This window comes from Streptomyces sp. NPDC049040 (assembly GCF_043197715.1).
Taxonomy (GTDB): Bacteria; Actinomycetota; Actinomycetes; order Streptomycetales; family Streptomycetaceae; genus Actinacidiphila.
In genome coordinates, this window is sequence record NZ_JBICTO010000009.1 from 173433 (window position 1) to 229459 (window position 56027).

General features: G+C 72.1%; 51 protein-coding genes, 2 tRNA genes, 1 pseudogene and 1 riboswitch (1 of these 55 only partly in view). Of the genes and pseudogenes, 29 read left to right on the plus strand and 25 right to left on the minus strand.

Features of this window, described 5'->3' with window-relative positions:
• Positions 1 to 76: 76 nt before the first annotated feature.
• On the minus strand, positions 77 to 634 hold the full coding sequence (locus ACGFMP_RS23315) for a PPA1309 family protein (RefSeq protein ID WP_393674873.1): 558 nt from the start codon (positions 632 to 634) through the stop codon (positions 77 to 79).
• A gap of 132 nt (positions 635 to 766) precedes the next feature.
• Between ACGFMP_RS23315 and ACGFMP_RS23320 the strand changes: the two genes are divergently transcribed.
• From ACGFMP_RS23320 to ACGFMP_RS23340, 5 genes are all read left to right on the plus strand, one after another.
• Positions 767 to 3754: a UPF0182 family protein gene (locus ACGFMP_RS23320; protein ID WP_393674874.1), complete on the plus strand. Its 2988-nt coding sequence runs from the start codon at positions 767 to 769 to the stop codon at positions 3752 to 3754.
• A gap of 42 nt (positions 3755 to 3796) precedes the next feature.
• A tRNA-Met gene (locus ACGFMP_RS23325) sits at positions 3797 to 3870 on the plus strand.
• A 365-nt stretch (positions 3871 to 4235) separates the two neighbouring features.
• On the plus strand, positions 4236 to 5954 hold the full coding sequence (locus ACGFMP_RS23330) for a tetratricopeptide repeat protein (RefSeq protein ID WP_393674986.1): 1719 nt from the start codon (positions 4236 to 4238) through the stop codon (positions 5952 to 5954).
• 650 nt (positions 5955 to 6604) lie between these two features.
• Positions 6605 to 6678, plus strand: a tRNA-Met gene (locus tag ACGFMP_RS23335).
• 114 nt (positions 6679 to 6792) lie between these two features.
• Positions 6793 to 8190 carry a hypothetical protein gene (locus ACGFMP_RS23340; protein ID WP_393674875.1) on the plus strand — a complete coding sequence of 466 codons (1398 nt, stop codon included), beginning with the start codon at positions 6793 to 6795 and terminating at the stop codon, positions 8188 to 8190.
• Here the strand turns inward: ACGFMP_RS23340 and ACGFMP_RS23345 are convergent.
• The 3 genes from ACGFMP_RS23345 to hisN all read right to left on the minus strand — a co-directional run bounded on the left by ACGFMP_RS23345 (position 8160) and on the right by hisN (position 10177).
• Positions 8160 to 8570, minus strand: a complete 411-nt coding sequence (locus ACGFMP_RS23345) for a Fur family transcriptional regulator (protein ID WP_393674876.1) — start codon at positions 8568 to 8570, stop codon at positions 8160 to 8162. The two genes, ACGFMP_RS23340 and ACGFMP_RS23345, sit on opposite strands and share 31 nt — an antisense overlap.
• 285 nt (positions 8571 to 8855) lie before the next feature.
• On the minus strand, positions 8856 to 9248 hold the full coding sequence (locus ACGFMP_RS23350; RefSeq protein ID WP_393674877.1) for a cyclic nucleotide-binding/CBS domain-containing protein: 393 nt from the start codon (positions 9246 to 9248) through the stop codon (positions 8856 to 8858).
• 131 nt (positions 9249 to 9379) lie between these two features.
• Positions 9380 to 10177: a histidinol-phosphatase gene (gene hisN, locus ACGFMP_RS23355; RefSeq protein ID WP_393674878.1), complete on the minus strand. Its 798-nt coding sequence runs from the start codon at positions 10175 to 10177 to the stop codon at positions 9380 to 9382.
• Positions 10178 to 10328: 151 nt separating this feature from the next.
• On the opposite strand from hisN, the gene ACGFMP_RS23360 reads away from it, so the two are divergent.
• Positions 10329 to 10943, plus strand: coding sequence for a TetR family transcriptional regulator (locus ACGFMP_RS23360; protein WP_393674879.1), 615 nt, complete (start codon positions 10329 to 10331; stop codon positions 10941 to 10943).
• A gap of 37 nt (positions 10944 to 10980) precedes the next feature.
• Here the strand turns inward: ACGFMP_RS23360 and ACGFMP_RS23365 are convergent, their stop codons facing one another.
• From ACGFMP_RS23365 to ACGFMP_RS23380, 4 genes are all read right to left on the minus strand, one after another.
• Positions 10981 to 11304 carry a DMT family transporter gene (locus ACGFMP_RS23365; protein WP_393674880.1) on the minus strand — a complete coding sequence of 108 codons (324 nt, stop codon included), beginning with the start codon at positions 11302 to 11304 and terminating at the stop codon, positions 10981 to 10983.
• Positions 11305 to 11468: 164 nt separating this feature from the next.
• Entirely contained in the window at positions 11469 to 12485 is a 1017-nt protein-coding gene (gene rsgA / locus ACGFMP_RS23370) for a ribosome small subunit-dependent GTPase A (protein ID WP_393674881.1), read from the minus strand.
• A gap of 3 nt (positions 12486 to 12488) precedes the next feature.
• A complete protein-coding gene (gene aroA, locus ACGFMP_RS23375; RefSeq protein WP_393674882.1) occupies positions 12489 to 13820 on the minus strand; it encodes a 3-phosphoshikimate 1-carboxyvinyltransferase in 1332 nt (443 codons plus the stop codon).
• Positions 13821 to 14033: 213 nt separating this feature from the next.
• A complete protein-coding gene (locus ACGFMP_RS23380; RefSeq protein WP_393674883.1) occupies positions 14034 to 14747 on the minus strand; it encodes a M50 family metallopeptidase in 714 nt (237 codons plus the stop codon).
• Positions 14748 to 14843: 96 nt separating this feature from the next.
• On the opposite strand from ACGFMP_RS23380, the gene ACGFMP_RS23385 reads away from it, so the two are divergent.
• The 7 genes and pseudogenes from ACGFMP_RS23385 (at position 14844) to def (ending at position 20580) form a co-directional block, all read left to right on the plus strand.
• On the plus strand, positions 14844 to 15659 hold the full coding sequence (locus ACGFMP_RS23385; protein ID WP_393674884.1) for an SOS response-associated peptidase: 816 nt from the start codon (positions 14844 to 14846) through the stop codon (positions 15657 to 15659).
• On the plus strand, positions 15659 to 16363 hold the full coding sequence (locus ACGFMP_RS23390) for an alpha/beta family hydrolase (RefSeq protein ID WP_393674886.1): 705 nt from the start codon (positions 15659 to 15661) through the stop codon (positions 16361 to 16363). Before ACGFMP_RS23385 ends, ACGFMP_RS23390 begins: the two co-directional genes overlap by 1 nt.
• 273 nt (positions 16364 to 16636) lie before the next feature.
• Positions 16637 to 17299, plus strand: a complete 663-nt coding sequence (locus ACGFMP_RS23395; RefSeq protein ID WP_393674887.1) for a sigma-70 family RNA polymerase sigma factor — start codon at positions 16637 to 16639, stop codon at positions 17297 to 17299.
• The gene (rsrA, locus tag ACGFMP_RS23400; protein WP_393674888.1) at positions 17296 to 17577 is read left to right on the plus strand and encodes a mycothiol system anti-sigma-R factor; all 282 of its coding nucleotides are present in this window, start codon (positions 17296 to 17298) and stop codon (positions 17575 to 17577) included. The genes ACGFMP_RS23395 and rsrA overlap by 4 nt, the downstream gene beginning before the upstream one ends.
• A 303-nt stretch (positions 17578 to 17880) precedes the next feature.
• Positions 17881 to 18486, plus strand: a pseudogene (locus ACGFMP_RS23405) (HD-GYP domain-containing protein); the annotation flags it as partial.
• Positions 18487 to 18800: 314 nt separating this feature from the next.
• On the plus strand, positions 18801 to 19799 hold the full coding sequence (locus ACGFMP_RS23410) for a tetratricopeptide repeat protein (protein ID WP_393674890.1): 999 nt from the start codon (positions 18801 to 18803) through the stop codon (positions 19797 to 19799).
• A gap of 142 nt (positions 19800 to 19941) precedes the next feature.
• The gene (def, locus tag ACGFMP_RS23415) at positions 19942 to 20580 is read left to right on the plus strand and encodes a peptide deformylase (RefSeq protein WP_393674891.1); all 639 of its coding nucleotides are present in this window, start codon (positions 19942 to 19944) and stop codon (positions 20578 to 20580) included.
• Positions 20581 to 20622: 42 nt separating this feature from the next.
• Here the strand turns inward: def and ACGFMP_RS23420 are convergent, their stop codons facing one another.
• The 3 genes from ACGFMP_RS23420 to ACGFMP_RS23430 all read right to left on the minus strand — a co-directional run bounded on the left by ACGFMP_RS23420 (position 20623) and on the right by ACGFMP_RS23430 (position 24572).
• Positions 20623 to 21594 carry a ribonucleotide-diphosphate reductase subunit beta gene (locus tag ACGFMP_RS23420; RefSeq protein ID WP_393674987.1) on the minus strand — a complete coding sequence of 324 codons (972 nt, stop codon included), beginning with the start codon at positions 21592 to 21594 and terminating at the stop codon, positions 20623 to 20625.
• A gap of 65 nt (positions 21595 to 21659) precedes the next feature.
• Positions 21660 to 24056, minus strand: coding sequence for a ribonucleoside-diphosphate reductase subunit alpha (locus ACGFMP_RS23425; protein ID WP_393674892.1), 2397 nt, complete (start codon positions 24054 to 24056; stop codon positions 21660 to 21662).
• Between the two features lie 146 nt (positions 24057 to 24202).
• Positions 24203 to 24333: riboswitch (cobalamin riboswitch) on the minus strand.
• A 50-nt stretch (positions 24334 to 24383) separates the two neighbouring features.
• Complete coding sequence (locus tag ACGFMP_RS23430; RefSeq protein ID WP_393674893.1) at positions 24384 to 24572, minus strand: hypothetical protein; 189 nt, start codon at positions 24570 to 24572, stop codon at positions 24384 to 24386.
• A gap of 89 nt (positions 24573 to 24661) precedes the next feature.
• Here ACGFMP_RS23430 and ACGFMP_RS23435 point away from each other — a divergent pair, with 89 nt between their 5' ends.
• The gene (locus ACGFMP_RS23435; protein ID WP_393674988.1) at positions 24662 to 25621 is read left to right on the plus strand and encodes a helix-turn-helix domain-containing protein; all 960 of its coding nucleotides are present in this window, start codon (positions 24662 to 24664) and stop codon (positions 25619 to 25621) included.
• Between the two features lie 180 nt (positions 25622 to 25801).
• On the opposite strand, the gene ACGFMP_RS23440 is transcribed toward ACGFMP_RS23435, so the two are convergent.
• From ACGFMP_RS23440 to ACGFMP_RS23455, 4 genes are read right to left on the minus strand one after another with little or no spacing between them, the layout of a single operon-like run.
• Positions 25802 to 27376 carry a glycoside hydrolase family 3 protein gene (locus ACGFMP_RS23440; RefSeq protein ID WP_393674894.1) on the minus strand — a complete coding sequence of 525 codons (1575 nt, stop codon included), beginning with the start codon at positions 27374 to 27376 and terminating at the stop codon, positions 25802 to 25804.
• Positions 27373 to 28251 carry a carbohydrate ABC transporter permease gene (locus ACGFMP_RS23445; RefSeq protein WP_393674895.1) on the minus strand — a complete coding sequence of 293 codons (879 nt, stop codon included), beginning with the start codon at positions 28249 to 28251 and terminating at the stop codon, positions 27373 to 27375. Before ACGFMP_RS23445 ends, ACGFMP_RS23440 begins: the two co-directional genes overlap by 4 nt.
• Positions 28248 to 29249: a carbohydrate ABC transporter permease gene (locus ACGFMP_RS23450; protein WP_393674896.1), complete on the minus strand. Its 1002-nt coding sequence runs from the start codon at positions 29247 to 29249 to the stop codon at positions 28248 to 28250. The genes ACGFMP_RS23445 and ACGFMP_RS23450 overlap by 4 nt, the downstream gene beginning before the upstream one ends.
• Positions 29250 to 29290: 41 nt before the next feature.
• Positions 29291 to 30598 (minus strand): extracellular solute-binding protein, encoded by a 1308-nt coding sequence (locus ACGFMP_RS23455; protein ID WP_393674897.1) that lies wholly within the window; start codon positions 30596 to 30598, stop codon positions 29291 to 29293.
• Between the two features lie 318 nt (positions 30599 to 30916).
• On the opposite strand from ACGFMP_RS23455, the gene ACGFMP_RS23460 reads away from it, so the two are divergent.
• From ACGFMP_RS23460 to mctP, 3 genes are all read left to right on the plus strand, one after another.
• A complete protein-coding gene (locus tag ACGFMP_RS23460) occupies positions 30917 to 31687 on the plus strand; it encodes a GntR family transcriptional regulator (protein ID WP_393674989.1) in 771 nt (256 codons plus the stop codon).
• A 101-nt stretch (positions 31688 to 31788) separates the two neighbouring features.
• A complete protein-coding gene (locus ACGFMP_RS23465) occupies positions 31789 to 32046 on the plus strand; it encodes a DUF3311 domain-containing protein (protein WP_393674898.1) in 258 nt (85 codons plus the stop codon).
• On the plus strand, positions 32043 to 33692 hold the full coding sequence (gene mctP / locus ACGFMP_RS23470) for a monocarboxylate uptake permease MctP (protein WP_393674899.1): 1650 nt from the start codon (positions 32043 to 32045) through the stop codon (positions 33690 to 33692). Before ACGFMP_RS23465 ends, mctP begins: the two co-directional genes overlap by 4 nt.
• A 97-nt stretch (positions 33693 to 33789) precedes the next feature.
• Here the strand turns inward: mctP and nagB are convergent, their stop codons facing one another.
• Positions 33790 to 34575 carry a glucosamine-6-phosphate deaminase gene (gene nagB, locus ACGFMP_RS23475; protein WP_393674901.1) on the minus strand — a complete coding sequence of 262 codons (786 nt, stop codon included), beginning with the start codon at positions 34573 to 34575 and terminating at the stop codon, positions 33790 to 33792.
• A gap of 230 nt (positions 34576 to 34805) precedes the next feature.
• On the opposite strand from nagB, the gene ACGFMP_RS23480 reads away from it, so the two are divergent.
• Positions 34806 to 35888, plus strand: a complete 1083-nt coding sequence (locus tag ACGFMP_RS23480; protein ID WP_393674902.1) for an SIS domain-containing protein — start codon at positions 34806 to 34808, stop codon at positions 35886 to 35888.
• A gap of 414 nt (positions 35889 to 36302) precedes the next feature.
• Entirely contained in the window at positions 36303 to 37751 is a 1449-nt protein-coding gene (locus tag ACGFMP_RS23485) for a sensor histidine kinase (RefSeq protein WP_393674990.1), read from the plus strand.
• Between the two features lie 163 nt (positions 37752 to 37914).
• Here ACGFMP_RS23485 and ACGFMP_RS23490 read toward each other — a convergent pair whose 3' ends face one another.
• A complete protein-coding gene (locus ACGFMP_RS23490) occupies positions 37915 to 38172 on the minus strand; it encodes a WhiB family transcriptional regulator (RefSeq protein ID WP_031520293.1) in 258 nt (85 codons plus the stop codon).
• A gap of 320 nt (positions 38173 to 38492) precedes the next feature.
• Positions 38493 to 39461, minus strand: a complete 969-nt coding sequence (locus tag ACGFMP_RS23495; RefSeq protein WP_393674903.1) for a diacylglycerol/lipid kinase family protein — start codon at positions 39459 to 39461, stop codon at positions 38493 to 38495.
• A 48-nt stretch (positions 39462 to 39509) separates the two neighbouring features.
• On the opposite strand from ACGFMP_RS23495, the gene ACGFMP_RS23500 reads away from it, so the two are divergent.
• Positions 39510 to 39941: a hypothetical protein gene (locus ACGFMP_RS23500; RefSeq protein ID WP_393674904.1), complete on the plus strand. Its 432-nt coding sequence runs from the start codon at positions 39510 to 39512 to the stop codon at positions 39939 to 39941.
• Between the two features lie 756 nt (positions 39942 to 40697).
• On the opposite strand, the gene ACGFMP_RS23505 is transcribed toward ACGFMP_RS23500, so the two are convergent.
• From ACGFMP_RS23505 to ACGFMP_RS23520, 4 genes are all read right to left on the minus strand, one after another.
• Complete coding sequence (locus ACGFMP_RS23505; RefSeq protein WP_393674905.1) at positions 40698 to 41801, minus strand: SigB/SigF/SigG family RNA polymerase sigma factor; 1104 nt, start codon at positions 41799 to 41801, stop codon at positions 40698 to 40700.
• 107 nt (positions 41802 to 41908) lie between these two features.
• Complete coding sequence (locus tag ACGFMP_RS23510) at positions 41909 to 42322, minus strand: anti-sigma regulatory factor (protein ID WP_033171796.1); 414 nt, start codon at positions 42320 to 42322, stop codon at positions 41909 to 41911.
• Positions 42323 to 42522: 200 nt separating this feature from the next.
• Complete coding sequence (locus ACGFMP_RS23515) at positions 42523 to 43080, minus strand: GNAT family N-acetyltransferase (RefSeq protein ID WP_393674906.1); 558 nt, start codon at positions 43078 to 43080, stop codon at positions 42523 to 42525.
• Positions 43081 to 43135: 55 nt separating this feature from the next.
• Positions 43136 to 44038: a 1-aminocyclopropane-1-carboxylate deaminase/D-cysteine desulfhydrase gene (locus ACGFMP_RS23520; RefSeq protein WP_393674907.1), complete on the minus strand. Its 903-nt coding sequence runs from the start codon at positions 44036 to 44038 to the stop codon at positions 43136 to 43138.
• Between the two features lie 127 nt (positions 44039 to 44165).
• Here ACGFMP_RS23520 and ACGFMP_RS23525 point away from each other — a divergent pair, with 127 nt between their 5' ends.
• Complete coding sequence (locus ACGFMP_RS23525) at positions 44166 to 45083, plus strand: MurR/RpiR family transcriptional regulator (RefSeq protein ID WP_393674908.1); 918 nt, start codon at positions 44166 to 44168, stop codon at positions 45081 to 45083.
• A gap of 150 nt (positions 45084 to 45233) precedes the next feature.
• Here the strand turns inward: ACGFMP_RS23525 and ACGFMP_RS23530 are convergent, their stop codons facing one another.
• Positions 45234 to 47261: an N-acetylmuramoyl-L-alanine amidase gene (locus tag ACGFMP_RS23530; protein WP_393674910.1), complete on the minus strand. Its 2028-nt coding sequence runs from the start codon at positions 47259 to 47261 to the stop codon at positions 45234 to 45236.
• Positions 47262 to 47453: 192 nt separating this feature from the next.
• Between ACGFMP_RS23530 and ACGFMP_RS23535 the strand changes: the two genes are divergently transcribed.
• The gene (locus ACGFMP_RS23535) at positions 47454 to 47903 is read left to right on the plus strand and encodes a MerR family transcriptional regulator (RefSeq protein WP_393674991.1); all 450 of its coding nucleotides are present in this window, start codon (positions 47454 to 47456) and stop codon (positions 47901 to 47903) included.
• Positions 47900 to 48235, plus strand: coding sequence for a thioredoxin (gene trxA, locus ACGFMP_RS23540; RefSeq protein ID WP_393674912.1), 336 nt, complete (start codon positions 47900 to 47902; stop codon positions 48233 to 48235). Before ACGFMP_RS23535 ends, trxA begins: the two co-directional genes overlap by 4 nt.
• 289 nt (positions 48236 to 48524) lie before the next feature.
• Here the strand turns inward: trxA and ACGFMP_RS23545 are convergent, their stop codons facing one another.
• Entirely contained in the window at positions 48525 to 49745 is a 1221-nt protein-coding gene (locus ACGFMP_RS23545) for an NADP-dependent malic enzyme (protein ID WP_393674913.1), read from the minus strand.
• Between the two features lie 412 nt (positions 49746 to 50157).
• Between ACGFMP_RS23545 and ACGFMP_RS23550 the strand changes: the two genes are divergently transcribed.
• The 4 genes from ACGFMP_RS23550 (at position 50158) to ACGFMP_RS23565 (ending at position 53656) form a co-directional block, all read left to right on the plus strand.
• The gene (locus tag ACGFMP_RS23550) at positions 50158 to 51135 is read left to right on the plus strand and encodes an ABC transporter substrate-binding protein (protein WP_393674914.1); all 978 of its coding nucleotides are present in this window, start codon (positions 50158 to 50160) and stop codon (positions 51133 to 51135) included.
• A gap of 82 nt (positions 51136 to 51217) precedes the next feature.
• Entirely contained in the window at positions 51218 to 52087 is an 870-nt protein-coding gene (locus ACGFMP_RS23555) for an amino acid ABC transporter permease (protein WP_393674992.1), read from the plus strand.
• 71 nt (positions 52088 to 52158) lie between these two features.
• Positions 52159 to 52911 carry an amino acid ABC transporter ATP-binding protein gene (locus ACGFMP_RS23560; RefSeq protein ID WP_393674993.1) on the plus strand — a complete coding sequence of 251 codons (753 nt, stop codon included), beginning with the start codon at positions 52159 to 52161 and terminating at the stop codon, positions 52909 to 52911.
• Positions 52912 to 53026: 115 nt separating this feature from the next.
• Complete coding sequence (locus ACGFMP_RS23565) at positions 53027 to 53656, plus strand: CGNR zinc finger domain-containing protein (RefSeq protein ID WP_393674915.1); 630 nt, start codon at positions 53027 to 53029, stop codon at positions 53654 to 53656.
• On the opposite strand, the gene sodX is transcribed toward ACGFMP_RS23565, so the two are convergent.
• Positions 53560 to 53985 carry a nickel-type superoxide dismutase maturation protease gene (gene sodX, locus ACGFMP_RS23570; RefSeq protein ID WP_393674916.1) on the minus strand — a complete coding sequence of 142 codons (426 nt, stop codon included), beginning with the start codon at positions 53983 to 53985 and terminating at the stop codon, positions 53560 to 53562. The two genes, ACGFMP_RS23565 and sodX, sit on opposite strands and share 97 nt — an antisense overlap.
• A gap of 138 nt (positions 53986 to 54123) precedes the next feature.
• Between sodX and sodN the strand changes: the two genes are divergently transcribed.
• Both sodN and ACGFMP_RS23580 read left to right on the plus strand, forming a co-directional pair.
• Positions 54124 to 54519 carry a superoxide dismutase, Ni gene (gene sodN, locus ACGFMP_RS23575; protein ID WP_033171806.1) on the plus strand — a complete coding sequence of 132 codons (396 nt, stop codon included), beginning with the start codon at positions 54124 to 54126 and terminating at the stop codon, positions 54517 to 54519.
• 152 nt (positions 54520 to 54671) lie between these two features.
• Positions 54672 to 56027 carry the 5' portion of an Hsp70 family protein gene (locus ACGFMP_RS23580; RefSeq protein ID WP_393674917.1) on the plus strand. Its footprint extends 3201 nt past the window's final position, so only the first 1356 of its 4557 coding nucleotides appear in the window; its start codon is at positions 54672 to 54674; its stop codon lies beyond the right edge, outside the window.

Here is a 56027-nt window from a genome sequence, read left to right on the forward strand (position 1 = left end):
ACCCGCAGCACCGGCACACGCGCCGGCGCCTGCGTGCTGCCGCGCCCGGCGCGGGACGCGGCGGCACGCGCCCCGCCTACGCCTCGAAGGTCGCCGTCAGCGCCTCCGCGAGACCCGGCACCAGGCTCGCCCCGGTCAGCACCTCGGACGCGGTGTCCTTGGCCCGCAGCCGTACCGCCGACTCCCTTGCGCCGTCGCGCAGCACCGCGACCGTCATCCGCACCTCCTGCCGCTCCGGGTGCTCGGCCACCCACGACGCCAGCGCCGCGTCGTCCAGGTCCTCGGGGATGGCGGCCTCCGCCGACGGCGGCAGCATCAGCCGCTCCACGGTCAGCGCGCAGCCGGCGATCACATCGGGCCAGGCGATGGTGGCCAGGAATTCGTCGAGCGCGGTGCCCGACGGCAGCTCCTCCTGCTCGATCGGGGTCAGCGAGCCCGCCACGCTCTGCTCGGCCAGCCCGAGCTGGTCGGCGAGCCCCGGCTCCTGGACACGCAGCTGTGAGGTGTCGACAAGGGCGAAGAGCCGCGCGGGCCGGTCCCAGCCCAGACCTGCCGCGTATTCGTCGATCTCCAGTACGGCACGGGTCAGCGGGTTCGCCGCCAGCGGTGTTCCATCGGTCGCAATGTTGGACATGGTGGGTATCCTCCCCCTTCGCCGCCGGAATCGGGAACCGGCCAAAGCGTGGTGAAGTTGCATCTGTGGGAGTCCGACCCGGGACACCGCAGAAGACGCGACATTTCGAGGTGCGCACCCTTGGTATTCCAGATGCCGGACCGCGGTGAAGGGGCGGCGGGACCCAGCGGAAGAGACGGCCGCCCGTCCCGCAGGGTGATCGCCCTGCTCATCGTGTTCGGCGTCCTCGCCGTGCTGATGATCGGGTTCGCGATGTTCGCCGGCCTGTGGACGGAGTGGCTCTGGTATCGCTCGGTGCACTACCCGTCGGTCTTCTCCACCATGGCGTGGACGAAGATCGGGCTCTTCCTCGGCTTCGGGCTGCTGATGGCCGGAAGTGTCGGTTCCAGCATGTACCTGGCGCACCGGCTGCGGCCGCCGCTGAGCGCCATGTCCAGCGAGCAGCGGAATCTGGACCGCTACCGGATGGGCCTGGCGCCGTACAAGGCGTGGGTGCTGCTCGGGATCAGCGCGCTGGTCGGGATCATCGCCGGCGGCTCGGCGGCGGCCCGGTGGCGGCTGTGGCTGCTGATGGCGCACGCGACGCCCTTCCACACCAAGGACCCGCAGTTCCACAAGGACATCTCCTTCTACACCTTCGACCTGCCCTTCTACCGCTTCCTGCTGAGCTTCGGCTTCGCGGTGGTGATCCTGTCGCTGATCGCCGCCGCCGTCGTGCACTACCTCTACGGCGGCCTGCAGATCACCTCGCCCGGGGCGCGGGCGACCTCGGCGGCCACCGGGCACCTGGCGGTGCTGCTCGGCCTGTTCGTGTCGCTCAAGGCAGTCGCGTACTGGCTGGACCGCTACTCGCTCGCGGTGCGCTCCAGCGGGCTCAGGACCACGGACAGCTGGACGGGGCTGCGCTACGTCGACGCCAACGCCTACCTGCCCGCCAAGACGATCCTGTTCTTCATCGCGGCGATCTGCGCGCTGCTCTTCTTCACCAGCCTGTGGCGGCGCACATGGTCGCTGCCGACCATCGGCTTCGGCCTGATGGTGCTGTCGGCGATCCTGATCGGCGGCCTGTACCCGGCGATCGTGCAGAAATTCCATGTGCTGCCGCACGAGGCGGCCAAGGAGGCGCCCTACATCCAGAAGAACATCGACGCGACCAGGGCCGCGTACGGCCTGGCGAAGACCGACGTGACGGCCTACCCGGGCAAGCCGTCGGCCACCGCGGCCGCCGCCCCCGCGGCAGGGCCCTCGGCGACCGGGACGGCCGTGGCCGCCGGCAGCACCCTGCGGGCCGACGCGGGCTCCTCGGCCAGCCTCGGCATGCTCGATCCGAACGTGGTCTCGCCGACCTTCCAGCATTTCCAGCGGGGCAGCGACTACTACCAGTTCCCCTCGACCCTCGACGTCGACCGCGACCCGGGCTCCGGCGAGCCGCAGGACACCGTCGTCGGACTGCGCGAGCTGAACGTCAAGGGCATACCGAAGAGCAACTGGATCAACGACCACTTCACGTACACCCACGGATACGGCGTCGTCGCCGCCAAGGGCACCGAGGTGACCCAGGACGGCGGCCCCGACTTCACCGCCCAGGGCCTGCCGGCCGCCGCCGACGGCTCCCAGCAGCGGATCTACTTCGGCGAGCAGACCACGCAGTATTCGATCGTCGGCGGCCCGACCCCCGAGTTCGACTACACCGACAAGGGCCGGGAGAAGACCACAAGCTACGACGGCAAGGACGGCGTCAGCCTGCGCAGCCCGCTGACCCGCGCCGCCTACGCGGTCAGCTTCGGCGAGCCGAAGATCCTCTCCTCGTCGGCGATCGGCAAGGACTCCAAGATCCTCTACAACCGCACGCCCAAGCAGCGGGTGGCGGCGGTGGCGCCCTGGCTGACCATCGACGGCGACCCGTATCCGACGGTGATCGGCAAGAAGGTGGTGTGGGTGGTGGACGCCTACACTACGAGCAACGACTACCCGTACGCCTCGCGCACCACCCTCGGCGACACCACCGCGGACTCGCAGACCGACAGCCAGCGCTCCGTGGTCGCCCGGCAGGACCAGGTCAACTACATCCGCAATTCCGTCAAGGCCACCGTGGACGCCTACGACGGCACGGTGACGCTCTACCAGTGGGACACCCAGGACCCGGTGCTCAAGACCTGGATGAAGGCCTTCCCGCACACGGTCAGGCCCAAGGCGGACATCCCGGCCGACCTCCTGGCGCACCTGCGCTATCCGGAGGACCTGTTCAAGGTGCAGCGGGGGATGCTGGCGACGTATCACGTCACCAAGGCGGCGGACTTCTCCGGCGGGAAGCAGGCGTGGACGGTGCCCGACGACCCGGCGGCCAAGGCCGGCAAGGCGGTCCCGCCCTACTACATGAGCCTGCGGATGCCAGGCAGGACCGCGAAGGACTTCTCGCTGACCTCGACCTTCACCGCCGGCGGGCAGAAGGGGCTGAGCGCCTTCATGGCGGTCGACGCCGACGCGTCCGGAGACGACTACGGCACCATCAGGCTGCTGCAACTGCCCGCGACCCCCGCGGTCGACGGGCCGGCGTCGGCGCAGGCGAGGATCACCGCAGGCGGCGGGTCGGCACCCAGGATCAACGACCTGAAACGCGCGGGCCCGGACGCCACGGTCGAGTACGGGAATCTGCTGACCGTGCCGCTGGACGGCGGCCTGCTGTACGTCGAGCCGGTCTACGTCCGCCGCACCGGCGTCGACTACCCCATGCTGACCGGCGTGGCGGCGATATACGGCGACGACATCACCTACCAGCCGACGCTGTCGCTCGCGCTCGACCACCTCTTCGGCGCCTCCGGCGGCAGTACGCCCGCCGCCGGGCAGCCGACCGCCGCCCCGTCCGCCTCGGGCAGCCGCAAGGCGCCGCCCGCGGGGACCCCGTCCGCCTCGGGCGACCCCGGACTCCAGCAGGCCCTGGCCGACGCGCAGAAGGCCTACGACGACGGGCAGGTCGCGATGAAGAAGAGCGACTGGGACGCCTACGGCGACGCCCAGCGGCGGCTGGGGAACGCGCTCAAGCGGGCCCAGGCGGCGGCGCCGGCGGCCCGCGGGAGCGGCACGCCCGGGGCTTCGCAGACCCCCGCGAAGAAGGGCTGAACGGGTGACACCCCGCGTCGTGGTACGGTTGGGACACAACGGCGCGGGGTGGAGCAGCTCGGTAGCTCGCTGGGCTCATAACCCAGAGGTCGCAGGTTCAAATCCTGTCCCCGCTACTGCATGAAGTAGGCCCGAAGTCAAGTGACTTCGGGCCTCTTCGCTTGTACGGGTGAATATGGGTCCGTCAACGTTTGGCGTGCCGTCATATCGGGAAGTCGACAAAACGCTGTAGAGACCAACTGGGTTGCGGTATACCGGGTGTACGCCGGTAGCGGGTGGTGCGACGATGGGGCTTATGGGGGATGGTGCGAGGCTGCTGAACGCTCGTCACAACCATGACGGTCATGGTGCGGCGGGCGAACAGGCGCTGCCCGCACCGGTCACCGCGGACGCGGCCGTGCTGCTGCCCGCCCCCCGTGCGGGTGACACCGCCGTCGCGACGGTACCCCGGACCACCCCTGCGCCCGCCGAACTGGCGGACATGCCCGACGAGGACAGCCTGGTGCTGCGCGAGGAAGCCGAGATCGAGGCACGCCACCGGCGCGCCGCCGAGCACGGCGACCCCTTCGCGATGAGTGCGCTCGGCACCCTGCTGCTGCGCCGCGGCGACCTCGACGGCGCCGAGCCGTACCTGCGCGAGGCAGTGCAGCACGGCGACCGCGCCGCCGCCAACAACCTGGGCCTGCTGCTGCACCAGCGCGGCTACGCCGACGAGGCCGCCGGCTGGTGGCGGATCGCCGCGGTCGCCGGCTCCGCGCCGGCCGCCCACGCCCTCGGCCGGCACTACCGCGAGCGCGGCGACGAGCCCGGCGCCGAGTACTGGCTGCGGCAGGCCGCCGAGTCCGGCCACGCGCTGGGCGCCTACGCGCTCGCCGACCTGCTCGACCACCGGCGGGACGCCGGCGCCGAGCGGTGGTTCCACGCTGCCGCGGAACACGGCCACCGAGAGGCCGCCTACCGGCTCGCCCGCTACTGCGCGCGGCGCGGCGACACCCACGAGGCCGAGCAGTGGTATCGGCAGGCCGCCGCGCGCCGCCACCGGCGGGCCGCACTGCGGCTCGGCACCCTCCTGGAGGAGCGCGGCGAGACCAAGGAGGCCGGGCACTGGTATCTGACCGCCGCCCGCGACGGCGAGGCCAAGGCCGCCTGCGCGCTGGCCTTCCTGCTGCGTGACGCCGGCGACCTGGACCAGGCCGCGACCTGGTGGCGGCGTGCCGCCCAGGCGGGCGACGGCAACGCCGCGAACGCGCTGGGCGCGCTGCACGCGCAGGAGGGCGAGACGCAGACCGCCGAGCGCTGGTATCGCGCCGCCCTCGAAGCGGGCGACGTGAACGGGGCGTACAACCTCGGCCTGCTCTGCGCCGGCCAGGGCCGCTCCTCGCAGGCCGAGCAGTGGTATCGCAAAGCCGCGTACGCCGGGCACCGCGAGGCCGCCAACGCCCTCGCCGTCCTGCTGCTCCAGCACGGCGACGCGGACGGGGCGGAACCGTGGTTCTCCAAGGCCGCAGAGGCGGGCAGCATCGACGCCGCCTTCAACCTCGGCATCCTGCACGCGGGACGGGACGAGGCCGAAGCCGCACGCGGCTGGTACGAGCGGGCCGCCGCCGCAGGGCACGCGGGGGCCGCACTCCAGGTCGCCATAGCGCTCCAGCGCGACGGCGACCACCACGGCGCCGAACGCCACCTGCGGTGCGCCGCGGGCGGCGGCAGCCCCGAGGCCGCCTTCCGGCTCGGCGCGCTGCTCGACCGGCGCGACCGGGAGCGGGAGCGGGACGCGGGACCGGGCGGTTCCGAACCGATGGGCGACGAGGCCGAGGAGTGGTACGAGCGGGCGGCCCGCCAGGGGCACCGGCGTGCGCAGGTACGGCTCGGCATGACCGCCGCACAGCGCGGTGACGTCGAGCAGGCCGCGCACTGGTACCGGCTCGCCGCGGAGGCGGGGTCGCGCAACGGCGCCTTCAACCTCGGGCTGCTGCTGGCCCGCGAGGGCAGCGAGCCGGAGGCGGCGCTGTGGTGGACCCGCGCCGCCGAGGCGGGCCACGGGCGCGCGGCGCTGCGGATGGCGCTGCTGTCCGCCCGCCACGGGCGGCTCACCGAGGCGCGCGCCTGGTGCGCCAAAGCCGTGGCCTCCGGCCCGGCGGAAGTCGCCGAACGTGCCGCCCGCCTGACGGCGGCCGTCAACCAGGAACTCTCCGCCTAGCCGCCCCACCCCACCCCCGGCCGCGGGGGCGCTGCGGCTCCCCTTCGGCAAGGGGCCGAGCCTTCCCCGGCCACGGTGCTGCTGCGGCGCCCCCTGCGGCGGGGCGAGCCTTCCCTCGGGCACGGGGGTGCTGCGGCTCCCCTTCGGCAAGGGGGTGCCCACCAGGGGCGCGGGGAACGGCGCGGGCAACCGGCCACCGGGCGGTGGTCCGTGTGCGACAGCAACAGCCCCTTTGGGACGGTGACGACCCGCGCCCCGGTGGGGGGCGTGTCGCGCAGTTCCCCGCGCCCCTGGGGTGGTGCGGTTCGTCGCCACGCGACGGCTGTGGAGGGCTTGTCGCGCTCTTGCCCAGGGCTTCGCCTGGGGGTGCCCCCAGGCGCCCCACGTGCCCCTTGCGGGAGAGGGCAACCACCTAGGGGCGCGGGGAACGGCGCGGGCAACCGGCCACCGGCCGGTGGTCCGGATCGGACCGATCAGCCCCATCGGGTCGGTGACGACCCGTGCCCCGGTGGGGGGCTTGTCGCGCAGTTCCTCGCGCCCCTGGGGTGGTGCGGTCCGTCGGCACACGACGGTGGGTGGGGGTTGGTCGCACCGGACTGGAAGGGATTTGCGCTGATCAAATGCGCTGGGCTATGGTGAGGGCACAACGACGCGGGGTGGAGCAGCTCGGTAGCTCGCTGGGCTCATAACCCAGAGGTCGCAGGTTCAAATCCTGTCCCCGCTACGAAAAGGGAAGGCCCGGAGGCGCAAGCTTCCGGGCCTTCTTCTCGTTCGGGCAAAGTCCGGCCGGATCCGGTGGGGCCGGGGCGGCCGCGGGGGATGCTGGGGGGAGGACGAGGTGACGGGCCCTCAGGAGGCGGGATTGTTGCGCAGACGGCGGGTGCGGGACCCGCGGCCCGGTGGTGCGGAGGCCGGCGGGCGCTGGGCGGAGTGGTGCGGGGCTGCCGGCCGCGGCCGCCCGGCGGACGTCGAGGCGCTGCTCGGCCGCCTGCTCGCGCTGCCCGCCGAGGGCGCCCCGCAGGAGCGGGCGGCCGCGCTGGCGGCGCTGACGGCGGCGCCCCCCCGGCTGCTGCCGCTCCTGGACCGGGCTGCCCGCGGGGGAGGTGCCCCGACGGGCGGCGGCGCCGACGACGTGCTCGGCCTGCTGCTGCGTTCGTTCGCGCCTGACGGCCGTGTGCGGGAGGCCGCGGTCGAGGGTCTGGCGGGGTGCGGCGGCCCCGCGGCGGTGGCCGGCCTCGCGCTGCGCACCGCGGACTGGGTGGACGCGGTCAGGAGCAGGGCGGTGGCGGCCCTGCTGGTGCGCAGCGCGCCGGAGGAGGTGGCGGCCGCCGTACGGGTGCTGCTGCGGCTGGCGGGCCGCAGCCGCAGCGGCGGTCTGCTCGTGGAGTACCGGGCGCTGCTGCGCCGCCCGCCGCATCGCAGGGCGGTGCGGGTACTGGTGGCGGACGCCGACCGTGCGGCACGCCGTTTCGGTGTGGCCCTCGCGCTGGAGCTGGGCGAGTACGCCCGCGGCGATCTGCTGCGTACGGCGCTGCGCGACCGGGACCAGGTGTGCCGCACGCTGTGCGCCCAGCGGCTGCTCGACCTGGAGCCGGATCAGGCGGGCCGGCTGCTGCTGGCCGGCGATGCGGCGGTCAGGGAGCTGGCGGTGGCGGCGCTGCCCGCGGATGTGCCGGCGACGCGGCTGGTGGCGCCGCTGGCGGACCGGGCCCGGATGGTGCGGGCACAGGCCCGCTGGCAGCTGTACGGGCGGGGTGAGCCGCCGTCTGCGGTCTACCGCAGGCAGTTGGGCCGGGCGGGCAGGGCGACGCCGGTGCGGCTGCTGGCCGGTCTGGCGGCGGGGCTCGGCGAGTGCGGCGACGCGGCCGATGTGCCTGCGCTGATGCGGCTGCTCGACCCGCGGCATCCGTCGGCCCCGATGGTGCGCAGGGCCGCGATCGGTGCGGTGGGGCGGCTGGCCGCGCGGGAGGAGCTGGTGGGGCTGCTGGGCCCGCTGGCGATGGATCCCGACCCGGGGGCCGCTCGCGCGGTCTTCGAGGCGCTGGCGGCCAGGGCGCCGGCCGAGGTGCCGGTGGAGATCTGCTGGATCGGCAGCGTGCGCCCCGAGGCGGCGGTCCGCAGGGCGGCGGCCCGTATCGGCGGCACGGGTATGGCGGCGCAGCCCGCGCGGACGCGTCCGCGGCGCCCGGAGGTGAGGGCGCTGCGCTACGAGCAGTCGGGGCACAGCCCCCGGTAGGTGACCTCGGCGGTGGCGACGGTGAAGCCGAACCGCTCGTCGGCGGGCAGCGCGGTGAGCATGTCACCGCGCGGGTGCACGTCGCGGACCGTGCCGCAGCGGGAGCAGACCAGGTGCTGGTGCGGGCGGTGGGCGTTGGGGTCGTAGCGCTTGGCACGGCCGTCGGTGGCAACTTCGATGACCTCGCCGATGGTGACCATCTCGCCCAGCGTGTTGTAGACGGTGGCCCGGGAGATCTCCGGCAGCCGCTCGATGGCACGTGCGTGCACCTCGTCGGCGGTGAGGTGCACGTGATCGCCGTCGAGGACCTCGGCGACGACCCGCCGCTGGGCGGTCAGCCGCCAGCCGCGTTCGCGCAGACGTTCCAGCAGGTCACTCATGAGAGCCAGCTTAACAGCGGGGGTCCGGAGTCCGAACAGGTCTTTGGCTGGGTGATTTCTTGACTTGGACACTGTCTATCGTAGGATCGAGTCCTGCGGCATGCGGGGACAGCTGATTCCGGGGAGGCGGATGGCTTCCACCGGGCCGCACGAGGATTTCGGCAAGTGGCAGGAAGTGGCGGTCCAAGGCCCTCCGCTGCTGATCCAGCGCTTGACCGAGAGGCCGAAGGGGCCGGACGCCAAAGGGCTCCGGCCCCTTCGTCACGCCTGTTCGGGGGGCGGCATTCAGGCGGGGATCGCGGATCGCGCGGGCGCCCAGCAGCCGATGATGTCGCGGACCGAGACCACGCCGACCGGATCGCGGCCTTCGAGGACGATCAGATGGCGGAAGCCGCCGTGCAGCATGGCGGTGGCCGCCTCTTCGAGGGTCCACTGGGGGGCGGCGAAGACGACGTCGGTGGTGGTGTGGGCGTGGGCGAGCTCCTGGTCGGGGCTCAGTCCGGCGCCGATGGCGTTGAGTACGTCGCGCTCGGTCAGGATGCCGAGACCGCAGGTGTCGGTGTCGAGGACGATGGCCGCGCCGACACGGCGGGCGGACATCAGCTGGGCGGCCTGGCGGAGGGTATGAGCGGGGCCGATGGTGAGAACCACCGTGCTCATCGCGTCGCGGACCAGCATGGGCAGGCACCTCCTGGTGGTGTGTGCAGCCGTTCCGTGAACGGATTCACAAATTCACAAGCGGGAGTACCCACATATTCACACGCGCCCCTTCCGTGGGCAAGGGTGCGCGCAGGGCCGGTGACATCCGGTCAGGAACCGCCCAGATAGCCCAACAGGTCCTCGTGCAGCAGCCCGTTGGACGCCGCCGCGTTGCCGCCGAAGGGGCCGGGCACGCCGTCGAGCGAGGTGAAGCGGCCGCCCGCCTCCCGCACGATCACGTCGTTCGCCGCCATGTCCCACAGGCTCAACTCGGGTTCCGCGCAGATGTCGACCGAGCCCTCGGCGACCATCATGTACGGCCAGAAGTCGCCGTAGCCGCGGGTGCGCCAGCAGTTGCGCGACAGGTGCAGGAAGCCGTCGAGACGGCCCTGCTCCTCCCAGCCGCTCAGCGACGAGTACGCGAAGGAGGCGTCCTCGAGCCGGCCCACCCGGGAGACGTGCAGCCGCGTCGCCGACATCAGGCTGCGCCCGGTGTACGCGCCGCCGCCCTTGGCCGCCCACCAGCGGCGGCCGAGCGCCGGCGCCGACACCACGCCGACGACGCCCTCGTCGCCGTGCTCGCCGCGTACCACCAGGGCGATCAGGGTGGCCCACACCGGCACCCCGCGCACGTAGTTCTTGGTGCCGTCGATCGGGTCGACGATCCAGCGCCTCGGGCCCGTGCCGTGGCTGCCGTACTCCTCGCCCAGCACCGCGTCCCGCGGCCTGGCGCGGCCCAACTGGCCGCGGATCAGCTCCTCGGCTTCCTTGTCCGCCTCGCTGACCGGTGTCAGGTCGGGTTTGGTCTCGACCTTGAGGTCCAGCGCCTTGAAGCGGGCCATGGTCGCGGAGTCGGCCGCGTCGGCCAGTACATGGGCCAGCCGCAGGTCGTCGTTGAAGTCGGGCATGGGCCGAACAGTAGCGCGGCGGCGTGCGCGGAAGGCCGACGCGGGACCTTGACAGACCCCGGCGCCGCGTCAATTCTCCGTACACGGCCGTCCGTCCGCCACACCGCCGCCCCTCACGGGGTCGGCCCGGAGGCACCGCCTGGAGGCACCGATGCCTACCGTGCGAGACGCACTCATGGACGCGGCCTTCGCCGCGCTCGGCGAACGGCCCTGGGGCGCGGTCAGGATGGCCGAGGTGGCGGCCGCCGCGGGGGTGTCCCGGCAGACCCTCTACAACGAGTTCAGCAGCAAGGAAGGGCTGGCCAGGGCCCTCGCCGGCCGGGAGACCGACGTCTTCCTCGCCGGTGTGGACCGCGCCCTGGCCGCGGCCCGCCGCTCGGGCGCCGACGCGGGGGAGTGCTTCGCGGCCGCCGCCGGCTGGACGCTGCGGTCCGCCCGCCGCAGCCCGCTGATCCGCTCGGCCCTCACCGCGTCCCCGCCGCCGGAAGGGCCTTTCGCGGTACCCCCGCCCGCCCGGCCCGAGCCGGGCGGGAGCGCCGGCCTGGTCGACGTCGTCCACGCCCGTACGGTCGCCGCTCTGGTCCGCGGCTACCCGCGGCTGCGGCCGGAGGACATCGGCTGGGCGTGCGAGGCGGCGCTGCGGCTCACCTTGTCGTACGTGATCGCGCCGGCCGCCGACGACCGGGAATCGTGCCTGCGGATCGCGCAGCTGATCCGCAGTCTGCTGTCCTGGCCCGCGGGCCCGTCGGCGCGGCCGGTGCCGTGAACGCCGGGGCGGGCGGGCCGTCGGGCCGGGCGGCGGGTCAGTGCGATGAGCCGGAGATCTGCAGGCCGATGACGCCCACCAGGACCAGCGAGATCGAGACGAGCTTGAGGGCGGAGACCAGGTCGCCGAGGAAGGCCATGCCGTAGATCGCGGTGCCGGCCGCGCCGATGCCGGTCCACACGGCGTACGCAGGCCCGACGTCGAGCTTCTTCAGCGACAGGGTGAGCAGCCCGAAGGAGCCGAGGGCGAAGACGCAGAAGGCGACGGTGGGCCACAGCCTGGTGAAGCCGTGCGACAGCTTGAGGCAGACCGCGAAGCCGGTCTCGAAGAGACCCGCGACCACCACCAGGAGCCAGGCCATCGGGCGCCTCCGTTTCGGCTCGTTCGGCTCATGACGCTGCTGCCCCGCCTGTCCGTCGGTACGCACCGGCGGGTGCGCTGTCGATCATCACACAGCACACCGGGGAAGTGAGGAGGCGCGGGCCTGTCCCGCAACCTCCGCAGGACAGGCCCCAACCGTACCGGTCAGTCCCCCTCGCGGCGTTCGCGGGTGGCCAGCAGCCGGCGCAGCGAGTCCAGACGGGCGGGTTCCGCGTGGCCGGCTGCCACCCAGGCGTCCAGCGCGCAGTCCTTCTCGTCGTGCGAACAGCCGCGCGGGCACTCCTCGGTGCCGGGTTCGAGGTCGGGGAAGGCCTGGATGACCCGGGACGGGTCGATGTGGTGCAGTCCGAAGGAGCGCACGCCCGGAGTGTCGATCACCCAGCCGGCGGCACCCTCCGGCCCGTCACCCGGCAGCGGCAGCGCGAGCGCCGAGGTGGTGGTGTGCCGGCCGCGCCCGGTCACCGCGTTGACCACGCCGGTGCTGCGCTGACGCTCCACCAGCGCGTTGACCAGGGTGGTCTTGCCGACGCCGCTGTGCCCGACGAAGGCGGTGACCCGGCCTGCCAGGCGCTCGCGGATCTGGTCGACCCCGCCGGTGGTGAAGTCCTCCCGGTTGGTGACCACGTAGTCCAGGTCGAGCGCGCCGTACGTCTCCAGCAGCGGCTCCGCGGCCGCGAGGTCGGACTTGGTGAGGACCAGCAGCGGCTCGAGGCCGGCGTCGTAGGCGGCCACGAGGCAGCGGTCGATCATCCGGGGGCGCGGTTCGGGGTCGGCCAGCGCGGTGACGATGGCCAGCTGGTCGGCGTTGGCGACGACCACCCGCTCGAAGGGGTCGTCGTCGTCCGCGGTCCGCCGCAGCACCGACTTGCGCGCCTCGACCCTGACTATCCGGGCCAGTGTGTCCTTCTGCCCCGACAGGTCGCCGACCACCGCGACCCGGTCGCCCACGACCGCGGACTTGCGGCCGAGTTCGCGGGCCTTCATCGCGGTGACCTCGCGGTCGTCGACCAGCACCGTGAGCCGGCCGCGGTCCACGGTCAGCACCATGCCCTCCGCGGCGTCCTCGTGCTTGGGCCTGATGGTCGTACGCGGCCTGGTGCCCCTGCTGTTGGGGCGGACCCTGATGTCGTCCTCGTCGGGATTCTTGCCGTAGCGCCGCACGTGTCAGCCCCGCCCCGCCGGTGCGCCCAGCATCGCGGTCCACAGCTCGGGGAAGTCCGGCAGCGTCTTGGCGGTGGTCGCCACGTTCTCCACCCGCACGCCGTCGACGGCCAGGCCGAGCACGGCGGCCGCGGTGGCCAGCCGGTGGTCCTCGTAGGTGTGGAAGTCGCCGCCGTGCAGCGGGCGCGGGCGGATCCGCAGCCCGTCCTCGGTCTCGGTGACGTCGCAGCCCAGCTCGCCCAGCTCCTTGGTCAGCGCCGCGAGCCGGTCGGTCTCGTGCATCCTCAGGTGCGCGATGCCGGAGAGCACCGACTCGCCGTCGGCGAGCGCGGCCACCGCCGCGATCACCGGGGCCAGCTCGCCCACGTCGTGCAGGTCGGCGGTGATGCCGCGGATCCGGCCGGTGCCGCGGAAGGTCAGCGCGTGGTCGGTCTGCTCGTAGGAGCCGCCCATCCGGGTGAAGATCTCCCGCAGCGCGTCACCCGGCTGGGTGGTGCGGCGCGGCCAGCCGGGGACGGTCACCCGGCCGCCGGTCACCAGGGCCGCCGCCAGGAAGGGCGCCGCGTTGGACAGGTCGGGCTCCACCGTCAGGTCCCGGCCGAGCAGGGCGCCCGCGGTGACCCGCCAGACGTTCCTGGCGCCGCCGTCCTGCGGGGCGTCGACCCGGGCGCCGGCTTTGCGCAGCATGTCGACGGTCATCCGGATGTGCGGCACCGACGGCAGGGTGCGGCCGGTGTGGCGGACTTCGAGGCCCTTGTTGAAGCGCGGCCCCGACAGCAGCAGCGCGCTGACGAACTGCGACGAGGAGGACGCGTCGACGTCCACCGCCCCGCCGGTCAGCGATCCGGCCCCGTGCACGGTCAGCGGCAGCGAGCCGCGGCCCTCGTCGTCTATCCGCGCGCCCAGCGCCCGCAGCGCGTCGATCACGCCGTGCAGCGGGCGCTCGTACGCGCGCGCGTCGCCTTCGAAGCGGACCGGGCCGTCGGCGAGCGCGGCCACCGGGGGCAGGAAGCGCATCACCGTGCCCGCGTTGCCGACGTCGACGGTGGCCGGGCCGTGCAGCCCGGCGGGGATGATCCGCCAGGCCTCGCCGCCGTCGGGGTTGACCGTCTCGTCGATCTGCACGCCCATCGACCGCAGCGCGTCCGCCATCAGGACGGTGTCCCGGCTGCGCAGCGGCCTGCGCACCCATCCGGGTTCCGAGGAGTGCGCGGCCAGCACCAGGGCGCGGTTGGTGACCGACTTCGATCCGGGCACCGTGACGGTTGCGTCCACGGCACCGGGCGCGGTGGGGGCGGCCCACCAGTGGGGGGAGTGCGCGGCGCTGTCGCTCATGAGGCCCAGCGTAGTGGCTCGGGTACGGGGAGATAAGTTGGCGAATGAGCCGAAACATCCCGGAAACCGGAGGTCACGCCAAGGTCATCGAGACCGGAATGTCTGATTCCGGGGTCCTGCGGGGCGGACCACGACCCGGGGAACCCGGAAACGGGCCGTCGTGCCGGCCGGACGGCACCGGACCGGGCCAGGACCGGCGGCGCCGCGGCCGGGTCAGCGGATCAGCAGCCAGCGCCCGCCGCCGACCAGGGCGCAGCCGGCGACCACGTAGAAGAAGAACAGCCACAGCGCGGCCGGGGTGCTGGTCAGCCGGGCCAGCTGGTCGGCGTCCGAGGAGCCGCTGCGGTCCCTGCGCCGGGAGCGCTGCAGCTCGGCGACCGGCCGGGCGCCGCCGGCCAGCAGGAACCACACCACCAGATACGCGAAGGCCGCCTGCACCTGCGCCTTGGTCAGCCACGACACCAGCAGGAAGAGCGCCCCGGTCAGCACCACGGTCAGCGCCCCGTACGCATTGCGGATCATGACCAGCATCACCAGCAGCAGCGCGGTCGCCCCCCACAGCAGCGCGGTTATGTGCCCGGCGGCCAGCAGGGCCGCGCCCGCCAGGCCGAGCAGCGGTGGCGCCGTGTAGCCGGCGGCGGCGGTCAGCACCATGCCGAGGCCCGTCGGCCTGCCGCGGGAGACCGTCAACCCCGAGGTGTCGGAATGCAGCCTTATGCCGTCGAGTCGCCGCCCGCTGAGCAGCGCCACCAGGCCGTGCCCGCCCTCGTGCGCGATCGTCACCGCGTTGCGCACCACACGCCACACTCCGCCCGACAGCACCGCAGCGAGCGCGAGCGCGGCCGTCGCGCCGATCAGCCAGCGCGGCGGGTCGGCCTGCGTCCCGGTCAGCCGGTCCCACATCTCGCCGATGTTCGCGACGTTCATCCAGCCCATTCCCTCGTGCGTTCCGTGTGCGAATTCTTCGTACGTGCTTGCGATCGGGGCGCCGCCCGGGCCCGTGACCGTGGCAGTCTGGCACCCATGTGCGGTCGATATGCGGCGAGCCGGAAACCAGAAGACCTTACGGCCCTGTTCGGTGTCACGAAGTGGGACCCCACCGAGGCACTCGCCCCGGACTACAACGTGGCGCCGACGAAGGACGTCCCTGTCGTTCTGGACCGTCCGGTGCGCGACTCCGGTTCCCCCGACCCGGTACGGCAGCTGCGGATGCTGCGCTGGGGCCTGGTGCCGGCCTGGGCGAAGACCCCCGACATGGGCGTGAAGCTGATCAACGCGCGGGCCGAGACCGTGGCGGAGAAGCCGTCCTTCCGCCGCGCCCTGGCCGTCAGGCGCTGCCTGATACCGGCCGACGGCTACTACGAGTGGGTCACCGCGGCAGGCGAGCGGCAGTTGGAGATGCAGGTCGGGCGCAAGCGGGCCCGCAAGCAGCCGTATTTCGTGACGCCGGCCGACGGCTCGGTGATGGCGATGGCCGGCCTCTACGAGTTCTGGCGGGACGGCACGCTGCCCGACGACCACCCGCGCGCCTGGTGGACCACCTGCACGGTGATCACCACCGCGGCCGAGACCGGCGCGCTGGCCGGCCACGACGGCCGCGGGCCGCGCGCGCTGGCCGACATCCACCCCCGGATGCCGCTGGTGATGACCCCCGACCGGTGGGATGCCTGGCTCGACCCGTCCACCACGGAACCCGACGCGCTGCGCGACCTGCTCGCACCGCCCCCCGAGGGCCTGATGCGGGCCTATCCGGTGGGCACCGCTGTGAGCAATGTCGCGAACAACGGGCCGGAACTCCTCGACGAGCTGCCCGCGCCCGAGGAGGAGACACTTTTCTGATGGACGCACCGCCCGCCCCCGCCGCCCCGCGGACGGAAGAGGTCGACACTCCCGCCGGTCCCGCGAGGATCAGCTGGTACGGCGCCGGCCGGCCGCGCAGCGTGCTCGCGCTCGGCCACGGCGCGGGCGGCGGCATCCAGGCGCCCGACCTGGTCGCGCTGGCCTCGGTACTGCCCGCAGCGGGCGTGCTCGTCGCCCTGGTGGAGCAGCCCTGGCGGGTGGCCGGCCGGAGGATCGCCCCCGCGCCCGCCACGCTGGACACCGGGTGGACCGCCCTGTGGCCGGCCCTCGCCGCGCCCGGCCTGCCGGTGGTCGCGGGCGGCCGCAGCGCGGGCGCCCGGGTCGCCTGCCGTACGGCGGAGCGCCTCGGCGCCGCCGCCGTCCTGGCGCTCGCCTTCCCGCTGCACCCGCCGGGGCGCCCCGAGTCCTCCCGGGCCGCGGAACTGACCGCCGCCGCGGGAGCGCTGCCGCTGCTCGGGGTGCAGGGCGGCCACGACGCCTTCGGCCGCCCGGCCGAATTCCCGCCGGGCCACGAGCCGGTCGAGGTGCCCTACGCGGACCACGCCTTCGGGGTGCCCAAGCGGGCGGCCATCACCCAGGAGGCGGCCCTCGCCGTGCTGACCGGGGCGGTCGCCGACTGGCTCGGCGGCCTCGGGCACGCCGGCGCGCACGGCGCCTCTTCGCCGTCTCCACCCCGGGAATGACGACAGGGGAAGCGGTGTTGTGCCAGGCGTCAGACCGAAAAGCAGTGACGAGGCTTTGGTGAGAGAGGCATCCGCATGGTTTCAGCCGCATGCCGGCCCCGGGCAGAGGCCACCGTACAGCCGGCGGCCGCACCTTTTGTGAACTGGGCCGAGTGGTCCGGCAAGGGTGACGGCAAGGACCCCGGCAAGGGCGGGTCAGGCGCGTCACTCGCCAGTGCAATATCCTCCGAGACGAGCGTGTCCGCTTTGGGACTCGCTGGCGTTTCTGAGGAGGTGGGTCCGGTCACCGGCACCGACGACAGCACGGCGGAGAACGCGGGTGCGTCCGGTCAGGCACAGGAGAGCATCGCGGAGCGCACGGAGCGCTTCGAGCGGGACGCCCTTGGGTTCCTCGACCAGATGTACTCGGCCGCGCTGCGGATGACCCGCAATCCGGCCGACGCGGAGGACCTGGTGCAGGAGACGTACGCGAAGGCGTACGCGTCGTTCCACCAGTTCCGTGAGGGCACCAATCTGAAGGCCTGGCTCTACCGCATCCTCACCAACAGCTTCATCAACACGTACCGCAAGAAGCAGCGTGAGCCGCTGCGCAGCGGGTCGGAGGACATCGAGGACTGGCAGCTCGCCCGCGCCGAGTCGCACATGTCGACCGGTCTGCGTTCCGCGGAGTCGCAGGCTCTCGACCACCTGCCCGACTCCGATGTGAAGGCCGCCCTGCAGGCGATTCCCGAGGAATTCCGCATCGCGGTGTATCTCGCGGACGTCGAGGGCTTTGCCTACAAGGAGATCGCGGACATCATGGGAACGCCCATCGGCACGGTGATGTCCAGGCTGCACCGCGGGCGTCGTCAGCTGCGCGAACTGCTGGAGGACTATGCCCGCGACCGCGGGCTGGTCCCGGCGGGCGCGGGAAATGAGAAGGGCGCGGATTCATGAGTTGCGGCAACGCGCATGAGACGGACTGCTCGGAGGTGCTCGACCACCTCTACGAATATCTCGACAACGAGATGTCCGACGACGCATGCACCAAGTTCAGGCAGCACTTCGAGGAGTGCCATCCGTGCCTGGAGAAGTACGGGCTGGAACAGGCCGTGAAGAAGCTGGTCAAGCGGTGCTGCGGCTCCGACGACGTGCCGACCGACCTGCGGTCGAAGGTCATGATGCGGATCGAGATGATCCGCTCCGGCGACTCGGCGGCAGAACCGGCCTCCTGAGCCGGTCGCGCTCCCCGCGCTCCCCGTCAAGGCGGGTACGCGCGGGGTCGCCCGTACGGGCGTAAAGCGAGCGTTCCGCACTGCGGTGGCGGGCGCGGTCCTATCGTCCTGAGTCCGGCGGGGTTTCCCGCCGGGGCCAGGGCCTCCGATGGGGCCGCGCCCGTCCGCACGCCGGAGGAGGCCGCTCGCAGTGTCGTTCCCCCACGGTGCCGGCCGCCGTCGCTCCGGTTCCGCAGAATCCTTTCTCCCGGACATCCCGCTCCTCCCGCCGGTGCGGCAGTACGAGGCCCGGCCGTGAGCCTCGTCACGGCGCTGGTCGCCGCGATGCAGCTCAAGGACCCCTACACCCGCGGCCACGGCGACCGCGTCGGCCAGGCCAGCGCGCTGATCGGGATCGAACTCCGGGTCGCCGACGACATGGTGGCCGCGCTCAGGCTCGCAGGCACCCTGCACGACATCGGCAAACTCGGTGTGCCAGGCGGCCTGTTGCGCAAGCCAGGACCGCTCACCCCCGCCGAGCGGGAGACCCTGCAGCGCCACCCCGGCCACGGCTACGCGCTGGTCCGCGCCGCCGAGGTGCCCGCCGTGGCCCGGGTGGCCGTACTGCACCACCACGAACGCCTCGACGGCCGCGGCTACCCGCACGGCCTCGCCGGACGGCACATCCCCTGGCCCGCCCGTATCGTCGCCGTGGCCGACGCCCTTGACGCCATGACCTCGACCCGCAGTTACCGCCAGGCCCGCCCGGTCGCCGCCGCGCTGGCCGAGCTCCGGCGGTGCGCGGGCAGCCAGTTCGACCCTTCGGTGGTCGCCGCGCTGAGCCGCGCCCTGGCCCGGAACCCCTGGCCGCCGTCAGGGCCGCCGCCCCTGCTCGTGCCGGTCCGCGCGCAAGGGCACGCACGCCTGTAGGCCGTTCGGGTGAGTCCCGCTCACCCGGGTGCCCGTGAAGCGACTCACCTGGGCATGGTTGGATGCCCACGAGGGTGGCAAGGAGGCAGGGTGAGGGCCGCTGCGGGCACGGCAGCGGTGAAGGGCAGGAAGTCGGGCTGAGGCCGCGGCCAAAATGTGCAAGGTTGGAGTCGTACCCGCTTGTCCGACGACGTACGGGCGGTACGAGAAGGGGCCGCACTCAGGTGGTGCGAGTCCCCCCGGGGGACGTGATCGTGGTGCGGGAAGGCGACGTCCTGGCAGTGATCGGCTGAGCGGGCAGGCGGGTAACGACGTTGAAGATCTTCGGCAGAGTGCGGCACCGACCGTCGCCCACGTGGCGGCAGGCCACCGACCAGGCGTTCTCGCTGATCGACGACGGCCGCTACGACGACGCGGGCGCGCTGCTGACCCGTGCCGCCGACCTGGAGCCGTGGCTTTCCGAGTCCTGGTACAACCTGGCGCTGCTGCACAAGTTCCGCCACGACTGGGCGCAGGCCAGGATCGCCGGGCTGCGTGCCGTCGCCCTGCTGGACCGGCCGGTCGGCGCCCCCGACTGGTGGAATCTCGGCATCGCCGCCACCGCGCTCCAGGACTGGCCGCTGGCCCGCCGCGCCTGGCAGGCGTACGGCCTGCGGATGCCGGCGGGCACCGGCTCGCGCAGCGGCGAGGAGTCCGCGCGGCTGCCGCTGGGCAGCGCCGCCGTGCGGCTCTCGCCCGAGGGCGAGGCCGAGGTGGTGTGGGGCCGGCGGCTCGACCCCGCAAGGGTCGAGGTGCTGTCCATCCCGCTGCCGTCCTCCGGCCGCCGCTGGGGCGAGGTGGTCCTGCACGACGGGGTGCCGCACGGCGAGCGGGACACCGCGGGCGGCGGCGGGTCCGTCTACCCCGTCTTCGACGAGATCGAGCTGTGGGCGCCCTCCCCCGTCCCGACCTGGCTGGTGCTGCTGGAGGCGGACGCCCCCGCCGACCGCGACGCCCTGGAACGGCTCGCCGCCGAGGCCGGCTACGCCGCGGAGGACTGGTCGTCCTCGGTGCGGCTGCTGTGCCGTACCTGCTCCGAGAGCCGGATGCCCACCGACGACGGGTCCGCGGCGCGTGACCCGCACGACCACGGTGAGCCGGGCCATCCCGGGCACCTCAGCCACCTGAGCGAGCACGGCTCGGGACACCACTGGTCCCCTGAAAGGGAGTGCGGCATAGCGGCGCCGGTCGGCCTGGTGCGCGGCCTCCTCGACGGCTGGGTGGCGGACTCGCCCTCCACCAGGGCCTGGCGCGATCTGGAAGAGGTCTGCTGACCGCCTGCTGACCCGTGAGCCCCCGCCGGGCGCGGCGCCGGGGCGCACATCACAGGGAGGCCGTGGGGAAGCGGAGACGGCGACCGGAGGGGGGCCGTACCCTGGACGGATCACTCACCCGCCCGGAAGGCGTACGGCTCAGATGTCCCAGCAGCACACCGAGACCCCCACCACTCCCCCCGGGGAGCCGTTCCTCGACGACGTGACGGACGCGGAGGCCCGTGAGCTGGCCCACCGGGAGCGCGGGACGGTCCGCCCGATCACCGTCGTGGGCAATCCGGTGCTGCACCGGGAGTGCCTGGAGGTCACCGACTTCGGCGACGAGCTCGTCGCCCTGGCCGACGACATGTTCGCCAGCCAGCGCGCCGCCGAGGGCGTGGGGCTCGCCGCGAACCAGATCGGCGTCGACCTGAAGATGTTCGTCTACGACTGCCCCGACGACGACGGCGTCCGCCACGTCGGGATCGTGTGCAACCCGGTGCTGGAGGACCTGCCCGCGGAGCGGCGGCACCTGGACGACTCCAACGAGGGCTGCCTGTCGGTCCCGGGCGCGTACATGGAGACGCCGCGCCCGGACTACGCGGTGGTGCGCGGCCAGGACCTGCACGGCGAGCCGATCGTGGTGCAGGGCAGCGGCTACTTCGCCCGCTGCCTCCAGCACGAGACCGACCACCTCTACGGTCGGCTCTACATCGACCGGCTCTCCAAGCGGGACCGCAAGGACGTCCTCCGCCAGATGGCGGAGGCCACCCCCAAGTTCGCGACCGTGCCGAACGACTGAGCCCGCCCGCGACGGCCGGGCCCCCGTGCCCGGCACGTCGCGTCAGAAGTCCTCGTCGAGCGCCACCGTGCCCTCCACCGCCACCTGGTAGGCAGAGGGGCGGCGCTCGAAGAAGTTGGTCAGCTCCTGCACGCCCTGCAACTCCATGAAGGAGAAGGGGTTCTGCGACCCGTAGAGCGCGGGGAAGCCGAGCCGGGCGAGCCGCTGGTCGGCGACGCACTCCAGATACGCCCGCATGGACTCGGTGTTCATGCCGGGCAGGCCGTCCCCGCACAGGTCCCGGCCGAACTGCAGCTCGGCGTCGACCGCTTCGCGCAGCATGTCGGTGACCTCCTGCCGCAGCGCGTCGTCGAAGAGGTCGGGCTCCTCCTTGCGTACGGTGTCGACCACGTCGAAGGCGAAGCTCATGTGCATGGTCTCGTCCCTGAAGACCCAGTTGGTGCCGGTGGCGAGGCCGTGCAGCAGCCCGCGGGAGCGGAACCAGTAGACGTAGGCGAAGGCGCCGTAGAAAAAGAGGCCTTCGATGCAGGCCGCGAAGCAGATCAGGTTGAGCAGGAAGCGGCGCCGGTCCTCGCGGGATTCGAGGCGGTCGATCTTCTCCGCCCCCTGCCCGTCGAAGTTGGCCATCCAGCGGAAGCAGAACTGCGCCTTCTCGCGGATCGACGGGATCTCCTCGACGGCGTCGAACGCGGCGGCCCGGTCGGCGGGATCGGGCAGGTAGGTGTCGAGCAGCGTCAGGTAGAACTGGACGTGCACGGCCTCCTCGAAGAGCTGGCGGGACAGGTACAGCCGCGCCTCGGGGGAGTTGATGTGCTTGTAGAGGGTGAGCACCAGGTTGTTGGAGACGATCGAGTCGCCGGTGGCGAAGAAGGCCACCAGGCGGCCGATCATGTGCTGCTCGCCCGGGGTGAGCTTGGCCAGGTCCGCGACGTCGGAGTGCAGATCGACCTCCTCCACGGTCCAGGTGTTCTTGATCGCGTCGCGGTAGCGCTCGTAGAAGTCCGGGTAGCGCATGGGCCGCAGGGTCAGTTCGAAGCCCGGGTCGAGCAGGTTCTTCACGACGGGTGTTGTGGTGGTCGTCACTGGCAGGCCTCGCAGGACTCGGGGTTTTCCAGGGAGCAGGCGATCGCGTCGGCGTCGGCGGTCGCCGGGACGGGCAGCGCCGCGGGAACGGCCGCCTGGGCGGCACGGGCGATCCGGGTGGCCGGGCGGGAGCGCAGGTAGTAGGTGGTCTTGAGGCCCTGCTTCCAGGCGTAGGCGTACATCGAGGAGAGCTTGCCGATGGTCGGCGTCTCCAGGAACAGGTTCAGCGACTGGCTCTGGTCGAGGAACGGCGTGCGGGCCGCCGCCATGTCGATCAGCGCGCGCTGCGGCAGCTCCCACGCGGTGCGGTACAGCTCGCGCACCTCTGCGGGGATCCAGCCGAAGCCCTGCACGCTGCCGCTGGCGTCCCGCAGCGCCTCCCTGGTCTGGGCGTCCCACACCCCGAGCTTCTTCAGGTCGGCCACCAGGTAGGAGTTGACCTGGAGGAATTCGCCCGACAGCGTCTCGCGCTTGAAGAGGTTCGACACCTGCGGCTCGATGCACTCGTACGAGCCGGCGATCGAGGCGATGGTCGCGGTCGGGGCGATGGCCAGCAGCAGCGCGTTGCGCATCCCGGTCGCGGCGACCCGCTCGCGCAGCGCCGCCCAGCGCTCGGGCCAGTGGAAGCCGACACCGTAGTGGTCGGGGTGCAGGACGCCCGCGGCGGTCCTGGTCTGGTCCCAGGCGGGCAGCGGCCCATCGCGCTCTGCGAGGTCGCAGGACGCCTCGTACGCGGCGAGCATGACGCGCTCGGCGATCTTCGTGGACAGCGCGCGGGCCTGCTCGGAGCCGAACGGCAGCCGCAGCTTGAAGAAGACGTCCTGCAGGCCCATGACGCCCAGACCGACAGGCCGCCAGCGGGAGTTGGAGCGGCCCGCCTGCTCGGTCGGGTAGTAGTTGATGTCGACGACGCGGTCGAGGAAGGTCACCGCGGTGTGCACGGTCCGGTCCAGCCGCTGCCAGTCGAGGTCGCCGTCCGCCGTCACGAAGCCGCTCAGGTTGACCGAGCCGAGGTTGCAGACCGCGGTCTCCGAGTCGTCGGTGACCTCGAGGATCTCGGTGCACAGGTTGGAGGAGTGCACGGTCCTGCCGGGCAGCGCGGTCTGGTTGGCGGTGCGGTTCGAGGCGTCCTTGAACGTCATCCAGCCGTTGCCGGTCTGCGCCAGGGTGCGCATCATCCGGCCGTACAGCTCGCGGGCCGGCAGGGTGCGCTGCGCCAGGCCCGCCGCCTCGGCCGCGCGGTAGGCGGCGTCGAAGTCGTCGCCCCACAGGTCGACGAGTTCCGGCACGTCGGCGGGTGAGAACAGCGACCAGTCGGCGTCGGCGTCGACCCGGCGCATGAACTCGTCCGGCACCCAGTGCGCCAGGTTGAGGTTGTGGGTGCGGCGGGCGTCCTCGCCCGTGTTGTCCCGCAGTTCGAGGAACTCCTCGATGTCGGCGTGCCAGGTCTCCAGGTAGACCGCGGCGGCGCCCTTGCGCCTGCCGCCCTGGTTGACCGCCGCGACCGAGGCGTCGAGGGTCTTCAGGAACGGGACGATGCCGTTGGAGTGCCCGTTGGTGCCGCGGATCAGCGAACCCCTGGCCCGGATGCGGGAGTAGGACAGCCCGATGCCGCCGGCGTGCTTCGACAGCCGTGCCACCTGCTGGTAGCGCTCGTAGATCGAGTCCAGCTCGTCGAGCGGGGAGTCCAGCAGGTAGCAGGACGACATCTGCGGGTGCCGGGTGCCGGAGTTGAACAGCGTCGGGGAGCTGGGCAGGTAGTCGAGCGCGCTCATCAGCCGGTAGAGCGCGGCGACCTGGTCCACGGCGGCGGCCGAGTCGTCCTCCGCGAGCCCCGCGGCGACCCGCAGCATGAAGTGCTGCGGGGTCTCGATCACCTTGCGGTTCAGCGGGTGCCGCAGCAGGTAGCGGCTGTAGAGGGTGCGCAGGCCGAAGTAGCCGAAGCGGTCGTCGGCGCGGTCGGCGAGGGCCCGGTCGACCAGCGCGTCGAGCCGGGCCGCGTGGCGTACGGCGAAGTCCGCCGTGCGGTCGGCGACCAGGCCCTCGCGGTGGCCCACGGCGATCGAGGCGGTGAAGGACGAAGCGCCCTGGGCGGCGGCCTCCTCGGTGATGGCCAGCGAGAGCAGCCGGGCGGCGAGCCGCGAGTAGGCCGGGTCCTCCGAGATCAGCCCGGCGGCGGCTTCGGTGGCGAGGCCGCGCAGCTCGGCGGCGTCGGCGGCGCCGCTGCGCCCCCGCAGTGCGGCTGCGGCGACCCGGCCCGGGTCGGTGTCGGGCAGGTCGGCGCAGAGCGCGACGAGGGTGCGCAGCAGGTCGGCGCCGGCGCTGTCGGCGCTGTGCGGCACGGCTACGGGTGAGTCCCCCGTGGTGATGGGGGCTTCGGGCGCGATGGTCACGGTGGTGCGGTCTCCCTCGTACGCGGCGGCGGCCGCGCGGGGGAGGGGCGGAGGGGGTCGCGGGCATGCGTTCTGGCATGCCGGACCGCGTCCGCAGGCCCAATCCGCGAGGCCCGGACTCGTCGGCGTGCGCCGGCCGAAGGGCCGTGCGGACGCCGGCTGCCGGCAGGCGATCGGGCTGTGCGGGGCACGCGGGCGTACCACCGCTCACCGTTGCGGGGCAGCGCCGGATTCGCACCGGCTTCCCCTGCGGGCAGCGGAGTTGAGCATACATCTTGTGCCGGGTCGCGGGGCAACGCCCACATGTTGTGTCGCGCCGGGAGGTGTTCAGACCAGCGCAGGCCAGTCCTCCCTTGCCGGAGCGGCCTGTTCCGGCGGCCGTCCCTGCTGTTCTCCGCGTTCGGCGGCGCGCAGTTCACGGGTGATGCGGGCGTCGGTGCGGTGCCCCATGAGCGGCACGAAGGTGAGGGTGGCGGTCAGGGCGAGGAGTGCGGCGATGTCCAGGAAAACTGTCATGAGTCAATGGTGCCGATGCTCCTGTCGCGCGGACAGTGGCAGTGCTGCCGTACTACCGCAACATCCTGCCATGTGCGAAGCTCGGGGACATGCTGCAGAACGTCGCCGTGGTGCTGCTCGACGGGGTCCACCCCTTCGAACTCGGAGTGGTGTGCGAGGTGTTCGGCCTCGACCGCACCGACGAAGGGCTGCCCGGCTACGACTTCGCCGTCGTCTCGGCGGAGGGCCCGCGGCTGCGCACGCACGCGGGCTTCGACGTGGTCGCCGGGGAGGACCTGGACCGGCTGGAGGAGGCCGACCTCGTCGCCGTCCCGGCCGCGGACGCCTCGACGGCGCGGGAGTTCCCCCGGGAGGTGCTGCGGGCGCTCAACCGGGCCGTGGAGCGGGGCGCGACCGTGCTGAGCGTCTGCTCCGGGGTCTTCGCGCTGGGGGCGGCGGGACTGCTCGACGGAAGGCGCTGCGCGGCGCACTGGCGGCACACCGAGGAGCTTGCCGCCCTGCACCCCAAGGCGCACGTCGAGCCGGACGTGCTCTACGTCGACGACGACCGGGTCGTCACCTCGGCCGGCACCGCCGCGGGCATCGACGCGTGCCTGCACCTGGTGCGCAAGGAGCAGGGCGTCGCGGTCGCCAACGGCATCGCCCGCCGGATGGTCGTCCCCCCGCACCGCGAGGGCGGCCAGGCCCAGTTCGTGTCCAGGCCGCTGCCCAGGGCCACCAGCGACACGGTCACCGGCCTGCTCTCCTGGATGGAGCGGCACCTCGACCGGGAGGTCACCGTCGACGAACTGGCCGCCCGCGCCCACATGTCGCCCCGGACCTTCGCCCGGCGCTTCCAGCAGGAGACGGGCACCACGCCCTACCGCTGGCTGCTGGGGCAGCGGGTGCAGCTGGCGCGGGAACTCCTCGAGGGGACCGACGCGACCGTCGACGCCGTCGCGGTAAGGGCCGGCTTCGGCAACGCGGCCACGCTGCGGCACCACTTCGGCCAGTGGGTCGGCACGACGCCGCACGCCTACCGCCGCACCTTCCGCAGTGGCGGCGTCTGACGGGCCCTTCAGAGCCCGCTGTGCCCCACGCCCGCCGCCCTCGCGGGGACCCGGATCACCGGGGGCCGTGGGGGTGTCCGCACGGCCCCCGGGGGCGCACTGCGTCGGGGGCGGCCGCCGCCGGGCACGTGGCGCGAGGGGCGACGTGCCCCGGCCGGGCCCCGCGGCCGGCTGAGGGGCTCAGCGGGCCGTGGCGATGGCCTCCGCCGCGGCTTCGCCGCAGACCCGGGCCGCTCCGTGGGTGGCGACGTGCAGGGCCCCGCACGGCGGGGCCTGGGGGACGCCCATCTCGACGACCACCGTGTCCGGCCTCGCGGCCACCACGGCGCCGAGCGCGTCGGCCATCCACCCGTGCCGGTGCACGTCACGCACCACGGCGACGATCCGCCGCCCGCCGGCAGCGGCGAGCACGCCGGGTACGAACCCCTCGGCTGCCGCGTCCGCCGAGCGGAAGGTCGCGGTCTCGGTGCCGGGCAGCAGCCGCTCCAGCTCGGCCGCCACGCCCCACGGCGTGTCCTCGCCGACCGCGATGTTGGCCACCGGGGTGAAGGCGGCCACGTACGGCGCCCCGTCGAGCGCGGCGAAGCCCGGCGCGCGGGTCACCCGCAGCGCCCGCCTGGCCGCTTCGAGGCCGACCTCGGCGGCGGAACCGAAGCCGTCGAAGCCGGCCGCGCCCGCCGGGTCGGCGCCGGGTGCGGTCCCCACCGCTGCACCCGGCTGCCGGTCGGCCGCCCAGGCGGCCAGTTCACGGACCCGGGCCGCGGCGTCGGCGAGCCGCTCGCGCGGCAGGGCGCCGGACCCGACGGCCGCCACGATCGCGTCACGCAGCGCGTGCACGGTCTCCTCGTCGGCGAGCCCGCCGCCGACGCAGATCGCGTCGGCGCCCGCGGCCAGCGCCATCACGGTGCCGCGCTCGATGCCGTACGTCGCGGCGATCGCCTGCATCTCGATGCCGTCGGTGACAATGAGGCCGTCGTAGCCGAGGCCGCCCTGCTCGCGCGGGGCGCGGAGCAGGCCGGTGAGGGCCGCGGGGCTGAGGGTCGCGGGGAGTTCCGGGTCGAGCGCGGGCACCAGGATGTGCGCGCTCATCACGACCTTGGTGCCTGCCGCCAACGCGGCACGGAACGGGACGAGTTCACGTGCGTGCAGGGTCGCGAGGTCCACGTCGATACGCGGCAGCGCGTGGTGCGAGTCGGTGGCGGTGTCCCCGTGCCCTGGGAAGTGCTTGACGCACGCGGCGACCCCGGCGGACTGTAGGCCCTCGACGTACGCGGCGGTGTTGCGGGCCACGAGGTCGGGGTCGGAGCCGAAGGAGCGGACCCCGATCACCGGGTTGCCCGGGTCGGAGTTGACGTCGGCGGACGGCGCCCAGTTGAGGTTCACCCCGCACTCGGCGAGCCGGCGGCCGAGTTCCGCGGCGACCGCGCGGGTCAGCTTCACGTCGTCGACCGCGCCGAGGGCGAGGTTGCCGGGGAAGGAGGAGCCGCCGCGCGCCTCCAGGCGGGTGACGTCGCCGCCCTCCTCGTCGGCCGCGACCAGCACGTCGGGCTTCACCGCCCGCAACTGTGCGGTGAGCGCGGCAAGTTGCCGGGGCGACTCGATGTTGCGGGCGAACAGCGCGACCGCGCCGAGGCCCTGGGCGAGCTGTTCGAGCAGCCACTCGGGTGCCGTGGTGCCGACGAACCCGGGCTGCAGGACGGTCAGCGCGTCGCGGACCAGGAGTTCCGCAGGCGTGTCGGGGGAAATGACGGTCATCCCTTCACCGCCCCGGCCGTGAGGCCGGCGGCCATCTTGCGCTGGACGAGCAGGAACAGGATCACCACGGGGACACCCATCATGGTGGAGCCGGCCATCATCGGGGCGTACTCGGTTCCGTGCTGGGTGGTGAACGAGCCGAGCCACACGGTCGCCGTCTGGTGGTCCTGGCTCATCACCAGCAGGGCGTAGAGGAATTCGTTCCAGGCCTGGATGAAGCCGTAGATCGAGGTGGCCACCAGGCCGGGGGCCAGCAGCGGGAAGACCACCCGGACGAAGGCGCCGGTGCGGCTGCACCCGTCCACCATGGCGGCCTCTTCGAGCTCCTTGGGGATGTTGACGATGAAGCCGCGCAGCGTCCATACGGTGAAGGGCAGCACGAAGGTCAGGTACGTCAGCACCAGGCCGGAGAGCTTGTCGATCTGGTGGATCTGGTTGAGCAGCAGGAAGACCGGGATGATCATCGCGACCAGCGGCACCATCTGCACGGTCAGGATGCCGACGATGACGATCTTGCGGCCGCGGAAGGCGAACCGGGAGATGGCCAGCGCCGCGAGCAGGCCGATGATCGAGCCGATCACCACGGTGGAGGCGCTGACGATCAGGCTGCGCTCGACCGGTCCCCAGAAGTCGCTGATGTCCAGCGCCCGGCGGAAGTTCTCCAGCGAGAGCGGCAGCGGGAAGAAGTGCGGGTCGGGGTCGATGGCGTCCTTGGCGGGCTTGAACGCCGTGTTGATCATCCAGTAGACCGGGAAGGCGGCCAGCACGAAGACCAGCAGGCCCAGCAGGTTCCAGCCCACCTTGGCGTTGCGCCGGCGGCGGTTCACCGCATCCAGGCGGTTGGCGGCGGTCGGCCGCGAGGTCAGCGCGCTCATTCCACCTCTCCGATCTTCAGCATCTGCCGCATGTACACCGCGACCACACCGAGCAGCAGCAGCACGGTGAGCAGTGCGATGGCGGAGCCGGTGGCGTAGTCGTTGACGCCGAAGGCCTTCTCGTACGAATAGGTGGTGAGCAGCTGGAACTCGGGTTCCGGGTGGCCGCCGCGCATCAGCCACACCTGCGCGAAGACGCCCATGTCCCAGATCACCGACAGGGTCGTCATCATCACGACCAGCGGCTTGATGATCGGGAAGGTCACGTAGCGGAACACCCCGAAGGCGTCGGCGCCGTCGAGCCTGGCCGCCTCCTCCAGCTCCTTGGGGACCTGGGTGAGGCCGGCGCTGAGGGTGATCACCACGAACGGGATGGCGCCCCACACCACTTGCAGCATGATGACGCTCAGCCCCTCGGGGCCTGAGGCGAACCAGTTGTGGCCGGCGAAGTCGACGCCGGGCAGCCGGCTCAGCGTCCAGTTGACGACGCCGTAGTCGCTGTCGAACATCCACTTGAAGACGGTGACGGCGACCACCACCGGCATCGCCCAGCTGGCGACCAGGGCGATGTTGACCAGCGTGCGGACCCAGGTGGAGACCCGCTGGAGCAGCAGGGCGACCAGCATGCCGATCGCCATGGTGAGCAGCACCGCGCTGCCCGCGAACACCACGGTCCTGATCACCACGGACCAGAACTCGTGGTCGGACAGGATCGCCTGGTAGTTGTCGAAGCCGACCCAGGTGGCCGGTTTGAAGCCCCACAGCTGCGGCTTCTTGTAGTCCTGGAAGGACAGCGTGCCCAGCTTGATCAGCGGGTAGCCCAGCACGAGGACCAGGACGAGGATGCAGGGCGCCAGCAGCAGCCAGGGCGTCGCCACCCTGCCCAGCCTGACCCTGCGGCCGCGTGCGGCCCGGACTCTCCCGGGGCCGCGCCCGGGAGGTGATGAGTGCCGCCGTGGCGGCGGCACCTTGGTGGTGGTGGTATCGGCGGCACTCATCACGTGCTCCTCAGCGGTCCCGGTCTACGTTGCGAGGCTGGTCAGTTCTTGACGTTGAGGACCTTGTCCATCGCGGCGTCCGCGTCCTTGGCGGCCTGCTCGACGGACTTCTTGCCGGTGGCGATGTCCTGGAGCATCGTCTGCATGGTCTGGGCCTTCTCGACGGTGCCCCAGCCGGGTGCGGTCGGGACGAACCAGCTGCTCTCGGCCGCGGTCGCGGTGACCGTGTTGGCCGGGTCGGCCTTGAGGGTGGCCAGCTGCGTGTTGTTGTTGGGCAGGTTGCCCTTGCTCATCAGCGTGGTCTGGCCCTGGGTGTTGGTGAAGTCGTTGATCCACTCGGCCGCCAGGTCGGCGTTCTTCGACTTGGACGGGACGGCCAGGTCGGAGCCGCCGAGGAAGACCGGTAGGGCCTTGCCGGACGGGCCGGGCATCACGAAGTTGACCAGGTTGTCCTTGAGCTTGCCGCCGGTCTTGTCGAACTTCGGGTCGGCGGCGGACGGCGCCTCCCAGCCGGGGGCGTAGATCATGGCCGACTTGCCCTGGCCGTAGACGATGTAGCGGTCGGACTCGTCCTTGGTGAGGTCGCCGTGCATGTACTTGCCGATGGCGTCCTTCCAGGTGGTGAGGCCCTTGATGGCCGCGGGGGACTCCAGGGCGCCCTTCCACTGGCCGCCGTCGTTGGTGGCGATGGCGCCGCCGGCGTCGTAGACGAAGGACAGGCCGGCGTACCAGTCACGCGAGGGCTGGTACCAGGCGTTGAACTTCGCGCCCTCCTTGGACTGGATCTTGTCCAGGTCGCCGGTCAGCTCGGTCCAGTTCTTCGGGGTGTCCTTGATGCCGGCCGCGGTGGCGATGTCCTTGCGCCAGGTCGCGATACGGGCGGCGGCGTAGTACGGCACGCCGTAGGTCTTGCCGTCGTAGTTCACCGACTGCTTCAGACCGTCGAGCCACGCCGAGGAGTTGTCGAACTTCGACGGGTCCAGCTCGGCGAAGGCACCCTCGGCCATGTAGGGCACCATCTCGGTGTTGCCCATCTCGACGACGTCGGGGGCCTTGTCGGTGGCGAGCACGGCGTCCAGCTTGGCATTCTTGTCCGGCCACGCGTAGTACTCGTGCTTGACCTTCAGCCCCGGGTGCTTGGCGGCGATCGCGTCGTCGGCGGCCTTCACCAGCTCCGGCCAGTTGTGCTGCGCGTCCACCGTCAGCCATACAGTGATGGACGAGGCAGTCGACGCGGCGGACGTCTTGCCGCCGTCACCGGCCTTGTCGTCCTTCTTGTCAGATCCACACGCCGCAATACCGACGATCATTGTCGCGACGCCGATTGCCGCGATGAGCTTGCGCTTCACGCCACCCTCCTCAGGATGCCCGAAACTCCCCCCACCGCCCGAAATGCCGGCCGCCGCAACGAGAAACGTCGGCCGAGTCCTGCTCGTGGGTCTGGGATTGGTCGTTAATGGTTTAGACCAGTACCGGGAGCTTGGCCTAGACCTTTAGGGGTGTCAAGGGTGTATAAGAACACCCGTCGGCTCTGTTATCGGACCGACACCTGAGGGGGACCACACCCCCGCCGCCTCTCTCCCGCAGGGCCGCGCGTGCCACCATGTGAGCCGCGATCAACGGAGGAGCCGGTGACGGCAGCACGACAGCAGTCGGGAGTAAACGTCATGGAGAGCGACGCGGTCACCAGCGCGGAGACCACGGCGAGCGGCGCCGCGGGCCGCACCGCCCGGGTCCCCAAGTACTACCGGCTCAAGCGCCATCTGCTGGACATCACGCAGACGATGCCGCCCGGCACCCCGGTCCCGCCGGAACGCACCCTGGCCACCGAGTTCGACACCTCCCGCACCACCGTCCGGCAGGCGCTCCAGGAACTCGTGGTCGAGGGCCGGCTCGAACGCATCCAGGGCAAGGGCACCTTCGTGGCCAAGCCCAAGGTCTCGCAGGCCCTGCAACTGACCTCCTACACCGAGGACATGCGCGCCCAGGGCCTGGAACCCACCTCCCAGCTGCTGGACATCGGCTACATCACCGCCGACGACCGGCTCGCCGGGCTGCTGGACATGAAGGCCGGCGGCCGGGTGCTGCGGATCGAACGCCTGCGCCTGGCCAACTCCGAGCCGATGGCGATCGAGACCACCCACCTGTCGGCCAAGCGCTTCCCCGCGCTGCGCCGCAGCCTGGCCAAGTACACCTCCCTCTACACCGCGCTCGCCGAGGTCTACGACGTCCGGCTGGCCGAGGCAGAGGAGACCATCGAGACCTCGCTCGCCACCCCGCGTGAGGCCGGCCTGCTGGGCACCGACGTCGGCCTGCCGATGCTGATGCTCTCCCGCCACTCGATCGACACCACGGGCGAGCCGGTGGAGTGGGTGCGCTCGGTCTACCGCGGCGACCGCTACAAGTTCGTCGCCCGCCTCAGCCGCCCGAACGGCTGACAAGGCAACCGATCCGTGCACGGGTAGTGACGGCCGCCGGTAGCCTCCCCTAGATTTCGTGCGCACTACACACGTCGCTCTAGGGGACGGGAGCACCACCCATGCCGGAAGCACCACCGGACCCAAGGCCACCGGTCGTCACCCCCAGCCGGGTGCTGGCCGGGCTGTGCCTGCTCGCACCCTTCGTCGCCCTGCTCTGGGTGGACTCCTACTCGCGCCTGACGCCGGCCTTCATCGGCATCCCCTTCTTCTACTGGTACCAGATGGCCTGGGTTCCGGTGACGGCCGCGCTGACGTACGCGGCGTACGTGCTCGTACGCCGCGAGGAGCGGGCACGCAAGGCGGGTGACGCCAAGTGAAGGACGGCGTCAACGGCGTCGCACTCGGCGTCTTCATCTTCTTCTTCCTGGCCGTGACGGTGCTGGGCTTCCTCGCCGCCCGCTGGCGCCGCGCCGCCGACCCGCTGCACCTGGACGAATGGGGCCTGGGCGGAAGGAGCTTCGGCACCTGGGTGACGTGGTTCCTGCTCGGCGGCGACCTGTACACCGCCTACACCTTCGTCGCGGTGCCCGCGGCGATCTACACGGCGGGCGCAAGCGGCTTCTTCGCCGTGCCGTACACGATCATCACCTACCCGCTGGTCTTCCTCTTCCTGCCGCGGCTGTGGTCGGTCTCGCACAAGCACGGCTACGTGACCTCCTCGGACTTCATCCGCGGGCGGTTCGGCTCCAAGAGCCTGTCGGTGGCCGTCGCGATCACCGGCATCATCGCCACGATGCCGTACATCGCGCTCCAACTCGTGGGCATCCAGGCGGTACTCGACGTGATGGGCGTCGGGGGCGGCGACTCCACGAACTGGTTCCTCAAGGACCTGCCGCTGCTGATCGCCTTCGGGGTGCTCGCCGCCTACACCTACTCCTCGGGGCTGCGGGCCCCCGCGCTGATCGCCTTCGTCAAGGACGCGCTGATCTACATCGTCATAGCGGTCGCGATCATCTACATCCCGTACAAGCTCGGCGGCTTCGACGACATCTTCCGCAAGGCCTCCGACGCCTACGCGGTCAAGACCAACGGGGTCGCCCGCGGCTCGCTGGTGACCGGCCCCAAGGCCCAATGGGCCTACGCCACACTGGCGATGGGCTCGGCGATGGCCCTCTTCCTCTACCCGCACTCCGTGACGGCGGTGCTGTCGAGCAAGAGCCGCGACACGATCCGCCGCAACACCACGATCCTGCCGCTGTACTCGCTGATGCTGGGCCTGCTGGCGCTGCTCGGCTTCATGGCGCTCGCCGCCGACGTCGGCGGCAAGGGCTACAACGCGCAACTGGCCATCCCGCAGCTGTTCGAGAACATGTTCCCCTCCTGGTTCGCCGGGGTCGCCTTCGCGGCGATCGGCATCGGGGCTCTCGTCCCCGCCGCGATCATGTCCATCGCGGCGGCCAACCTCTTCACCCGCAACATCTACCGGGACCTGATCAAACCGGACGCCACCCCCGCGCAGCAGACGGCGGTCTCCAAGATCGTGTCCCTGGTGGTGAAGATCGGCGCGCTGGTCTTCGTCCTCACCATGGACAAGACGGTGGCGATCAACTTCCAGCTGCTGGGCGGGATCTGGATCCTGCAGACGCTGCCGGCGATCGTCGGCGGCCTGTTCACCCGCTGGTTCCACCGCTGGGCGCTGCTGGCCGGCTGGGCCGCCGGCATGGGCTACGGGACGTGGAAGGCGTACGAGCAGAGCACCCCGGCGCAGTCGCACTTCGGCGGCAACTCGGACATGATCCCGTGGATCGGGGAGAAGGGCTACATCGGCCTGACCGCCTTCGTCCTCAACGTCGGCGTGGCGGTCGTGCTGACCCTCGCGCTGCGCGCGTTCAAGGCCCCGGCTGGCATCGACGAGACTGCCCCCGCGGACTACACCGCCGAGTCCGCCCCGGCCGTGCCCGGCCCCACCGCCCCCGGTGACCCGGGCGTCTCTCCCGGCCTCCCCGAACCCGCGGGAGCCTGAGAGTCACGCGGAAAAGGCGCCCCGCCCGGGTGTACCCCGGGCGGGGCGCCTTCGCGCGCGAGGGTGGAGGAGCCGGGGCCGGCGGCCCCCGGAGGTGTCAGAGGCCCTGCCAGCCGGGCTTGGCCGCGTAGGTGGCCCGGAAGTAGGGGGCGAGCTTCAGCTTCGTGGCGGCCGCCTCGTCGACGATCACCGTCGCGTGCGGATGGAGCTGGAGCGCGGAGGCCGGGACGATCGCGGCGACCGGGCCCTCGACCGTCGCCGCGACCGCCTCCGCCTTGCCCTCCCCGGTCGCGAGGAGCACCAGGTGCCGCGCCTCGAGGATCGTGCCGATGCCCTGGGTGATGACGTGGTGCGGCACGGCCTCGATGTCGCCGCCGAAGAAGCGGGCGTTGTCGACCCTGGTCTGCTCGGTGAGCGTCTTGATGCGGGTGCGCGAGGCGAGCGAGGAGCACGGCTCGTTGAAGCCGATGTGCCCGTCGGTGCCGATGCCCAGCAGTTGGAGGTCGACCCCGCCGGCCGCGGCCAGCGCCGCGTCGTAGGCGTCGCACGCGCCCTGGACGTCCTCGGCGGCGCCGTCGGGCCCCATGAAGGACTCGGGGGAGAGCCCGAGCGGCTCGACGACCTCGCGCAGCACGACCGAGCGGTAGGACTCGGGGTGTCCGGTGGGCAGCCCCACGTACTCGTCCAGCTGGCAGACCCTGGCGCGGGAGGCGTCCACCGCACCGCCGCGCACCTTGGCGGCGAGGGCCTGGTAGACGGGCAGCGGCGTGGACCCGGTGGCCACGCCGAGCAGCGCGTCCGGCTTGCGGTGGAGCAGTGCGGCCATGGCCTCGGCGATGATCTCGCCGCCTGCTGCGGCGTCCGGGACGATCACAACTTCCACGCTGGGCCTGCCGTTCTGAAGAGGTGAGTGTGGTATAGACCAATCTATCAGGTGGGCGGCCCCCCGCCGAGGGCCCCCGGCCCCCCGCCTGACCCGCTTCCGCGCGCGGCCCGCCGGGTCCTGTGGTCGACTGATGGGGTGCTCCGGGCCGCGGCGGCCACCGCCACCTCGGCCCCGGCACCGGCGCCCCGGCAGGCGGGCGTGTCCGGGCGGGATGGGAGGCGGTGGACATGGCTGACGACCTGCGTGCCCCGGCCCCCGTGCGCAAGGACCGGCCGGGCGCGATCATGGCCGGCGAGATCGCCGAGCAGCCCGAGGTGCTGCGCCGCATCCTGGACACCGCGGCGCCGGCGATCGCCGTGACGGCCCGCGTCATCGCCGACCGCAGGCCCCGTTTCGTGCTGCTCAGCGCCCGCGGCACCTCCGACCACGCGGCGCTCTACGCGAAGTACCTGATCGAGGTCGAGCTGGGCCTGCCGTGCGGCCTGACCTCGATGTCGACCACGACCACCTACGGGGCCACCCCGCACCTCGACGACGTCCTGCTGATCACGGTGAGCCAGTCCGGCGGCTCGCCCGACCTGATCGCGTCGACCGAGGCGGCCAGGCGGGCCGGGGCGATCACCCTGGCGGTGACCAACAACCCGGACTCGCCGCTCGTGGACGTCTCGGAATTCCACATCGACCTGCTCGCGGGCCCCGAGAAGGCGCTGCCCGCCACCAAGACGTACTCGGCAGAGCTGATGGCCCTCTACCTGTTCGTGACGGGCCTCGGCGGCATCGAGGGCACCCGGGTCGCCCGGCGGCTGCCCCGCCTGGCGGAACAGGTGCTGGCCCGCGGCGACGAGGTGCGGGAGCTGGCGGGCCGCTACCGATTCGCCGAGCGGATGGTGATCACCTCGCGCGGCTACGGCTACCCCACGGCCAAGGAGGCCGCGCTCAAGCTGATGGAGACCAGCTACATCCCCGCGCTCGCCTACTCGGGCGCCGACCTGCTGCACGGCCCGCTGGCGATGGTGGACAACATCTCGCCGGTGATCGCGATCGTGACCGAGGGGCGCGGCGGCGAGGCGCTTCAGCCGGTGCTCGACCGGCTGCGCGGCCGCGGCGCCGACCTGGTGGTGGTCGGTCCCAGGGTGCAGGTGGCCGCGGCCTCCGGCGGCTTCGCGATGCCCACGTCCGAGGTGCCCGAGTGCCTCCAGCCGCTGCTGGAGATCCTGCCGCTGCAGCGGCTGGCCTGGGAGATCGCCGTGGCCCGCGGCCAGGATCCGGACAGCCCGCGGGCCATCGTGAAGGTCACGGAGACGAGCTGAGCGCCGCAAAGGGCGGCCGCGGGCCCCGGGGGCGGGCTCAGGCGGGCCGCGGGGGCAGTCGGCGGCCCCGGAGATAACTTCGGGCCGCGGTGCCGGGAGAGGACCCTCAGCCTCTCCAGCACCGCAGCCCGGAGCTGACGTCGGCACCGTGGCCTGCGGGGTGTGCGGATCCCGCGGGCCCGATAGGGCCGACCACGAGGCGGGGCGTAGTCAGGGCAGAGAACGCCTCGCCTCGATCCGCGCTCCTGTGCGGGGAGCCCGGAAGTCCTGTACCGCGCCATTCTGGACTAGACCACTGGTCCTTGTAAATGGCTGAGCCACGGATTTCGTGCCGGGCCTGAACAAATAGTGCCCGTAAACCGCGCGCGGCGCACCCCCCTCGGGCCGACGGGTACGCTCGCAGGCGTGCCCTCCATGAACGACCTCGTACGCGAGCACACCGCGCTCGACGCCTCCGACCTCGAATGGCTCCATCTGCTGGTCTCGGAGTGGCAGTTGCTGTCCGATCTGTCCTTCGCGGATCTGGTGCTCTGGGTGCCGACCAGGGACGGCTCGCGCTACGTCTCCGTCGCCCAGATGCGGCCCAACACCGGGCCGACCTCCTACCAGGACGACATGGTCGGGCACCTGGTGCCGCGCGGCCGGCGGCCGCTGCTCGACGCGGCCCTCGACGAGGGCCGGATCGTCCGGGAGGGCGACCCCGAATGGCGCGAGGAGGTGCCGGTCAGGGTCGAGTCCATCCCGGTGCGCCGGGACGGCCGGGTGCTCGGGGTGATCGCCCGCAACACCAACCTGCTCACCGTGCGCACCCCCAGCCGGCTGGAGCTCACCTACCTCCAGAGCGCCAGCGACCTGGCCCAGATGATCGCGGCCGGCGCCTTTCCCTTCCCGGCGGAGCAGGTCGACATGGACGCCTCGCCGCGGGCAGGCGACGGGCTGATCCGGCTGGACGCCGACGGCATCGTGCAGTACGCCAGCCCCAACGCGCTGTCCGCCTACCACCGGCTCGGCCTCGCCGCCGACCTGGTCGGCCACCACCTCGGCAAGGCCACCGCCGAACTCGCCCCGGCCCGAGGCCCGGTGGACGAGGCACTGGTGAAGCTGGCCAGCGGCTGGGCGCCGCGCGAGTTCGAGGTCGAGGGCGGCGACGGCGTCATCCAGCTGCGCGCCATCCCGCTCAAGCCCAAGGGCGTCCACACCGGCTCCCTGGTGCTGCTCCGCGACGTCACGGAACTGCGGCGCCGCGAGCGCGAGTTGATGACCAAGGACGCCACCATCCGGGAGATCCACCACCGGGTGAAGAACAACCTCCAGACGGTCGCGGCCCTGTTGCGGCTGCAGGCCCGCCGGATGGACTCCGACAGCGCCCGCGAGGCGCTGGAGGAGGCGGTGCGGCGGGTCGGCTCGATCGCCATCGTGCACGAGACGCTGTCGCAGACCCTGGACGAGCGGGTCGAGTTCGACGAGATCGCCGACCGGGTGCTGGCCATGGTCGCCGAGATCTCACCCGGCCGGGTCACCGCCAGGCGCAGCGGCCGGTTCGGCATCCTCACCGCGGAGATCGCCACCCCGCTGTCGATGGTGCTCACCGAACTGCTGCAGAACGCCCTCGAACACGGCTTCGGGCCGGGGGAGTCGGGCAGTGTCGACATCACCGCGACCCGCGGCAGGGAACTGATCACCATCACCGTCCAGGACGACGGCCGCGGCCTGCCGCCCGGCTTCGACGCCCAGCAGGCCGGCAACCTCGGCCTGCAGATCGTCCGCACCCTGGTCGTCGGCGAGTTGGGCGGCACCTTCGACATGCTCCCCGCCCCGGTCCGCGGCACCCGGGTGATCCTGGAACTCCCCCTGGAGAGCTGACCGTTCGCACGGTCAGCCGCCGGTCGGATCCGCGGCCCGGCGGCGGCCGGTGCCCCAGGCACGCGAAAGCCCCCGTACCGTCATTGGTACGGGGGCTTTCGGATGCTGCGTGCTGCGCGTGTGACAGGTGCTGCGCGCTGCGGCTCGGTGGGAAGGCTGCGCGTCAGGCGCTGGCGTTGCGGGCCCGGTTGCGGGCGGCGCGGCGCTTCATTGCGCGACGCTCGTCCTCGCTGAGGCCACCCCAGACACCGGCGTCCTGGCCGCTCTCCAGCGCCCACTGCAGGCACTGCTCCATGACGGGGCAGCGGCGGCAGACGGCCTTGGCTTCCTCGATCTGCAGCAGCGCAGGACCGGTGTTGCCGATGGGGAAGAAGAGCTCGGGGTCTTCCTCGCGGCAAACGGCGCGGTGACGCCAGTCCATGGCTGCTCCAACTCCTTGTGTGACAAGCACGTTGCTTGTGAATGTGAACGCTTTCACGAATCCCTTCACAGCGAACGGGACGCCACCCAGTCTTCACTGGTGCAGTCCCGCTGGTGTGAGGTGGAAGATTCGGGCTCTCAAGGGGGCCGGTTGGTCGGCCGTCCCGATCGCCACCTAGAGACTCGCAAACCTCGGCGGGAGATACAACCCCTTCAGGAAAGTTTTTTTTGATTCCTCGGTGTCGCCTCGATCACAGCCGTACTTCCATGGGGTGCAGGGCAGTCTAAACGTTCGAGTAAAAGGACTTTAGGCTCTTCCACTTACACAATCACACGCAGTGCACGGCGTACGCCTGTGAAGGTCGCGCTCGTACGCAGCCCGAGGTGGTCACCATCCACCTGAAACGGCAGTGCCGCCTGCGATTGCAAGGTGAAGTCCGTCAGATCGTGCAGGGCCAGCGTGTGCTTCCCGCGCGGCCCGCGCTCCGGAGTGGAACGGAGCAGTTGCGCCGCGTAGCGTGTGCCCGACAAAGTGGACATCTTGCTGACACCCAGCAGGTCAAGCGCGGTGTCGAAGGACGCCTCGGGGGAGGCGTACACCGGCCTGTTGCCGAGATACGTCCACGGCGCGGTGTTGCACACTATCGCCGTCGTCAGACCGGCCACCGGCTCCTCGCCCGGACACTCCACCGTGATCGTGCCGTGCCTGCGGTGCGGGTCGGCCACGAACTGCCGCGCCACCTGGCGCAGATACAGCGCATGCGTCGACCGCTTGCCCAACTCCCGCTGCTGCTCCACCCGGCCCACCACGCCGGCATCGAAGCCGAAGCCCGCGCAGAAGGTGAACCAGCGGTCGGGCACCCCCTCGTCCTCGGTGCCCGGCGTCCCGCTCACCAGCCCCAGGCCGACCGTGCGCGAGGAGCGGACGCGCAGCGCGTCCAGCAGGGCGCCGGTCGCCTCCACCGCGTCGTTGGGCAGCCCCAGGGCGCGCGCGAAGACGTTGGTCGAGCCGCCTGGCACCACCGCGAGCTGCGGCAGGGCGTCCGGGTCGGGTCCGTGGTGCAGCAGGCCGTTGACGATCTCGTTGACCGTGCCGTCGCCGCCGAGCGACACCACGAGCTCGACCTCACCGCCCTCCACCGCCCGGCGGGCCAGATCCCGCGCGTGCCCGCGGTACTCGGTGGTCGCGACCTCCAGCTTCAGATCACTGGCCAGTGCGGTGCTGATCACGTCACGCACCCGCGCGCTGGTGGTGGTCGCGGCAGGATTGACGACGAGAAGAGCGCGCATGCCCGATAGCGTACCTACCGTTTTTCGCATCGGGCTACGCTGAGTGGTGTGAGCCAGACCCCCCTCGACCCCTCGCCCGAGCCCTCAGCGGCCGCCCAGGCGCCGGACGCGGCCCCGACCCCGCGGCTTATCGCCGCCGCCGCCATCGCCGGCCTCGAAGGGCTCGCGGTCGCCGCGTGGGGTGTCACGATGTTCTTCACCGACAGCGACAACGCCGTGCTCGCGGGGCTGACCGTGCTGGTGATGGCCGCGCTGCCGCTGGCCGCCGCGTACGGGCTGCGCAAGGCGCGGCGGTGGAGCCGCGGGCCCGCGCTGATCATGCAGCTGCTGATCGTGCCGATCGCCTGGACGATGCTGCACTCCTCCGGAGCGGTGGTGTGGGGCGGCGTCCTGCTCGGCGCCCTCGCGGCCGCCGGGCTCGTCTGCCTCGTCCACCCGTCGACCACCGACGCACTCGGCATCCGCCGCACCTCCCCCTGACGGGCGGTGCCCCTTCAGAGGCGCGTGGGGGCACCCCCAGGCGAAGCCCTGGGGGAGAACGGCGCGACAAGCCCCCGCCGGGGCGCGGGTCGTCACGGTCCCGGGGGGGCTGTTGCTGTCGCACACGGACCACCGGCCGGTGGCCGGTTGCCCGCGCCGTTCCCCGCGCCCCTGGGGGTTGCCGCCTTCCGCAAGGGCGCCCCACAGGGCGTGAGGACTTGCTGTGGTGTGGCGACGGACCGCCGCCACCCCAGGGGCGCGTGGGGGCACCCCCAGGCGAAGCCCTGGGGGAGAACGGAGCGACAAGCCCCCGCCGGGGGTGCGGGTCGTCTCCGGCCGAAAGGGGCTGTTGCTGTCGTATCCGGGCCACCGGCCGGTGGCCGGTTGCGCGCGCCGTTCCGCCCCCAGAGCTTCGCCTGGGGGTACCCCCAGCGCCCCTGGGGGTTGCCGCCTTCCGCAAGGGCGCCCCACAGGGCCGCGTGGGGGCACCCCCAGGCGAAGCGCTGGGGGAGAACGGAGCGGCCAGCCGCGTACGGCCGTCACGTGGCGACGACCGCCGCCACCTCAGGGGCGCGGGGAACTGCGCGACAAGCCCCCACCGGGGGCGCGGGTCGCTCCGTCCCGAAGGGGCTGTTGCTGTCGCACACGGACCACGGGCCGGTGGCCGGTTGCGCGCGCAGTTCCGCCCCCAGAGCTTCGCCTGGGGGTTGCCGCCTTCCGCAGGGGGCGCCCCTGCCGAGGGGAACCCGGGAGGGGCTATTCCTCGATCAAGAGCTTGTCGCGGAGTTGCGCGAGGGTCCGCGCCAGGAGGCGCGAGACGTGCATCTGGGAGATGCCGACCTCCTGCGCGATCTGCGACTGCGTCATGTTCCCGAAGAACCGCAGCAGCAGAATCGTCTTCTCCCGCGGCGGCAGCTGTTCGAGCAGCGGCTTGAGGGATTCGCGGTACTCGACGCCCTCCAGCGCCTCGTCCTCGGAGCCGAGGGTGTCGGCCACAGCCGGCGACTCGTCGTCGGTGTCGGGCACGTCCAGCGACAGCGTGCTGTAGGCGTTCGCCGACTCCAGCCCTTCGAGGACCTCCTCCTCGGAGATCTTGAGGTGCTCGGCCAGCTCGTGGACGGTCGGCGCGCGGCCGTGCCGTTGCGACAGTTCGCCGGTCGCGGTGGTGAGGGCGAGCCGCAGCTCCTGGAGCCGGCGCGGCACCCGTACCGCCCAGCCCTTGTCGCGGAAGTGGCGCTTGATCTCACCGACCACCGTCGGCGTCGCGTATGTGGAGAACTCCACCCCGCGGTCGACGTCGAAGCGGTCCACCGACTTGATCAGCCCGATGGTGGCGACCTGGGTGAGGTCGTCGAGCGGCTCGCCGCGGTTGCGGAAGCGCCGGGCCAGGTGCTCGACCAGCGGCAGATGCATCCGGACCAGCTGGTTGCGCAGCTCCGCGCGCTCGGGGGAGCCCTCCGGGAGCCCCCTGAGCTCGACGAAGAGCGCCCGTGCGCCGGCCCTGTCGTGCGGGTCGTGCGCCGCCGGCTGCTCCTCCGGCTCCGCCTGCTGCCCTGGTTGCTGTCCGGCTTGCGGCGCGTCCGGCTCGTCCTGCTGCTTCTCCGGTCGCTTCCCGGCCGGCTGGTCCGGCTGCTGCTCCATCGTTCTCGCCTGCTCCGCCGCGTCCATTGCGTCCCTACGGGTCTGCCCGCCCACGGGCTCGGGATGGGGCCTGGCCGCCTCGCCTGCCGCCTGCGGCCGCCCGACCGGACCCGCGGGGTCCGGCTGCTGGGCGGGTACGGACGCGCGACCGCGCGCCGCGGGCACGTCGTGCTCCGCGGGTGTGCCGGGGTTCTCCCCCCGGGACAGCTCAGCACTCATGGCGATTCCCCGTCTTCCTGCACGGTTGTACCCTCACCGGCCCGCAGGTGGACCGGGACACGCTGACCCTGACGACGTCGGCGGCGGCGCCGCCCTGTCCGCGACCCTCACGACAGCCCTGGAACGGCGCCGCGCTTCTTGTGCAGGCTGATGCTGACCGTCTTGTCCTCGGCCACGGTGGAGTCCACCTCGCCGGCCAGTGCGGACAGCACCGTCCAGGCGAAGGTGTCGCGCTCCGGCGCCCGGCCGTCGGTGGTCGGCGCCGCGACCGTGACCCACAGCGAGTCCCCGACCAGCCGGAACACGCAGCTCAACACGCTTCCGGGTACCGCCTGCTGCAACAGGATCGCGCACGCCTCGTCGACGGCGATCCGCAGATCCTCGATTTCGTCGAGGGTGAAGTCCAATCGGGCCGCGAGACCGGCCGTGGCCGTCCGCAAGACCGACAGATACGCCCCCGCCGCGGGCAGCCGGACCTCGACGAAGTCCTTCGACCCGGGCTCGCCTGCGCTCTGGGACACCCTCACCTCCAAGGTGGCACACAGTGATTGCTCTGGTTCGCAGCGACGCTATCGCGATCCGCGCCCTGATGTCGCCCGGACGGAGCACGGTCGCCGCCATGGGCGAGCCGGCCCGCGGGCCTTCCAGGGGCGGGAAGCGATTCCGTCCTGTCACCCATGGTAAGCGCATGGGCACGGACCGTGGGTAGCTCTCCGAGGTCTCAATTCGCATGCGAATTCGTCCGGTTGTCCGACCGGCCGTGCGAACGGCCGGTGGCGGCCGCGTCCGCGGCACCCCCGCCCGCCTGCGCGGCCAGTGCCGCGAGGGCCGGGCCGGTCAGGCGCTGCACGGTCCACTCGTCCTGCGGCAGGGCGCCGATCGAGCGGTAGACCCCGAGCGCCTTCTCGTTCCAGTCGAGCACGGACCACTCGAAACGCGACCAGCCGCGCTCGGTGCAGATCGCGGCGAGCGCGGCGAGCAGCGCCTTGCCGTGGCCCGCGCCGCGCGCCTGCGGGCGTACGTACAGGTCCTCCAGATAGAGGCCGGCGGTGCCGGTCCAGGTGGAGAAGTTGCGGAACCACAGCGCGAAGCCGGCCGGCTCACCCGTCGTGTCGTCGGCCGCGATCAGCGCGTGGGCGACCGGATCGGGGCCGAAAAGCGCGGTGCGCAACTGCTCCTCGGTGCCCTTCGCCTCGCTCAGCGCCCTCTCGTAGTCGGCGAGTTCGCGGATCAGGGCGTGCAGGACCGGCAGGTCGGCGGGGGTCGCGGCGCGGATCATGCCACCAGGTTACGTTCGGGTGATGTGACCGGCGTAAGGGGCGCACGGGAGCACGTCATCCCGTGATCACCGCAGCCACCCGGGTGCCCGGCGGGAAGGCGCCGGCGCAGGCCAGCGTCACCACCCCGTGCAGCATCTTCGCCACGTAGACCCGCTCGGGGTCGAGGCCGTGCCGCCGCGCGAAGTCCGCGGCGAACTCCTCGAGGGCGGGGCTGGTCCTGGCGAAGCCGCCGTGGTGGAAGCGGTCGTCGAGCCGCCAGCGCCCCCTGCGCCCGCCGAAGGCGTCCTGCTGGAGCCGCAGCACGTCGCCGGCCAGGAACGCGCCCCCGCGCAGCACCGGGAAGCCGATCGCCTCCGGGCCGTCCCCCGGCCCGTCCGCGAGCCCCGCGGCCAGCCCCGCGAGGGTGCCGCCGGTACCGCAGGCCACCGCCACCACGTCCGCGGCGCCGCGCAGCTCCCGGCCCAGGTCCGCGCACCCCACGGCCGCCGCCGCGTTCGACCCGCCCTCGGGAAGGACGTACGCGCGGCCGTGCCGGTCGAGCAGCGCCGCCAGCACCTCGGGCTCGGCCTTGCGGCGGTAGGTCGCCCGATCGACGAAATCCAGCCGCATGCCGTCGGCCGCGGCCGCGGCGAGCGAGGGGTTCAGCGGGCGGTCCGCAAGCTCGTCGCCCCGCACCACCCCGACCGTGCGCAGCCCGAGCAGCCGCCCGGCCGCGGCGACCGCCCGCACGTGGTTGGAGTAGGCGCCGCCGAACGTCAGCAGCGTGTCGTGGCCGGCCGCCACGGCGGCGGCCAGATTCAGCCGCAGCTTGCGGAACTTGTTGCCCGGCAGGTCCGGGTGGATCAGGTCGTCCCGCTTGAGCAGCAGCCGCACCCCATGCCGGGAGAGCCGGTCGTCGGCGACCTCGGCCAGCGGCGACGGCGGTCGCGGTTCCAGGAGTGACGGTGCGGCACACACACGGCCATTGTCACCCGGACGTGTGACATCCACCGCGTGGGGCGGCCGTTCCCCGTGCGCCGTCCAGGGAACGGGATTCTTCACCCCCGGGTCCCAGAAGGGTGTTTCGCGGTGCATGCTTTGTCTCGTGTACCAAATAGTCCAGGAGTCACCGACCGACCGATCATGGGACGCCACTGCGCCCAGTGACTCGGCCGACGCGCTCACCGCCATGGTGCGGGGGCTGCTGCCCTCGCTCACCCCCGCCGCCGCCAGGATCGCCTCCCTCATCGTGGAGGACCCGGCACAGGTCGCCCGCAGCACCATCTCGGAACTCAGCGCGCTCGCCGGGACGAGCGAGTCGTCCATCGTGCGGACCGCCAGGGCGCTCGGCTTCGCCGGGTACCCCGAACTGCGCCTCGCCCTCGCCGCGTCCGCCGCGCGACAGGCGCCGCGCTCCACGCTCAGCGCCGGGATCACCCAGGAGGACTCGGCGGCGGAGGTCATCGCCAAGCTCGTCCACACCGAGTCGCAGGCCGTCCAGGAGACGGCGACGCAGCTGGATCCCGCGGAGCTGGACGCCGCCGTCAGGGCGGTCTGCGGCGGCGGGCAGCTGCATATCGCCGGAGTCGGCGCTTCCGGGCTCGTCGCCCAGGACCTCCAGCAGAAGCTGGCCCGCATCGGGCGGCCCTGCCACGCGCACGGGGACTCGCAGTCCGCGCTCACCAGCGCGGTGCTGCTGGGACCCGGGGACGTCTTCCTCGCGGTCTCGCACTCCGGTGAGAGCCGCGACGTGCTCGAACCGCTGCGGCGGGCCTCCGCCGAGGGGGCGACCACGGTGGTGATCACGAACCACCCGCTCTCGACGGCCGCGCGGCTCGCCGACCACGTGCTCGTCTCGGCCGGGCGCGAGACCACCTTCAGACCGGGGGCCATGGCCTCCCGGATCAGCCAGCTCGTCGTGGTCGACTGCCTCTTCGTCTGCGTCGCGCAGCGCACGTACGACACCTCCAGCCGCGCGCTGCGGCTCACCCACGAGGCCCTGGAGTCCGACCGCCCCGCCTGACGAGCACGAACGCGGCGCCTGACGACCGCACCGCCCGACGCCCGCTGCAGCCGGCCGGCCTGCCCCGGAAAGCGTGAGCCCTCCCCCATGAAGGGCTCGCGCTTTCCGTGGCACCCGCGGGGGCGCGCGGAACGCCCCCGCGGGACCGCGTCAGCGCGCGGCCGGGACCACGTCCACGTCCGCCGCGTTCACGAAGGCGACCCGGTGGTTGTAGACGATCTCGTACACCTTCGTCTTCCCGACGAAGTCGTGCTGGTCGTAGGGCGCCGATCCGTCGTAGTTGATCGCGAAGTAGGAGTCGGTGGCGACGGCGGGGCCCGCCGCCACGTAGGACTGCCCTGCCGGGATCGAGTACTTGGCGCGGGCCAGCTGCGGCCTGGGCGCGACGCCGCCCTCGAAGGCGACGAAGTCGGCGGGGTAGACCGAGGCCTCGGGGTAGGCCGTGGTGTAGACGGGGACGGACGCGACGCCCGGCTTGGGCACGATGCGGGCGGCCCGCACCGGCACCGTGGCGGGGTGCGCGGCGGAGTCCTGGAGCCAGGCCTCGGTACCGCCCCACCAGATCGCGGTCCAGCCGGGCGCCCGGTCGGCGACGACGTACTGCTCACCGGCGGGGGCCTTGTCGCCCCAGTCGTTCATCGCGGCGGTCCCGGCGGAGCCGTCCGGGTGCAGGTACGGGTCGGCGACCAGCGGGGCCGAGGTGCTCGGCGCGGTGTGCAGGGGGACGAAGGAGGCCGGCGCGTCCTGCGAGGCCACCGGGCAGTCGAAGCTGCGGTAGGGGCCGGGGAACTGCTTGTAGCCCTGGACGTCGTCGCAGTAGGTCGTGGACTGCGGGTTGCGGGCGTAGCCCGGCTTGATCGCCACCACGTCCGAGCCCGCGGGGGCGGTGGCCCGGATCGGCGCGCCGAGCAGGTCGAAGAAGTGCTCCCAGTCCCAGCCGGGGCCCGGGTCCCAATGCTGGGTGGCGACGCCGGCCTCGGTGCCGCCGGGCACGTTGTCGTGCCCGAGGATGTGCGCGCGGTCCAGCGGGATGTCGTACTTCGCAGCGAGGTAGCGCACCAGCGACGCGGTGGAGCGGTAGAGGTTCTCGCTGAACCAGGCGGCACCGTGCGTCGCCCAGCCCTCCTGCTCGATGCCGATGGAGTGCTGGTAGAAGGACCGGTTGGCGCTGTCCCAGGCGATGTCCTTGGTCGGGATCATCTGGGTGACCTGGCCGTCCTGGGAGCGGACGACGTAGTGGGCGCCGGCCGCGTAGGTCGGGTCGCGGAAGAGGTCGAGCGTGCCGTCGTAGGTCTCGTCGGTGCTGTGCAGGGTGATGTAGCGGATGTCGAGGTCGCCGTTCGGGCGGTCGGCCAGGTCGTGGCTGCCGTAGTCGGCGAGGTTCGACGGGTCGAGCAGCGTGTAGGCGCCGGGGATGACGTCGCAGTGCAGCGACTTGGGGCACTCCGCTGGGGTGTCGCTGCGCGGCGGGGTGACCTCGGTCAGCCCCAGTTTGCGCACGTCGCCGCGGTCGGGGTGCAGGTGGCGGACCGGGGCCAGGGTGATCAGCTGGCCGTCCGCTGTGGTGCGGGAGGCGCCCGCGGTCATGGTGGACCACACGCCGTCGGCGAAGGCCTGGGCGACCTTGTCCTCGGTGGACTGGCTGTAGCGGGCCGCGGCGGCGTACCAGCCGTCGGTGGTGCGCGGCAGCCTGCCGTGGCCGTAGCCCTTCGCGTAGGAGGCGAGCAGGGCCGCACCGCCGCGGATGTTCTGCACCTCGTCGCCGGTCACGTCCGCGGTGGTCGTGCCCAGCAGGCGGGCCGCGGCCGCCGCGGTGTGCTCGGCGGGGGCGGTGAGCAGGTCGGCGTAGCGCGGCGACTGCGTGCTCAGGCCGTCCGCGTCCAGCGTCGCGGCGGTGAGGTCGGTGAGGTCCATCGGGCCGTGGCCCGCGGCGGCGTCGGGCTGCCCGGCGTGCGCCTCCCAGCGGGTCTCGTAGTACGACACCGCTTCGAGCACGGGCAGGGGTACACCGAACTCCCGCGCCGCCGCGGTGAATTCCGCCTGCCTTGCGGACTGCGGGTCGGCGGCGCGCGCCGCGGTCGCGGTGACGGCGGTCGCCGACAGGCCGGCCAGCAGGGACAGGGCGGCGGCCAGTGACAGGGTGCGCCGGCGGCGGGTGGGTCCGTTCGGGCGGTGCATTCAGGCTCCTCGCGTTGCGGGTGGTGCGTGCATGGAGAGAAGTGCTGGGCGCAGCCTGCCGAGATCTGCTGGAAGTCAGCAACTCCCGGTGCGTAAATCCTGAAAGTTTTTGCCAACCCCTGGTCCCGGCCCCGGACTCCGCGCAAAACAGGGCTGGCCCTGACGCGTACGTCAAGGTCTACCGTCGTGACCATGCGCATCGGCGAACTCGCGGAACGCGCCGGCACCACGCCGCGAACGCTCCGCTACTACGAATCCCTCGGCCTGCTGCCGCCGGCCGACCGCGCGGGCAACGGCTACCGCAGCTACGGGGAGGAGCACCTGCGGATGCTGGAGCAGATCCGCACCCTCCAGGAGTACGGCTTCGGCCTGGAGGAGACCCGGCCGTTCGTGGAGTGCCTGCGAGCCGGGCACGCGGCGGGGGACACCTGCGCCGCCTCGCTCGCGGTCTACCGCAGCAAGCTGGCGGAGATCGACGCGTGGGTGGACCGGCTGACCTCGGTGCGCGCCGAGGTCGCCGCCCAACTGCTGCGGGCCGAGCGGGAGGCGGGCGCGGCCGGGGGCGACGTCGCCGCGGAACCGCTGTGCGAACTGACCGCCGCTCATGCCGAGCGGCACGACGAGGGGACTTCCACGCCATGACCACCACCCGGAGTGCGGTACCGACCGTGACCGATGCGACCTTCGCCGCCGAGGTGCTGGCCGGTGAGCTGCCGGTGCTCGTCGAGTTCACCGCCGCCTGGTGCCCGCCCTGCCGGATGATCGCCCCGGTCCTGGAGGAGATCGCGGTGGAGGAGGCGCACCGGCTGCGCATCGTCCAGCTCGACGTGGACACCAACCCGGCCACCCAGGCCGCCTACGGTGTGATGTCCATGCCGACGCTGCTGCTCTTCCGCGGCGGTGAGCCGGTGAAGGTCATGGTGGGCGCCCGCCCGAAGCGCCGGCTGCTCCAGGAACTCGCCGACGAGGTCTGAGCCCCGATCGCCCGTGTCCCATGCCCCCGTGGCCCCGCGTGCCGACTCACCCGGCGCCGCCGCCCCCGCGGCGGTGCGGGCCGTGCTCCCCCCTCCGGAGCACGACGGGAAACACCCCCGCTCGCCGGTACGGGGGGCCGGGCGAACGGGGGTGCTCCGTGACCCGGCGTCACGCCGGGCATACATATGAGGGCTTGGACGCCCAGAGTGTGACGGCTTCCGGTGTGACGCTCGTCACATCGAAAGCCGAACGGCCGGTGTCCCGCGGGACACCGGCCGTTCGCGCAGGTCAGCGCCTGGCGACACCTTCCGCGCGAGCCGCGGCCGCGACCGCGGCGGTCACGGCGGGCGCGACCCGGGCGTCGAAGGGCGACGGGATCACGCAGTCCGCGCTCAACTCGTCGGCGACCACGTCGGCCAGCGCCGCGGCGGCCGCGAGCTTCATGCCCTCGGTGATGGCCGAGGCGCGCACCTGGAGGGCGCCGGCGAAGATGCCGGGGAAGGCCAGCACGTTGTTGATCTGGTTGGGGAAGTCGCTGCGCCCGGTGGCGACCACCGCGGCGTAGCGGTGCGCGACCTCGGGGTGGATCTCCGGGGTCGGGTTGGCCATCGCGAAGACGAAGGCGCCTTTCGCCATCGTGGCGACCGCGGACTCCGCGACCGTACCGCCGGACACGCCGATGAAGACGTCGGCGCCGGCCAGCGCCGAGTCCAGAGATCCGGTCAGCCCGGCCCGGTTCGTATACGAAGCCAGCTCGCGCTTCACCGGGTTGAGGTCGTCGCGGTCCTCGTGGACCACGCCCTTGCGGTCGGTGACGGCGACATCGCCGATGCCCGCCTCCAGCAGGATCTTCGCGATGGCGACCCCGGCCGCGCCGGCGCCCGAGATGACGGCCCGCAGGGTGCCGATGTCCCGGCCGGTCAGCTTCGCCGCGTTGCGCAGCGCGGCCAGCGTCACGACCGCGGTGCCGTGCTGGTCGTCGTGGAAGACCGGGATGTCCAGCCGCTCCACGAGCCGCCGTTCGATCTCGAAGCAGCGCGGCGCGGAGATGTCCTCCAGGTTCACCCCGCCGAAGGACGGCGCGAGCCGGACCACGGTCTCCACGATCTCGTCCACGTCGGTGCAGGCCAGTGCGATCGGCACCGCGTCCACCCCGCCGAACTGCTTGAAGAGGATCGCCTTGCCCTCCATCACCGGCAGCGACGCCTCCGGGCCGATGTCGCCCAGCCCCAGCACCGCGGTCCCGTCCGTGACGACGGCGACGACCTGGGACTTCCAGGTGTAGTCGTGCACCAGCTCGGGCTGTTCCGCGATGGCGGTGCAGACCTCCGCCACTCCGGGGGTGTACGCGAGCGACAGGTCGGCGGCGTCGCGCACCGGCACGGTGGAGGTGATCTCCATCTTGCCGCCGCGGTGCAGCGCGAACACCGGATCGAGGGGGATGTCGTCCGTATCGCCTTCAGTGCCCGAACCGCCGTCGATTCGAGGGTTGACGGTCTCCGTTGCCACTTTTGACCCCTTTGTCATAGATGAGGGAGATTACTCGCCCCGAGGCGCGGAGCAAGGTGGGCTCGACGTCCGTGTCACCTGTGACGAGTGAGCGAAGGGGGACAGGGACGCCTGGTGCGCCGCACGCGCACCGGCCCCGGATGAGGGGTGGGGATCCGTTCTACCGGAAGACTCTTTAAGGTCACTAAAGCGAATCGATCCGCCCTGGTCGGCGGGGCTCCATCGTGGTCCTGCCGTGGTGTGCCGGCCCGATGGGAGCCCGGGGATCGCCCGTTATCCGATTTTGACACAACGGGGAGCCCGGTCGGCGCTGTCCGGATGGCAAGATGCACAGATCACACACGGTGGCGGCACTCGAAGGCGTGTGCCAACCCGCCCGCACGACACCTCACCTCTTCAGGAGGACTCAGCGATGACCGCACGCACGACCAGGCGTACCACCGCCCTTTCCCGGCTCAGCGCGGTCGCCGCCGTTGCGGTCGCCGGCACCCTGGTGCTCACCGGGTGCGGCGACCAGACCAAGAAGGACGACGCGGCGCCCTCCACGAGCGCCGCCGGTGCCGGTGCCGGCGCCACGACCAGCGCGACTCCGGATTCGCTGTTCTCCCAGCTGCCGAAGACGATCCAGGACTCCAAGGTGATCCAGGTCGGCACCGACGCCTCGTACCCCCCCATGGAGCAGAGCCAGGGCGGCTCGATCGTCGGCATCGACCCGGACCTCGGGGCGGCGCTGGGCGAGAAGCTCGGCGTGACGTTCAAGTTCACCAACGGCACGTTCGACGGCCTGATCACCTCGCTGCAGACCGGCCGGTCGAACATCGTGATGTCCGCTATGAGCGACACCAAGGCCCGCCAGGACGGACTGGACGACAAGGGCAAGAAGATCGGCACCGGCGTCGACTTCGTCGACTACTACAACTCCGGTTCCTCGCTGCTGGTGCAGAAGGGCAACCCTAAGGGCGTCAAGGCGCTCGGGGACCTGTGCGGCATGACCGTCGCAGTGCAGCGCGGCACGATCTACGAGACCGCGTTCAAGAAGCAGAAGACCGCGTGCGGCAGCAAGGGCCTGACCATCCAGGCGTTCGACACCGACGCCCAGGCGCAGACCCGCGTCAAGGCCGGCGGCGCCGTCGCCGACCTCAACGACACCCCGGTGGCCGCCTACATCGCCCAGACCTCGGGCAAGGGCGCCGACTTCGAGGTGGCAGGCGCGCCGTCCGACGCCGGGCCCTTCGGCATCGCGGTGAGCAAGAGCGACACCCAGCTGCGGGACGCGCTGAAGGCCGCCATGGACGCGATCGTCGCCGACGGCACCTACGCCAAGATCCTGCAGAAGTGGAACGCCACCACCGGCGCGATCACCACCGTCGCGATCAACGGCGGCTCGTGACGTGAGCGGGACGACGGCCGGCCGTACCCCGGAAGGTACGGCCGGCCCCCACGACAAGGCGCCCGCGAGCCCCTACGAGGCGATCCGGGCGGTCCCGGTACGCCACTACGGCCGGTGGGCAGCCGCCGTCGTCGTGGTGGCGCTGCTCGCCTGGCTGGGCTACGGCTTCTCGCAGGGCAAGATCATCTGGAGCTCGGTCGGCGACAAGCTCTTCGACCACACGGTGGTCACCGGTGTCTGGCACACCGTGCTCATCTCCGTGTGCGCGATGGCGATGGGCCTGGTGCTCGGCATGCTGTTCGCGGTCATGCGGCTGTCGAAGAACCCGGTCACCGGAGCCGTCGCCTGGCTGTACATCTGGTTCTTCCGCGGCACACCGGTCTACGTGCAGCTGCTGATGTGGTTCAACCTGTCGCTGATCTTCCACACGATCAACCTGATGCCGTTCTACAAGAACGACACGGTCGCCGTGATGACCCCCTTCGTGGCCGCCCTGCTGGGCCTCGGCCTCAACGAGGGCGCGTACATGGCGGAGATCGTCAGGGCCGGCATCCAGTCGGTGGACGAGGGCCAGACCGAGGCGTCGCACGCGCTGGGCATGACCGGCGCGCAGACCATGCGGCGGATCGTCCTCCCGCAGGCCATGCGGGTGATTATCCCGCCCACCGGCAACGAGTTCATCAACATGCTCAAGACGTCGTCGCTGGTGTCGGTCGTGCAGTATTCGGAACTGCTGCGCGCCACCTCCGACATCGGCACCGGCTCCAACGCGATCATGGAGATGTACTTCGTCGCGTCGATCTGGTACCTGGTGCTGACCAGCGTGTTCAGCGTCGGCCAGTTCTATCTGGAGCGGCGCTACGCCCGCGGCTCGCTGCGGTCGCTGCCGCTGACCCCGTGGCAGAAGGTCAGGGCCAACCTGACCACCCTGCGCCGACCGAAGGTGGCCTGATCATGAGCACACCCAACATGACCAAGCCGGTCGACCCGGTCGACCCGCCGGCCGGCGGCAGCGTCGAGCCGATGGTCAAGGCCGAGAACGTCCACAAGTCCTTCGGCGCCGCCCACATCCTCAAGGGCATCGACCTGGAGGTCGCACCGCGGGAGGTGTGCTGCCTGATCGGGCCCTCGGGCTCCGGCAAGTCCACCTTCCTGCGCTGCATCAACCACCTGGAGCAGATCAACGCCGGGCGGCTGTGGGTGGACGGCGACCTGGTCGGCTACCGGCAGCGCGGCGACCGGCTCCACGAGCTGCGCGACCGCGAGGTCGCCGCGAAGCGCCGGGACATCGGCATGGTCTTCCAGCGCTTCAACCTCTTCCCGCACATGACCGCGATCGAGAACGTCATGGAGGGCCCGGTCCAGGTCAAGCGGGAGACCAGGGCGGTCGCCAGGGAGCGGGCCGCCGGACTGCTCGAACGGGTCGGCCTGGCCGACAAGGCGGGCAGCTACCCGGCCCAGCTGTCCGGCGGCCAGCAGCAGCGGGTGGCGATCGCCCGGGCGCTGGCCATGGAGCCCAAGCTGATGCTCTTCGACGAGCCGACCTCCGCGCTCGACCCGGAGCTGGTCGGCGACGTGCTCGACGTCATGCGCGGTCTCGCCGAGGACGGCATGACCATGATCGTGGTCACCCACGAGATGGGCTTCGCCCGCGAGGTCGGCGACTCGCTGGTCTTCATGGACGACGGCGTGGTCGTGGAGTCGGGCCGCCCCCGCGAGGTGCTGGGCAAGCCGCAGCACGAGCGGACCAAGGCCTTCCTGTCCAAGGTGCTGTGACCGTGCCGGCCGGCGCCGCCGTGCCCGCGGAGGCCGCTTCGGTAATAGCCTGGACTCCGATCCGGCTGTTACCGGGGCCGGGCCGCACCCCGTAAAGGACCAAGAGGACACACCTGTGGATCTGGCCTACTACTCGGACTACGCCGTGCGCCTCGTCAACAGCGAGGAGCCGTTGCGCGGCACCGACGCGCTGACCTCGGTCGACGCCATACGCGAGCTCTTCGGTCCCGCCTCGCACGCCGGGTCCCGTGCCGCCGACGCGGACGTGGCCCGGCTGCGTGCCGTACGCACCCGGCTGCGCGGCGTGTTCGAGGCGGCGGACGAGGCGGACGAGGTCCGTGCGGTGGACCTGCTCAACGCCCTGATGCTGGAGTTCCCGGTCAGCCCGCAGATCTCCGGGCACGACCATCTCGACGCCACCGGCCGCCCCGACTGGCACATGCACCTCGCCGACCAGGCGGTCAACGCCACCGCGAGCTACTCGGCCACCGCCTGCATGGGCCTGGCCTTCCAGCTGACCACGCTCGGCGTGGACCGGCTCGGCATCTGCGAGGCCGCGCCCTGCAGGAACGCGTACGTCGACACCTCCACCAACAGGTCTCGCCGCTACTGCTCGGACCGCTGCGCGACCCGCGCCAACGTGGCCGCCTACCGGGCCCGCAAGCGCCTGGAGAACGACCGGTCGGGCCGCAGCGGCCGCACGCAGGACGCCGCCCACGACGCGACGCCTGCCACCGAGCGCTGAAGTTCACGCGGCGGCCGGAAGCGCCCTCTGGCCCGCGCCACCACCATGTCGTCCGGCACCGTGCCGAACTCCCTGCTGTCGTTCTCCACGAAGGTGTTGTCGCCCAGCACCCACCAGCCGCCCGCCCGGCGCTCCACCGCCCGCTTGACGATCAGCAGGTCCTGCTGCAACGGGTGTTTCATGACCACCACGTCGCCCTCGCGCACCAGCTCGGCGCCGCTGCTGATCTTCTGGATCAGCAGCCAGTCCCCGTGCAGCAGCGTGGGCGCCATCGACGGACCAGTGACCTCGACCAGCTGCCACGACAGCCTGGCCCCCTGCTCCCGCATTACCGCCTCCTGGCTCGTTCCTCCACCGGACCCAGGGTGACACCAGACTTTTGTCGCAAGCCAGCTGGGGCACCCGAGAAAACGACTCCTCCAGGGAGTAATGTCCCACCTGAAAGACGATCACGAGGAAGGACAGCCATGTTCACTCGCCTGTTCGCGCCCAAGGTGAAGGTAAGCGCACACTGCGACCTGCCCTGCGGCGTGTACGACCCGGCCCAGGCCCGCATCGAGGCCGAGTCCGTCAAGGCGGTCCAGGAGAAGTACCAGGCCAACGAGGACGCGGACTTCCGCACGCGTGCGGTGCTCATCAAGGAGCAGCGCGCCGAGCTGGCCAAGCACCACGTTTCGGTGCTGTGGAGCGACTACTTCAAGCCCCCGCACTTCGAGAAGTACCCCCAGCTCCACCAGTTGGTGAACGACACGCTCAAGGCGCTCAGCGCGGCGAAGGCCTCGAACGACCCGGCCACCGGGCAGAAGGCCCTCGACCTGATCGCGGAGATCGACAAGATCTTCTGGGAGACCAAGAAGGCCTGACACCTTCGCTCCCGCGGAGTCCGCACCGCGCCCGGCACCTCCCCCAGGGGAGGTGCCGGGCGCGGTCGTGCACTCGCATCCCCCTTGCGCCACAAGGCCGTTAGCATGAATGGCAGGACGCTCGCCTTGTGACCACCGGGGGATGAGGACACGTGCTGAGCAGGTCGTCCGACGGTGTGCCCCGCCCGCTGCGGAAGGCGCTGAAGACCGTCGAGCAGCGGTTCAGGCCCGCGGTGCTCACCGGCCGGGACCTGGACGGCGCCGCCACCGCGTACGGACACGCTCTGGTGCTCTGGCTCGACCACGACCCCAGCGCGGCTCTTGCGCTCTTCGAGCGCCACGACGCCCGGCTGCCCCCCGAGGCCTACCCCAAGGCGTTCGGCCCGGCCGGACTGGCGGCCCTGCACCGCCTGGCCGGTCACACCGACACCACCGTGCTCGCGGTGGTCGCCCGCGTCGCCGAACGGCTGGGCGACCGCGAGCTGGAAAGGGGCGCGGCCGGCCGGCTGACGGTGCGGACCGCCGAACAGGGCGGCGCCGACAGCCTGGTCCTGCTGCTGCGCCGCCGGCAGGACAGCGGGCTGCTCGACCTCCGCCTGACCACAGACGCGCTGCGCGCCTACACCGCGCGGGCGGCACTCGGCGGCGACGCCGCCCTGTGGTCGGCCTTCTTCGACCACCTCTCCGAGCCCCTGGTGCCCGACCTCTACCCGGTCAGGCTCTTCCTCGGCCGCGGCGCCGACGCGGTACGGCTGGCCGACAACCCCGCGCGCAGGCGGCAGGCGATCGAGTGCTGCAAGGCCTCGCCCCGGCTGGACGACGTGCTCGCCGGTCTCGCGCTCGCCGGGGCGGAAGGCGCGGCCGACGAGGTGCGGGCGCTCGCAGGACGCGCGGGCGACCTGCTCCTCGCCGCGGGCAGCCCCGGTGACGCGCTCGGGCACTACGAACGCGCCGGGCGCAGGGACCTGGTGAGCCGCTGCCACGAGGAGCTGGGCGACCACTTCGCCGCCCTGGAGACCTGCCCGGCGCAGGACACCGACCGGCTGGCGGCGCTGGCCGGCGTGTGCTGCGCCGACGTCGACGCGCACGCCGAACGCGGGGACCGCACCGAGGCGGTACGGCTCGCCTCGGTGATCCTCGGGCACCTGGAGCGGGCCGCGGAGCCCGCAGGGCCGGTCGCACGCCGGCGCGCGGAGGTGACCGGCCTGCGCGCGGCCGTCGTCGCGGTCGAACGGCGCCGCCTGGACGCCCTGCTGCGCGAGGCGCCCGACGGGCACGAGGCCGTGCACCGGGAATGGAGCCGCTTCGAGGAGGCCGCGGGCGATCCCGCGGAGGCGGCCAGGCACGCCGCGGACGCCGGCGACCTCTACCGGGCGCACCGCCTCTACCGCGCCGCCGAACGGTTCGGCGACGCCGACCGGGTCCTCCAGGGCGACGACACGCCGAGAAGCCAGGCCGCCAGGGCCGCCGCCCGCGAGGCCGGCGGCGACCTGCTGGGCGCCGCCAGG

Bases quoted from the DNA above. Each gene is read 5' to 3' on its own strand.
- ACGFMP_RS23430 (WP_393674893.1), bottom strand. From the start codon at position 24,572: ATGACAGTTTTCCTGGACATCGCCGCACTCCTCGCCCTGACCGCCACC.
- ACGFMP_RS23390 (WP_393674886.1), top strand. From the start codon at position 15,659: ATGGACGCACCGCCCGCCCCCGCCGCCCCGCGGACGGAAGAGGTCGAC.
- ACGFMP_RS23440 (WP_393674894.1), bottom strand. From the start codon at position 27,376: ATGACCGTCATTTCCCCCGACACGCCTGCGGAACTCCTGGTCCGCGAC.
- hisN (WP_393674878.1), bottom strand. From the start codon at position 10,177: ATGCCCGACTTCAACGACGACCTGCGGCTGGCCCATGTACTGGCCGAC.
- ACGFMP_RS23320 (WP_393674874.1), top strand. From the start codon at position 767: ATGCCGGACCGCGGTGAAGGGGCGGCGGGACCCAGCGGAAGAGACGGC.
- ACGFMP_RS23515 (WP_393674906.1), bottom strand. From the start codon at position 43,080: ATGATCCGCGCCGCGACCCCCGCCGACCTGCCGGTCCTGCACGCCCTG.
- ACGFMP_RS23495 (WP_393674903.1), bottom strand. From the start codon at position 39,461: ATGCGCGCTCTTCTCGTCGTCAATCCTGCCGCGACCACCACCAGCGCG.
- ACGFMP_RS23360 (WP_393674879.1), top strand. From the start codon at position 10,329: ATGCCTACCGTGCGAGACGCACTCATGGACGCGGCCTTCGCCGCGCTC.
- aroA (WP_393674882.1), bottom strand. From the start codon at position 13,820: ATGAGCGACAGCGCCGCGCACTCCCCCCACTGGTGGGCCGCCCCCACC.
- ACGFMP_RS23485 (WP_393674990.1), top strand. From the start codon at position 36,303: ATGAACGACCTCGTACGCGAGCACACCGCGCTCGACGCCTCCGACCTC.
- ACGFMP_RS23465 (WP_393674898.1), top strand. From the start codon at position 31,789: ATGCCGGAAGCACCACCGGACCCAAGGCCACCGGTCGTCACCCCCAGC.
- rsrA (WP_393674888.1), top strand. From the start codon at position 17,296: ATGAGTTGCGGCAACGCGCATGAGACGGACTGCTCGGAGGTGCTCGAC.
- ACGFMP_RS23560 (WP_393674993.1), top strand. From the start codon at position 52,159: ATGGTCAAGGCCGAGAACGTCCACAAGTCCTTCGGCGCCGCCCACATC.
- ACGFMP_RS23445 (WP_393674895.1), bottom strand. From the start codon at position 28,251: ATGAGCGCGCTGACCTCGCGGCCGACCGCCGCCAACCGCCTGGATGCG.
- ACGFMP_RS23450 (WP_393674896.1), bottom strand. From the start codon at position 29,249: ATGAGTGCCGCCGATACCACCACCACCAAGGTGCCGCCGCCACGGCGG.
- sodX (WP_393674916.1), bottom strand. From the start codon at position 53,985: ATGCGGGAGCAGGGGGCCAGGCTGTCGTGGCAGCTGGTCGAGGTCACT.
- ACGFMP_RS23420 (WP_393674987.1), bottom strand. From the start codon at position 21,594: ATGCGCTACCCGGACTTCTACGAGCGCTACCGCGACGCGATCAAGAAC.
- ACGFMP_RS23380 (WP_393674883.1), bottom strand. From the start codon at position 14,747: ATGAACGTCGCGAACATCGGCGAGATGTGGGACCGGCTGACCGGGACG.
- ACGFMP_RS23330 (WP_393674986.1), top strand. From the start codon at position 4,236: ATGCCCGACGAGGACAGCCTGGTGCTGCGCGAGGAAGCCGAGATCGAG.
- ACGFMP_RS23435 (WP_393674988.1), top strand. From the start codon at position 24,662: ATGCTGCAGAACGTCGCCGTGGTGCTGCTCGACGGGGTCCACCCCTTC.
- sodN (WP_033171806.1), top strand. From the start codon at position 54,124: ATGTTCACTCGCCTGTTCGCGCCCAAGGTGAAGGTAAGCGCACACTGC.
- ACGFMP_RS23460 (WP_393674989.1), top strand. From the start codon at position 30,917: ATGGAGAGCGACGCGGTCACCAGCGCGGAGACCACGGCGAGCGGCGCC.
- ACGFMP_RS23530 (WP_393674910.1), bottom strand. From the start codon at position 47,261: ATGCACCGCCCGAACGGACCCACCCGCCGCCGGCGCACCCTGTCACTG.
- ACGFMP_RS23345 (WP_393674876.1), bottom strand. From the start codon at position 8,570: ATGAGTGACCTGCTGGAACGTCTGCGCGAACGCGGCTGGCGGCTGACC.
- ACGFMP_RS23315 (WP_393674873.1), bottom strand. From the start codon at position 634: ATGTCCAACATTGCGACCGATGGAACACCGCTGGCGGCGAACCCGCTG.
- ACGFMP_RS23365 (WP_393674880.1), bottom strand. From the start codon at position 11,304: ATGGCCTGGCTCCTGGTGGTGGTCGCGGGTCTCTTCGAGACCGGCTTC.
- trxA (WP_393674912.1), top strand. From the start codon at position 47,900: ATGACCACCACCCGGAGTGCGGTACCGACCGTGACCGATGCGACCTTC.
- ACGFMP_RS23385 (WP_393674884.1), top strand. From the start codon at position 14,844: ATGTGCGGTCGATATGCGGCGAGCCGGAAACCAGAAGACCTTACGGCC.
- def (WP_393674891.1), top strand. From the start codon at position 19,942: ATGTCCCAGCAGCACACCGAGACCCCCACCACTCCCCCCGGGGAGCCG.
- ACGFMP_RS23505 (WP_393674905.1), bottom strand. From the start codon at position 41,801: ATGAGTGCTGAGCTGTCCCGGGGGGAGAACCCCGGCACACCCGCGGAG.
- ACGFMP_RS23480 (WP_393674902.1), top strand. From the start codon at position 34,806: ATGGCTGACGACCTGCGTGCCCCGGCCCCCGTGCGCAAGGACCGGCCG.
- ACGFMP_RS23535 (WP_393674991.1), top strand. From the start codon at position 47,454: ATGCGCATCGGCGAACTCGCGGAACGCGCCGGCACCACGCCGCGAACG.
- ACGFMP_RS23350 (WP_393674877.1), bottom strand. From the start codon at position 9,248: ATGCTGGTCCGCGACGCGATGAGCACGGTGGTTCTCACCATCGGCCCC.
- ACGFMP_RS23550 (WP_393674914.1), top strand. From the start codon at position 50,158: ATGACCGCACGCACGACCAGGCGTACCACCGCCCTTTCCCGGCTCAGC.
- ACGFMP_RS23490 (WP_031520293.1), bottom strand. From the start codon at position 38,172: ATGGACTGGCGTCACCGCGCCGTTTGCCGCGAGGAAGACCCCGAGCTC.